The organism is Streptomyces sp. MST-110588, assembly GCF_022695595.1.
Taxonomy (GTDB): Bacteria; Actinomycetota; Actinomycetes; order Streptomycetales; family Streptomycetaceae; genus Streptomyces.
Window position 1 is genome coordinate 6143474 of record NZ_CP074380.1, and the last position, 57671, is coordinate 6201144.

Consider the following 57671-nt stretch of genomic DNA (forward strand, 5'->3'; position numbering starts at 1 on the left):
TCGATCAGCTGGCGGACCGTCTTGAGCAGAGGTTCGGCCGGGTGCGGGGTGCCGCGGTTGCGGTAGGAGGGCCGCAGCAGGCTCACACCGTGGGCGGCGAGGAAGTGGTCGAGTTCGGCGGCGATGTAGCCCTTGTCGGCCAGGATCAGCAGGCCGGGCCGGGTGCTGGCGAGGTGCGGCTCGTTGTCGATGAGCGCGGCCAGAACCTGGCGTTCGTCGATCTTGGGGTCGGCCAGGGCCCAGGTGACGGGCAGCCCGGCCGGGGTGCATACCAGGTGGAGTTTCAGGCCCCAGTGGAAGCGGGAGTGGGAGCGGCAGTAGCCGTAGTTCGCCCAGCCGGCGAGGTCGGAGCGGCGCACGGTCTCGCGGGAGCGGGCGCACTCCACGGGGGTGGAGTCCACGATCCACAGGGGGGCGAGCCACAGGTCGGTGTCGATGGCCAGGGATCGGATGGCCCGTTTGACCAGGGGCAGAGCGGCCCGCAGGCGCTTGTTGTAGGCAGGGCGCTGGGGCAGGTAGGGGAACAGGCCGTGCAGGTGGGCGTGGGCGAAGCGCAGCCAGCGGGCTTCGCAGTGGAAGCCCAGGATGGCCTGGGCCACGGCCAGGGTGACCAGTTCGGCGTCGGTCAGCCGAGGCGGCCGCCCACGCCAGCGCGGGGTCTTCAAACGGTCATCGATATGCACGTACAGTGCCGTCAAGAGGGTGTCTAAATCGGTCGTCACAACCCGATGTTGGACACCCTCCCTGCGTCTGAGAACCCCGCAATCGGAACTATTCGTCTAGTCGCGCACCCGATGCCTCCACGCCAGGGAGGGCGCCATTGAGCTGACGATCCTGGAAGCTGCTTGCCAGCGCATGGGCCATGTGGACTTCCAGGCGGCGCTGGTGTGCCTTGTCACTCGCATGCGATGGCGTTTGATCCGGGTGGTCCAGCCGTAGCTTCTCATCGGGTTCCGAAACGGCGGGATGGGAGCCCGGGCTTCAGGCAACGGGCAGGCCGTTCGGCGGTCGTCCTGTCAGTGCCTTCTGCTACACATGTATTGAGTCGAGCATGTGTGCGAATCGGGGGGTGTGACTCATGGCAACTACCTTGCCCATGGTCGGTACCCAAAGACAGGGCCGGCAGGCCCTATTCCCCGTCGGCCTGTGTCGCCTTATCCTCACGATCACGCGAGGGGGAGGGGCACCTGTGGCGACAGAGGCAACGAGTTGGCAGAAGGAACAAGTCAGCCGGGCCTATGTGCATGCCCTCGCTACACAGGGTGGTTACACCCTCTGCGACTGGAACGTGGACAAGGACGGCGTCGACGTCACCCTCCGCTCAGGTGCGTGGATGGTGGACATCCAGCTCAAGTGCACACAGAGCCCCCGCATCGTCCGCGGTGGATTCAGCTTTGACCTCGACATCGAGACGTACGACAAGCTGCGCGACCCCGATCGTTCGGCCCCGGGCCATCTCGCGTTGCTGATCGTGCCTCCGGACATCGGACGATGGGTCATCCACCAGCAGGAATCGATCATTCTCGCATGCCATGGCTACTGGGCCTCTCTCCATGGACTGGGGGCTGCGAACGGCAGCGCCACCACGGCGATCCACTTACCCGAGCATCAGCAGCTCACGGTGAAAGCCATGGGCACCATGTTCGACGCCGCGCGTCGTATGACCAGCCCTGCCGGCCGAGGGGTGAACTGACGTGGTGCGTATCGATCCCGACTTCGGCCCCGAAGAAATCCGGAGCTACCTCAAAGTAACCGGCTGGTCGCCGGTCTCGGGCAGCGACTTGGCCGAACTGTGGCGCCTTCCCGGCTCGGCCGAGGAAGTCGTCCTGGTCCCGATGAAACCGGGAGCCCCGGATTTCGCGAAGCGGACCAGCATCCTGCTGAATGATCTGTCCCGCATCGAGTCCCGCGACACCGTCGCCGTGCATGATGCCATCGCCACCGTGTACCACGACGTCACTGATCTCAGAGCCTCCCATCCCTCGCTCAGCGACGGCTCCATCCCGCTGGAGGCAGGGTACGAACTGTTCATCTCCGCCAAGCGCCTGCGCGTGGCCTCCGCAGCCGCGGCGATCCGCCGGCAGGGGCACTTCCGCAACTTTCCTGCCCGCGCTCGTGACCAGGCCCGAGAAGTCCGGCTGGGGCAGACACGCCGCGGTTCGTACATCGTGCCCATCATCAGCCAGGCCCGTTCTCCGGAGGATGTGTACACCCCGCAGCAGGAGCACATCGACATCGAGGTCGAGGAGACGCTCTTCGACCGGCGCGTCACCGCCACCATGTCCCGTGCCTTGGGCGTGCTGGAGGAGATGGCGAGCGCCGATCGTCATCCCACCCTCAGTGAGATCGCCGACTCGGTCGGCGAGGGTGTCTCGTACGAGCTGTGCCAGGCATTGACCAAGGTGGTCAATGCGGAATCGGTCGCCGCACTGGACATCACGTTCAACTGGTCCCGAGTCGCTGCTCCGCCCCCCGGCTCTTCCGGCCGGGTGGAGTTCAACCGTGAAGCGATCGACATCGTGGACCGCGTCTCCCAGCACCTGAAGACGCAGCTCTACACCCGCGAGCATGTGATCTACGGTGTCATCACCGACCTGAGCCGCCGCCCCGATGAGGAAACCGGCCGCGTCGGCATCGAGACGCTGATCAAGCGGCGGCGCAGGACGGTCTGGATCGACCTTGCCGACGAGCCGTACCACCTGGCGGTCCGCTGCCACGACACCGGCATGCCCGTCAGGGTCCGTGGCGTACTGAGCAGCCCACCGGGCGGGACGGCTTCGATGGAAGTACGCCAGTTCGGCGCCGACACCTCACTCGGCTCTGACGAGTGACGTCCGGCGCCCGTCTGCGCGTACCGACGTAAGGTTCCGGACTTATGGAAAACCGGGGTTCCTGGCTCGTATCCAGGGCCGTCTGGGGACCAATGCACTGAGCCCCTGCCGACCACCCGCTCAGGCGAGGGGGACAGGGGCTCAGGTCACTGTCGAACCGGCGCAACGACGGCGAATTCGTCACCCGTTGCACATCCGGCGCCACAACAGCTCGGAAGGGAGCGAGGGCCTGCGAGAACAATCGCGAAGCGATTTCGCGGTCATGGGCGCTTTCCGGGTTCCGACCCAGGTCAGCGAGTTCCGCCCTTTAGATGTCGTAGTACAGCTCGAACTCGTGGGGGTGGGGGCGGAGCTGGATGGGGGCGATTTCGTTGGTGCGCTTGTAGTCGATCCAGGTTTCGATCAGGTCGGAGGTGAAGACGCCGCCCTGCTGGAGGTACTCGTTGTCAGCTTCGAGGGCGTCGAGGACGGCGGGGAGGGAGGTGGGGACCTGGGGGACGCCGGCGTGCTCTTCGGGGGCGAGTTCGTAGAGGTCCTTGTCGATCGGCTCGGCGGGCTCGATCTTGTTCTTGACGCCGTCCAGGCCGGCCAGGAGGAGGGCGGAGAAGGCCAGGTAGGGGTTGGAGGACGGGTCGGGGGCGCGGAACTCGACGCGCTTGGCCTTCGGGTTGGAGCCGGTGATCGGGATGCGCATGGCGGCGGAGCGGTTGCGCTGGGAGTAGACCAGGTTGACCGGGGCCTCGAAGCCGGGGACCAGGCGGTGGTAGGAGTTCACCGTCGGGTTGGTGAAGGCCAGGAGGGAGGGGGCGTGCTTGAGGATGCCGCCGATGTAGTAGCGGGCGGTGTCCGAGAGGCCCGCGTAGCCCTGCTCGTCGTAGAAGAGGGGCTCGCCGCCGGACCACAGGGACTGGTGGACGTGCATGCCGGAGCCGTTGTCGCCGAAGATCGGCTTGGGCATGAAGGTCGCGGTCTTGCCGTTGCGCCAGGCGACGTTCTTCACGATGTACTTGAAGAGCATCAGGTCGTCGGCGGCGGCGAGGAGGGTGTTGAACTTGTAGTTGATCTCCGCCTGGCCGGCCGTGCCCACCTCGTGGTGCTGGCGCTCGACCTGGAGGCCGGCCTTGTCCAGTTCGAGGGAGATCTCGGCGCGCAGGTCGGCGAAGTGGTCGACCGGCGGGGCCGGGAAGTAGCCGCCCTTGTAGCGGACCTTGTAGCCGCGGTTGTTGTCCTCGGAGCCGGTGTTCCAGGCGCCGGCCTCGGAGTCGATCTCGTACACCGAGCGGTTCGCGGCCGTCTCGAAGCGGACGTTGTCGAAGACGTAGAACTCCGCCTCCGGGCCGAAGAACGCGGTGTCGGCGATGCCGGTGGAGGCGAGGTAGGCCTCGGCCTTCTTGGCCACGTTGCGCGGGTCACGGCTGTACTGCTCGCCGGTGATCGGGTCGTGGATGAAGAAGTTGATGTTGAGGGTCTTGTCGCGGCGGAACGGGTCCACGCGGGCGGTGGACAGATCGGCGCGCAGGGCCATGTCGGACTCGTGGATGGCCTGGAAGCCGCGGATCGAGGAGCCGTCGAACGCCAGCTCCTCCGCCGGGTCGAACGCCTGAGCCGGCACCGTGAAGTGCTGCATCACCCCGGGCAGGTCGCAGAAGCGGACGTCGACGAACTTGACGTCCTCGTCCGCGATGAACTTCTTGGCCTCGTCGGCGTTGTGGAACATCCAACTCCTCCTAGCCCGGTCACCGGTCGGCGGACGCGGGGTTGCTACTGGGGGCGCGTCCATGTACGGCGGCGCGCTCGCCCGACCATAAGCAGGCGGGATTTCCCAAGCATGACCCATTTGTTTCGCCGAGGTTAACCGCCGCGCGGTGCGTTCTCCGCCTCGCGCTCGGCCCGAGCGGGGCACCCGGCGCCCGGCGCGGTGCCCCGCCGCCCCGGGAACGTATGCGGTCGCAGTACCGTGGACGGGTGGACAACAGGCAAGCAATCGGATCGTGGATCTCCGGGCCCCGTGCGGCAGCCGAGGACATGGGCGTCGAGTTCGGGTACCGCGGGCAGCGGCTGGGGCTGCCGGAGGAGGGACCGGGCTCGATCGCGCGTCCGGGCCGTCGCTTCGCGGCCCTCTTCATCGACTGGGCACTGTGCATGCTCATCGCGTACGGGCTGCTCAGCGGCGGCAAGGCGCAGGCGGCGAGCAACTGGGCACTGGTCGTCTTCGCCGTCCTGAGCCTGCTGACCGTCGGAACGGTCGGTTTCACGCCGGGTAAGCGGCTGGTGGGCCTGCGGGTGGTCGCGGAGGACGGTGGCCGGCTGTCGCTGCCGCGCGTCATGGTGCGTACGGTCCTGCTCGTACTGATCATTCCGGCCGTCATCTGGGACCAGGACGGCCGCGGGCTGCACGACCGCCTCGCCCGCGCCGTGCAGGTCCGGATCTGAGCCGTACCGGTACGGGCCCGAGCACCGTACCGGTACGGGCCTGAGCAGCGGGCGAGCGGGGACACCGCAGCGCATACGGGAACGCCCCGGAACCGTTTCTTCAGCGGTTCCGGGGCGTTCTGTTTCGCGTGTCCGGCGTGCGGCCGGGGCCGGCCGCGCGTGCCATCGGGGACAGTGCCTCAGTGCATCTGGGGACAGCGCCTCAGCGCATCTTGCCGCCGCCCTTGGGCATGCGCATGCCCTTGGGCATCGGTCCCTTTGGCACCGGCATGTTGCTCATCAGGTCGCCGAGCGCCCGCAGCCGGTCGTTGACGGCCGTGACCTGGGCGCCGGGCAGTACGCGCGGCAGCTTCAGCAGCGTCGTACGGAGCTTCTTCAGCGGCACCTGGCCCTCGCCGTCGCCCACGACGATGTCGTGGACCGGCGCGTCGGCGACCGTACGGGCCATCCGCTTCTTCTCGGCGCCCAGCAGGCCACGCAGCCGATTGGGGTTGCCCTCGCCGACCAGCACGATGCCGGCCTTGCCGACGGCCCGGTGCACCACGTCCTGGTTGCGGTTCATCGCGACCGCCGGAGTGATCGTCCAGCCGCGGCCGACGTTCTCCAGCACCGCTGCCGCCGCACCCGGCTGGCCCTCCATCTGCCCGAAGGCGGCCCGCTCGGCGCGTCGCCCGAAGACGATCGCCATCGCGAGGAAGGCCAGCACGAAGCCCAGGATGCCCGCGAAAACGGGGTGGTCGATCAGGAAGCCGAGGGCGAGGAGAACGCCGAACACGACGATGCCCACACCGGCGACGACAAGACCGACCTTGGAGTCGACCCGACGGGTCATCTTGTAGGTCAGGGCGATCTGCTTCAGCCGCCCGGGGTTCGCAGTACTGTCTGCGTTTTCCTTCCTCGCCATGAAGCGAAGTTTACGTGGCGCTGGGACCCTCGCTCGCCACGGCCTCCAGTACGTGCAGGGCCTCCCGCCGGTCCCTGGCCCGGCGTCGGTCCTCCAGCACCGACGTCCAGGCGTTCCGGCGGGCGGTGCGCTGGCCACCGCGCATCAGGACCGACTCCACGGCGCGCAGCGCGTCGGTGACGGAAGGGAGACCGGCGGGGATGACCGAGGGAACGGGGAGGACGGCGGTGGCGCGAGCGGGCGCGGCCTGCATGTCGGGTTCTCCTTCAGAAAGCAGAACGGATGCGGTGTGTGAAGCCATCGTCACAGATCGGTGTTACCAATGGATGTCCCGCCGGTCAAACCCCAATGAAACGTTGACGCGGCCCGCACCGCCCCCAACCTGGGGGAGTGCGGGCCGCGTCGTCCCGGTGTGTGCCAGGACTCACATTCCGGTACGGCCGGTGCGGGCCGAACCGTACGGATCACGGGAGCCGTAAGGAACACGGGAGCCGTAAAGAACACGAGAACCGTACGGATCATGCGAACCGTAGGGAGCACGGGAACCGTTGCGTCACACGGCCTGCGCGGAAGCCTCCACCTGGCGCTTCTCGATCGCCTGCTGGTAGAGCCGGCCGGCCCGGTAGGAGGAGCGGACCAGCGGACCGGACATGACGCCCGCGTAGCCGATCTCCTCGGCCTCCTCCTTCAGCTCCACGAACTCGGCGGGCTTGACCCAGCGCTCGATGGGGTGGTGCCGTACGGAAGGCCGCAGGTACTGCGTGATCGTTATCAGCTCGCAGCCCGCGTCGTACAGGTCCTGGAGCGCCTGGCTGATCTCCGCGCGCTCCTCGCCCATGCCCAGGATGAGGTTGGACTTGGTGACCAGCCCGGCCTCGCGCGCCTTGGTGATGACCTCCAGCGACCGTTCGTACCGGAAGCCGGGGCGGATGCGCTTGAAGATCCGCGGCACGGTCTCGACGTTGTGCGCGAGCACCTCGGGGCGCGAGGAGAAGACCTCGGCGAGCTGCTCGGGCACCGCGTTGAAGTCGGGGATCAGCAGCTCGACGCCGGTGTCCGGCATCGCGGCGTGGATCTGCCGGACGGTCTCGGCGTACAGCCAGGCGCCGCCGTCCTCCAGGTCGTCGCGCGCCACGCCGGTGATCGTGGCGTACTTCAGGCCCATGGTGCGTACGGACTCCGCGACGCGCCGCGGCTCGTCGCGGTCCAGCGCCTGGGGCTTGCCCGTGTCGATCTGGCAGAAGTCGCAGCGCCGGGTGCACTGGTCGCCACCGATGAGGAAGGTCGCCTCGCGGTCCTCCCAACATTCGTAGATGTTGGGGCAGCCCGCCTCCTGGCAGACCGTGTGCAGGCCCTCGCTCTTGACCAGGCCCTGCAGGTGGTTGTACTCGGGGCCCATCTTCGCCCGGGTTTTGATCCACTCGGGCTTGCGCTCGATGGGGGTCTGGCTGTTCCGGACCTCCAGGCGCAGCATCTTGCGTCCGTCGGGTGCGACAGCGGACACGTCCGGCTCCCTACGACTTCGTTTCTTCGGCGTACACCAGGGTACGCCCGTAATTCGCACGTCTTTACGTGCAGGCCAACCCCGCATTGCCGGGGTGCATTCCCCTGACCGGTGAGGACAGGTAACGGTTCGGCGTCAGCGGTCCGAGGACGGCGGTCCAGGGGCAGCCGACCGGGGACAGCGGCCCGGGGACAGCGGTCCGGGGACAGTCGTCCGTGGGCAGCCGTCCGGGCGGATGACGCTCAGACGGCGCGGGGAAGGAGCTCGGCGCCTTCCAGGACCGCCCGCAGATGTTTCTCCACCACGGGTACCACCTCGGCGACGGTGATCTCGCGGCCCAGCTCGTTGGCGAGCGAGGTCACCCCGGCATCGCGGATGCCGCAGGGAACGATCTTGTCGAACCAGGTGTTGTCCGGGTTCACGTTCAGGGAGAAACCGTGCATGGTGACGCCCTTGGCGACCCGGATGCCGATCGCGGCCAGCTTGCGGTCCTCCCGGCGCTGGCCGGCGTTGGACGGAGCGTACTCCGGGCCGTTCAGGCGCGGGTCGAACTCCTCGTCCGCCAGGCGCGGGTCGAAGTCGAGCGAGAGGCCGCCCGGGCAGGGGCGGTCCTCCACGGGGTCGCCCAGCACCCATACGCCGCTGCGGCCCTCGACCCGGGTGGTCTCCAGCCCCAGCTCGGCACAGGCGCGGATCAGGGCTTCTTCGAGGCGGCGTACGTGTGCGACGACGTCGACCGGGCGCGGCAGCTTCTGGATGGGGTAGCCGACGAGCTGGCCGGGACCGTGCCAGGTGATCTTGCCGCCGCGGTCCACGTCGATGACGGGGGTGCCGTCCAGGGGGCGCTCGTTGTCGGCCGTACGCCGTCCCGCCGTGTAGACCGGCGGGTGCTCCACCAGCAGACAGGTGTCCGGGATCTCGTCCGCGAACCGGGCGGCGTGCACCCTGCGCTGCTCCTGCCAGGCCGTTTCGTACTCCACGGCGCCGGCGCCGAAGCCCAGGTGCACGAAGCGCAGCCCCTCGGGTGCGGGGGTCTCCCCCCGAGAGATCGCAGTCACGACAGCTCCTCTTCGAACTTTTGTTGCGTCCTTTGCGCCCACGCCAACTGTACGGCCGGTGTGGGTGGTGCCTACAGGGGGATGGTGGGGCGACCGCGCAGAGGGCCAGGTGAGGGGCGGGTGGATGACCGAGTGGGTGACCGGCGCACGCGTACGTGCTCTGCTCACACGATCGGATGAACGCGGGGCCGATGCGGTGATAAGGGCGTCGCAGACCGTTACATTCACGCCGTTCCACGAGGGCGAGGAGCGCGCCGGACAGGGTCAGCCGAACCCGGGCAGCTCAGCCCGGAAGGCAGGAGACCGGTAAAGCTGATGACGGAACGACCCCCACAGCGCACACCCAACCGCCAGCTCGCCGCGCTCATCGCGGAGGCGGGATTTTCCAACGCCGGGCTGGCCCGACGGGTTGATCAACTGGGTCTGGAGCATGGTCTCGACCTTCGGTACGACAAGACGTCGGTGACCAGATGGTTGCGCGGGCAACAACCAAGAGGGACGACGCCCGCCCTGATCGCCGAGGTGTTCACCCGCCGGCTGGGCCGCCGCCTCTCCGCCCAGGACCTCGGCCTGGACGCCTGCGCGCCGGTGTACGCGGGCCTGGAGTTCGCGTCCACGCCGAGTGAGGCGGTGGACATCGTCAGCGGGCTGTGGCGCAAGGACTCCGGCAGCCACGCGGAGCTGCGGAAGATCGCCTTTACCCCGGCCGGGCTGGTGGTGCCCAGCCGGGACTGGCTGATCGGCCGGGCCGACGAGCGGGTGGCCCGCACGGACCCGGCGCCGGAGACGCCGGGGCGGGTGCCCGTGCAGAGCCGGGTCTCGGTGCCGCGCCAGCGGCAGCAGGAGCGCCCGGAGCGTACGGAACGGGCCGACCTGCGCAGGGACCGGACGGAGCGCGCCCAGGGGTACCGGGTCACCACCGGGGACATCAAGGCGCTGCGGTCGGTGGGCGAGCTGTTCCGGGCGCTGGACCACGCCTACGGCGGCGGCCACGCGCGCCAGGCACTGGTGCGCTACCTGGAGCACGAGGCGGAGCCGATGCTGCGCGGCACGTACGGGGAGGCCATGGGCCGGCGGCTGTTCGCCGCCGCCGCCGACCTGACCAGACTGGCCGGCTGGACCTCGTACGACATCGCCGCGCACGGCCTGGCGCAGCGGTACTTCGTCCAGGCGCTGCGGCTGGCCCAGGCGGCCGGTGACCGCGCGTACGGCTCGTACATCCTGGTGACGATGAGCCGGCAGGCGGTCTATCTGGGGCACGGCCGGGAGGCGGTGCAGCTCGCGCGGGTGGCGCAGCAGGGGGTGGGCAGCGGCGCGCCTCCGGTGGTGCAGGCGCTGCTGCACTCCGCCGAGGCGCGCGGGCACGGCGTACTGACGGAGGTGCGGGCGTGCACGGCGTCGCTGGCGCGGGCGGAACGGGCGCTGGAGACGGCCCGGCCGGGGGACGAAGTCCCGTACTGGGCGCGCTTCTTCGACGAGGCCCAGTTGGCGGACGAGCTGGCGCACTGCCACCGGGACCTCCAGCAGTTCAGGGCGGCGGCGCAGCACGCCGAGCGCTCCTTGCAGTTGCGCGGCGCGGGCTTCGCGCGCAGCAGGCTGTTCTGCCGGGTGGTCCTGGCGACGGCGCGGCTGGGGCTGGGGGAGCTGGAGCAGGCGTGCGCCCTGGGGGCGGAGGCGGCGTTGCAGGCGTCCGAGATGCGTTCGGCGCGTGCCCACGAGTACGTACGGGAATTCGAGCGGCGTCTGGAGCCGTACCGGGACGCGGCGCCGGTGCGGGGGTACCGGGACCGGGTGGCGGCCATGGGGGTGTGAGGAGGGGCAAGGGCGGCTGCGAGGACTGGGGGGCGGGCCCGGAGGAGGGCGGGCGGGGGTGGGGGCCGTGAGGGGCTGTCGGGTGCCGGGCGGGGCCGTGAGGGGCTGTACAGGCTCAGGCGGCGGCGGAGAGTTCGCAGGGTTCGTGGAGCGGGGGGAGGCGGAGGTCGGCCAGCATGGCCCGGGCGGCACGGCGGCCCGAGTGCAGGGCGCCCTGAACCGTACTGGTGTCCCGGTGGTCGCCGCACACATACAGGCCGGACAGCAGGCGCACCGGCCGCCGCGGGTCGTGCGGGGCCGGCATGGCGGGCACGGCGTACGGGTCGTGGTGGGCCGTCAGGAGTTCCCAGTCGTCGGTCGGCGTGCCGTGGATACGGCCGAGCGCGGGCCGTACGGCCGCGTCCAGGGCGTCGGCGGGGAGGGAGGCCCTGGAGCCGAGGACGGTGGTGGTGATCAGCGTGCGGCCGGGCGGGGTGCGGGAGGGGTCGGTCGCCTCCGCGACGTAGGTGTACGCGACCGGGCTCCGTGCGGAGAGGAACAGCGTGGGCTCGCGCGCCGGGGGATTGTCAGTGGTGTGGTGGAGGATGGTCACCGGGTGGAAATCGGGGACCCGCAGACCCGGAAGAAGCTCTGCCGCGTCGCGCGCACCGGTGGCCACCAGCGTCGCGCGGCAGGACAGCCGTCCGTGGTCCGCGGTGTGGACGCTGGTGGTGGAGACGGTCAGCGCGCGGACGGAGGTACGGACCGTGCCGGGGGGAAGGGAGGCGGCGAGGAGGTCGGGGAGGGTGCCGGAGCCCCCGGCGGGCAGACACAGCCGGCCGGTGGCGAAGGAGTGCAGGGCCTGGGCGGCGCTCAGGCTGGAGCCGTGGAGCCCGGGGTCGCACAGCAGCGCCTTCAGGAGGGGGCGGAGGAAGCCGTCGGTGAGGTACGGGCGGTAGGCGGGGCGGGCTGCCAGGGCCTCGTCCACGGGGCGGTCCACGGGACGGTCCGTGCCGCGGTCGGTGCGACGGTCCGGCCGGCGGTCGGTGTGGCGGTCCGGCCTGCGGTCCGCCCAGCGGTCGGCGCGCGAAAGGGCGCGCGCCGCGGAGAGTGCGCCCCTTGTGCTCCGGGGCGCACTGATGCGCAGTGTCCGCCGGCCGTTGTGGACGCACAGACCGGCGGAGAACGGGCGCAGTACGAGCCCGTTCAGGCCGGGCGTACGCCGGAGTTCGGGGAAGGAGGTGATCAGGAGCTGGCCGGTACGGTCCAGCCGGAAGCCGTCGAGCTGATCGGTGGTGGCCCGGCCGCCGACGCGCGGCGTGGCCTCCAGCACGGTGACGGTGGCTCCCGCGCTGGTCAGGTGGTGGGCGGCGGAGAGCCCGGCGAGGCCGGCTCCCACGATGACGACGTCCACGGTCGATGCGGTGCGCGACACGTGCCCTCCCGGGGTCGGTCCCGGTGCCGGTGGCACCGGGCGAGTGCCCATGACCGGCGCGCGGGATGCCGAGTTCGTGTCAGGGGACCGTAGAGACGGCGCACGGCCCGACGCAGTCGCGCGTGGACCGCGCACGGAGGCACGCTGAGGCACGGCCTTCCGTCGGGTCGCCGGGCGCGGGGTCCCGCACAGGTACGGGCTCGGCGAAGCGCGCGGCGGCGGATTCCGTTACGCGGTGGGAGGGTTGCGCGGCGGGATGGCTCGGCGGGGCGGTGCGGTGGGGTGGGGCAGACCCGGCGGGATGGCCCGGTCTGCCCCCGTCCGGCCGGAAGACCGGCCCCGGCTAGAGCGCCGGCCCCAACTAGAGCGTCGGCCCCGGCTGGAGCTCCGGTTCCGGCTCCGGTTCGTCCTGGGCCGTCAGGCCGGCCACCCACATCGGCATCAGCCAGTGCGCGACGAACACCGCGAACAGGACGGGGATGAGGAGGGTCCCGGTCAGTGCGTGACCGGTCAGGCCGTACCCGGTGACGCCGACGAGAACGGCCGCCAGCAGATACGTGGTCAGGCGCTGCGCCCGTGCGCCTACCCGGTCCCGCTCCGCCAGTTGGCGTTCGTCCAGGACACGTGTCCGCAGTTCCAGGAGGCCACGGGTGGCGCTGTTGATCAGGCCGGTGGCCACACACCAGAACGGGGTCAGGACGAGCGGGACCAGGACGAGCCAGTGATGGTCGGTCAGGAACATGCCGATGTACCCGGCCGCCGACGCTGCCGTGAGCACCATATGCGCCGCGACGATCACGCGTCGGCGGGTCGCCGTCGCATGGAGCGCGGCTGCTTGCAGCGCAGCTCCTTCACGGTTGTTCATGAGGGCGAACATGCGCTCGTCGTAGCGCGTGGGCCGGTTCCGCCGGGTCGTGTCTGTAGTGCTCACTGCTTCCTCCCGTAAACCTCGTCCGTGAGCGGGCGGAACGGCCGGAGGGAGAAGAGTGCCTCCACCGGCAGTCCGAAGAACTCGGCGATGCGCAGGGCGAGATCGAGGCTCGGGTTGTACTGCCCGCGCTCGATGTACCCGATGGTCTGGTAGTGGGCGCCGACCGCTTCGGCCAGTGCCTGCCGCGACACCTTGCGTTCCGCGCGCACCATCGCCAGCCTGTTGTGCACCTGCTCACTCATGTATAAGAAGTACTACATCTGGAGACAGGACTACAACGGGAGCGGTGAGTTCCGGATGTTCCTTGACGGAACAAGGGCCCCACCGAAAGCCGGAAGTGATGGGCAGACATCGACGATCACCCCTGGGACACTGGTCGCCCATGGATGAGGTCGAAGTCGTCGTCGCCCACTCCGAGCGCGCGACCCTGCGCGTCGGCGACGTGTTCCTGAAGGTGGACGCCGATCAGGGGCGCATCGACGTCGAGGTCGAGGCGATGGCCCTGGCGCCGGTCCCGACCCCGGAGGTCCTGTGGCGCCAGCCGCCCGTGCTGGCGATCGCCGCGGTCCCGGGGACGGCGCTCGGCCGCCTCGGTGAGCCCTCGACCGCGTCCCCGGCGGCGTGGGCCGCGGTGGGGGCCGCCATCGGCAAGCTGCACCGCGCGCCATTGCCGTCCTGGCCCGGCCGGGGCGGCCGGGGCCTTGAGGAGTGGGCGGCGGAACTCGACGGCGAGTGCGAGTGGCTCGTGACGAACGGCGTCCTGCCCGCCGGCCTGGTCGCCCGCAACCGCGAGGTCGCCGAGGCCGCGCTGCGGCCGTGGACTCCGGTGTTCACCCACGGCGATCTGCAGATCGCTCACGTGTTCATCGACGGCGACGAGGTCACCGGCATCATCGACTGGTCCGAGGCGGGCCAGGGCGATGCCCTGTTCGACCTCGCCATCCTGACGCTCGGACACGAGGAGCGCCTCGGCGACGTCGTCGCCGGCTACGGCACGGACGCCGACCTCGACGTGATCCGCGCGTGGTGGTCGCTGCGAAGCCTGCTGGGGGTTCGCTGGCTGGTCGAGCACGGCTTCGACCCGTTCGCGCCGGGCTGTGAGGTCGACGTACTGAGATCCCGGATGTGAGGCTGCGCGGGCCCGACCGCTATGAGTGCGCTTATGAGTGCGTCTATGAGTGCGGTCTGGCGCACCGGGCCGGCCCGACAGCGTACGGCCGAAGCAGCACAGCTCCAGGACGGAAAAGGCAGGCGGAAAAGGTGACCTGTCCGTCCTGGCCGCCGATGCCGACGACGGTGGTACGGCCGCCGCGCCGGGTGGCGGACCAGGCCGGCCGTACGGATCGTCGCGGCACGGCCCACGCACGCGATCGTGGCATCCGCGCCGTAAGTCCCGGAGCCCGGAGCCCCGGAGCCCCGGAGTCCCGGAGTCCCGGAAGCCTCTGAGGTCAGGAGTCGTCAGCCGCGCAGTGCGGCTCGGATGCAGTCGTCGATGCGGGGGAAGGCGAAGGTGAAGCCGGTGTCCATCAGGCGTTGGGGGATGACGCGCTGGCTGGCCAGGACGTTGTCGGCGAACTCGCCGAGGGCGATGCGCAGGGCCGGGGCGGGCACCGGGAAGGGAGTGGGGCGGTGCAGGACGCGTCCCATGGCCGCCGTCGCCGCGCGGTTGGTGACGGGCTCGGGCGCGGTGAGGTTGACGGGGCCGGTGAGGTCCTCGGTGTCGATGAGGTGCCGGAGGGCAGCGACCTCGTCGTGCAGGGAGATGAAGCTCCAGTACTGCCGTCCGCTGCCGAGCCGGCCGCCAAGGCCCAGCTTGAAGAACGGGAAGAGCCGGCCCCACGCGCCGCCCGTGCGCCCGACGACCAGTCCGGTGCGGGCGAAGACCGTCCGTACGCCGGCTTCGACGGCCAGCTGGGCGGCCTCCTCCCAGTCGGCGCAGACCCGGGCCAGGAAGTCGTCTCCGGGCGGCGCCGACTCGTCCACCCGCTGGTCGCCCGTATCGCCGTAGAAGCCGATCGCGCTGCCGCAGACGAAGACCTCGGGCGGGGTGTCCATGGCGGCGACGGCCTCGGCGATCGCGGCGGTGCCCAGCACGCGGCTGTCCCGGATCTCCCGTTTGTACGCGTCGCTCCAGCGGTGGTCGCCGACGCCCGCGCCCGCGAGGTGGACCACCGCGTCACACCCGGCGAGCCCGGCCGCGTCCACTTTCTGACGCAGCGGGTCCCACTCCACCTCGTCGGTGTGCCGGGGCAGATGCCGTACGAGACGGACGACTCCGTGGCCGTCAGCGCGCAGGGACCGTACGAGGGCTGTGCCGATGAGACCGGTCGAACCGGTGATCGCGATCCGCATAGGAGTCATACTGCCCCCGGTTCCCCTCCCATGACACAGTGGCACGCATGTCCGAAGCGTTCGTACGTACTGCCGTCCCGGCCGACGAGATCCTGCTGGGCGACCTCGACCGCCGTACGTGGTCGCCGCTGCACGCGGTCCAGCCCCGGCCGGAGCCGCCGTACGAACCGTTCTTCGACGACCGGCATCTGCCGCAGGACTTCCTGGTGGCGGAGCTCGCGGGCCGGGTCGCCGGCTATCTGCGGCTGGTGCCGCCGACATCGCTGCTCTGCCACGCCCACGTACGGCAGATCCAGGGGCTGGCGGTGGACACCTGGGCGAGGGGGCGCGGGGTGGCGCGCGCCCTCTTGGAAGCAGCGTGTGAAAGGGCGCGCGCGGAAGGCGCGCGCCGTGTCACGCTGCGCGTGCTCGGACACAATGCGCCGGCGCGCACGCTCTACGCGTCGGCGGGTTTCGTGGTGGAGGGCGTACTGCCGGGAGAATTCTTGCTGGACGGTACGTATGTTGACGATGTGCTGATGGGGAAGACCGTCGGGGGCGGTCCGCAGGGCGCGGAGCGCTCGGGCAGCGCGGAGCGCGCGGGCAGCGTGGAGCGCGCGGGTGGGCCGGGCGGCGTGGGCGGTTTGTTGCACCGAGGGGACTGACGCGGGCGCCGCTGTGCGGCGAGCGGCGGGCCGGACGCGCGCCGACGCGCCGGCGCGCCGGCCGGGCGGCTCTTACGGGCGGAAGCGGTCCCAGAGGCGAGGGAACCGTTCCGCCAGCGCCCCGTCGTCGTCGAAGTCGATGTACGTGCCGAGCGGCTCGCGCGGCTGCGGCGGCAGTCCCAGGTCCGGCATCTCGCTCCCGGTCAACTGCTCGTACGCCTCGTCCGCCGCGTACCCCAGTTCCTCGGCGTCGCCGTCCACTTCCTCGTCGAAGTCCTCCAGCAACTCGGCGAGGTCGTCCGGGTCGTGCAGCGCGCCCTCGAAGACCTCCCGGCCCTGGCCGATCAGCCAGCAGCGGAAGTAGTCGAAGGCGTCGTCGCTCGCGCCGCCCAGCAGGATTCCGGCCGCGGCCCACAGATCCCAGTGGTACGCCCGGTTGTAGCGCGACTCGAAGTGGCGGGCGAAGTCCACGACGGAGTCCGGGTCGCGCGCCAGCAGCCGCTCGACCAGCACTTCGGCCTGCTCCTCGGGGTCGCCCTCGGCGGTCTCGCGGGAACCGTCGATCAACTCCCAGAACTCCGTCTCGTCCATCACGGGACCAGCATCGGGCCTGGCGCCCGGCCCCGCACGCGGAGTGCCCCAGATGCGACGGTGTCGTTACCCGTCACAGGCCCCGGTCATGGGCACAGGGAATGCCACGCCTCACCCCGGCCCCCGGACTTGTCGTAAAAGCCGACAAAGGTTGTCGGGTTTGGCTGTCAGGGTCGGAACAGCCGGAGCGGCCGACAGGGCCGCCTGAGCAGACGGAACCGGCAGAGCAGACAGAACAGATAACTCCGACAGGGCTGACGGGAGCAGGACGCAATGGTGACGGGCGAGGACAAGGGCCAGGGCACAGGTACGGGTCAGGGCACGGATACGGATACGGATACGGGTACGGCGGGCCGGAGCGGAGCGGGCGGTGGCGGCGCGCTCAGCGGAAAGGTGGCGCTGGTCGCGGGCGCGACCCGGGGCGCCGGCCGGGCGATGGCGGTGGAGCTGGGCCGGGCCGGTGCCGTGGTCTACGTGACGGGGCGTACGACCCGGGAGCGGATCAGCGAGGTCGGCCGCGCGACCGAGACGATCGAGGAGAGCGCGGACCTGGTGACCGCGGCGGGCGGCACCGGGATCGCCGTACCGACCGATCACCTGCAACCGGACCAGGTCCGGGACCTTGTCGAGCGGATCGACCGCGACCACGGGCGGCTGGACATCCTCGTCAACGACATATGGGGCGGCGACCTCCACGTCCAGTGGGGGAGGAAGATGTGGGAGCACGACTTGGAGAAGGGCCTGCGGATATTGCGCCTGGGGGTCGAGACCCACATCGTGACCAGCCGGTACGCGCTGCCGCTGCTGATCCGCCGGCCCGGCGGCCTGGTCGTGGAGGTCACCGACGGGACCGCCGGGTACAACCGCCGCTACCGCGAGCCCTTCTACTACGACCTGGCCAAGAGCGCCCCGATCCGGATGGCGCGCGGGCTGGCGGAGGAGCTGAAGGAGTACGGCTGTACGGCCCTGTGCCTGACACCGGGCTGGCTGCGCTCCGAGGCCATGCTCGACACCTACTTCAAGGTCACCGAGGAGAACTGGCGCGCGGGCTGCGAGCACGACCCGCACTTCGCGATCTCGGAGACCCCGACGTTCGTCGGGCGGGCGCTGGCGGCACTGGCCGCCGACCCGGACGTGGCGCGCTTCAACGGTGAGTCGCTCTCCAGCGGCGGACTGGCGAAGGAGTACGGCTTCACCGACGTGGACGGCTCGGCGCCGGACGCCTGGCGCTACCTCACCGAGGTCGGTCAGGAGAGCGGGACGGCCGACGTCACGGGCTACCGCTGACCCGGCGGCGATACCGGCGCTACCAGCGCGACACCGGCGGTACCAGCGCGACACCGGCGGTACCAGCGCGATACCGGCAAGATCAGCGGTAGCAGCGGTAGCAGCGGGACCGAAGGCCTGGGGCCGGGAGGGATCAGCGATGCCCCAGCACGTTGATCACCCGGCCGCCGGGGTCACGGACGAAGAAACGGCGCACCCCCCACTCCTCGTCCTGCAAGGGATGCACGATCTCCGCACCGCTCTCGCGTACCGCCGCGTACGCCGCGTCCACGTCGTCGACCTCCACGCTCATGTCGGGCGCGACCGGTGCCGTCTTGTCGTCGGCCATGACGCTGATCTGGGCCGCCGGGTGGGACGGCGAGGCGAGCGTCATGATCCAGCCGTGGTTCATCACCTCTTCCAGCCCCAGCAGGCCGTAGAACTCCCGGCTCTCCTCGGCCGCCTGTGTGTGGAGGTTGGGCACGATGCGGCGTACGGCCATCGACGGCTCCTCGGCTCGGTGCGGGTGACCCCCGTAGAGGGACACTGTACGAGCCGCGGCGGTGGCCATCCGGGCACGCAGGGAGGCGGGGCGGAGCACCTCCCCTTCCGGGCCGAGGGCCAGGAGCTGGCTGTAGGCGACGTCGAGGGTTTCGACGGGGAGGGTGACGGTGGTCCGGCCCTGCTCGTCGGGGCCGTCGGCGCGGGCCAGCGCTTCTTGTGCCGCGGCGCGGTCCGTGACGTACGGCAGGATGCGGGCGCCGTACGCCGTCAGCCGCAGGACGACCTCGTCGCGCAGGATGGAGCGGGCGAACTGGGCGGCCCGCTGCTCCCAGAAGGCGGGCAGGTCGAAGTCCTCGTCACGGGTGAAGCGCGTCCCGGCAACGGTCACGGCACAAAAGCGGTCGACCCGGTAGACGCGGTAGTCGCGGTGCTTTTGAGGGTCTTCGCGGTGCTCCTGGGGGCCTTGGTGCCCAGGGCGCTCCCGGGGATCGTCGCCGGCCGTACGGGCCGCCAGGTACCAGACACCCGCCTTCAGAACCAGTCCGTACGGCTCCAGTTCGCGTTCGACCTCGGTGTCCTTGCGGCGGTAGCGGGCGGTGATCCGCCGGTCGTCCCACACCGCGTCGGCGACGGCGGGCAGCGCGCCGGGCGTCCGGGGCTCCTGGTACCAGCCGGGCGCGTCGAGGTGGAAGCGCTGGGCCGCGCCGGTGGCCGCGTCCCGCAGCTCCGGCAGGAGGGCGGCGGACACCTTCAGACGGGCCGCGGACGCCGCGTCGGCCAACCCCATCTGGCGCAGTGCGACGGGCACCCCGGACAGGAAGAGCGCCTCCGCCTCGGTACGGCCCAGGCCGGTCAGGCGAGTGCGGTAGCCGCCGACGAGGCGGTAGCCGCCGGTGCGTCCGCGGTCGGCGTAGACGGGGACCCCGGCCTCGGAGAGGGACAGTACGTCCCGGCCGACCGTCCGCTCGGAGACCTCCAGCTCCCGCGCCAGTTCGGCGGCGGTCATCGACTGCCGGTTCTGGAGCAGGAGCAGGAGCTTGATCAGCCGGGCGGCACGCATGAGCGCATCATGCCGCCTCCCCGCCACGGCTCGCACGTACGGGCGAAGGCGGTACGGGCGAAGGCGGCGCGGGCAAAGACACCGGGCAGGTAGAAGCGCCAGGCAGGTAGGGAAACGCCGGCCCCCAGGAGACCGGACCCCCAGGTGAGGAGGACCCGGCGTGAGAGCCCGTGCGGGACCACGGGGCGCGTGACGTGGCCCCGCACGGGAGTTGAGGGAAGGGCGGGTGCCCTCCGCAGGCCGTGGCCCGGCCCTACAGCCCGTACCGTTCCTTGGCCTCCTTGACCGTCTCCTGCTTGACCTCGCCCCGCCGGGCGAGGGCGGCCAGCGCCTGGACGACGATCGACTGCGGGTCCACGCCGAAGTGGCGGCGGGCCGCCTCGCGGGTGTCGGAGAGCCCGAAGCCGTCGGTGCCGATGGAGACCCAGTCCTGCTCGACCCAGGGGGCGATCTGGTCGGGCACCGCGCGCATCCAGTCGCTCACCGCGACGACCGGTCCGGGGGCGCCGGCCAGTGCGCGGGTGACGTAAGGAACGCGGTCCTCGCCGTCCAGACGCGCGGCGTCGCACTCCAGGGCGTCGCGCCGCAGCTCCGTCCAGGACGGCGCCGACCAGACGTCCGCCGCCACGCCCCAGTCGCGGGCCAGGAGCTCCTGGGCCTCCAGGATCCAGTGGATGGCGGTGCCGGAGGCCAGCAGTTGCAGGCGCGGTGCGTCGGCCGCCGCGGACGCGGCCTCCTTGAAGCGGTACAGACCGCGCAGGATGCCCTCCTCGACGCCCTCGGGCATCGGCGGCTGCACTTTGGTCTCGTTGTAGACCGTCAGGTAGTAGAAGACGTCCTCGCCGGCGGGGGAGGTGGCCGTCGGGCCGTACATCCGGCGCAGACCTTCCTTGACGATCACTGCGACCTCGTACGCGAAGGCCGGGTCGTAGGAGATCGCCGCCGGGTTGGTGGAGGCGATCAGGTGCGAGTGGCCGTCCGCGTGCTGGAGGCCCTCGCCGGTCATCGTCGTACGGCCCGCGGTGGCGCCGATGACGAAGCCGCGGCCCAACTGGTCGGCCAGCGCCCAGAACTGGTCGGCGGTGCGCTGCCAGCCGAACATCGAGTAGAAGATGTAGAAGGGGATCATCGGCTCGCCGTGGGTGGCGTACGACGTCGCCGCGGCGGTGAAGTCGGCCAGCGAACCGGCTTCCGTGATGCCCTCGTTGAGGATCTGACCGTCCTTGGCCTCCTTGTAGTACAGGAGCTGGTCGCGGTCGACGGGGTCGTAGGTCTGGCCGACGGGGGAGTAGAGGCCGGCGGAGGGGAAGAGCGACTCCATGCCGAAGGTACGGGCCTCGTCGGGGACGACCGGGACCCAGCGCCGGCCGGTCTCCTTGTCCCGCATCAGGTCCTTGACCAGCCGTACGAAGGCCATGGTGGTGGCGATCTCCTGGGTGCCCGAGCCCTTCTTCAGGGCGTCGAACGCCTTGTCGGCGGGCATCGGCAGCGGCTTGGGGAAGACCTTGCGGGCCGGGGCCGGGCCGCCGAGGGCGGCACGCCGCTCGCGCAGGTAGCGGACCTCGGGGGAGTTCTCGCCGGGGTGCCAGTAGGGGACCGGGCCGTCGGCCAGCGCGCTGTCGGGAATGGGCAGGTCCAGCAGGTCGCGCATGGCGCGGAACTCCTGCCCGGTCAGCTTCTTCATCTGGTGGTTGGCGTTGCGCGACTCGAAGCCGGCGCCCAGGGTGTAGCCCTTGACGGTCTGTACGAGGACGACGGTCGGCGCGCCCTTGTGCTCGACGGCCGCCTGGTACGCGGCGTACACCTTGCGCGGCTCGTGCCCGGCCCGGGAGGCCCGGAAGAGCTCCAGCAGCTTGGCGTCGCTCAGCCCCTGCGACATCCGGGTCAGGGCGGGGTCGGCGCCGAAGAAGTGGTCGCGCAGGTAGGCGGCGTCACGGGTGGCGTACGTCTGGAACTGGGCGTCGGGCGTCGCGCGCAGCCGGCGTACCAGCGCGCCGTCGGTGTCCTGGGCGAACAGCTCGTCCCACGCCTGTCCCCACAGCGACTTGACGACGTTCCAGCCCGCCGCGCGGAACTGGGCCTCCAGCTCCTGCACGATCTTGAAGTTGGGGCGTACGGGGCCGTCGAGGCGCTGGAGGTTGCAGTTGATGACGAAGGTGAGGTTGTCCAGCCCCTCGCGGCCGGCCAGCGCCAGTGCGGCGGTCGACTCGGGCTCGTCCATCTCGCCGTCGCCCAGGAACGCCCAGACGCGGGAGCCGGAGGTGTCCTTGATGCCGCGGTGTTCCAGGTAGCGGTTGAAACGCGCCTGGTAGATCGCGGAGAGCGGGCCCAGTCCCATGGAGACGGTGGGGAACTCCCACATCCAGGGGAGCCGCCGCGGGTGCGGGTAGGAGGGCAGTCCGGCGCCGGGGCCGCCGCCCGCCTCCTGGCGGAAGCGGTCGAGCTGGTCCTGGGTCAGCCGGCCTTCGAGGAAGGCGCGGGCGTAGATGCCGGGGGAGGCGTGGCCCTGGATGTAGAGCTGGTCGCCGCTGTCCGCGCCGGTCGCGAGCCCGTCCTTGCCGCGGAAGAAGTGCTGGAAGCCGGTCTCGTAGAGCCAGGCCGCCGAGGCGAAGGTGGCGATGTGGCCGCCCAGGCCCAGCTTGGAGCCACGGGTCACCATCGCGGCGGCGTTCCAGCGGTTCCAGGCGGTGATCCGGGCCTCCAGCGCCGCATCGCCCGGGTACTCGGGCTCGGCGGAGGTCGGGATGGTGTTGACGTAGTCGGTCTCCAGCGGCGCGAGCCCGGGCTCCTGGATGTGCTCCTGTACGTGTTCCAGGGCGCGGCGCATCAGGTAGGCGGTGCGCCGGGGTCCGGCCGCCTCGGTGACGGCGTCCAGGGACGCCCGCCACTCGGCCGTCTCCTCGGGGTCCCGGTCCGGGAGCTGGTCGAGCTGGCTGTGCGCCATGCGTACGGGATCGGGCATGGGTGGCCCCTTTCCGGACGTAGGAGGGGAGGGTGCGAGGGGTGCTTGGCAGGCAGGGTCGCGCCCCGCGGCCGACGATACGCCTCTGATCGATGATCGATCAATGCGCATTCAAAGAAAATCCCAAGGTCGGCACGGGGTGTCAGCCTTGCAGGCACGGGGTGCCAGGGTGGTTGCGGCGCGGAATCGCAGGTACCGCCCGTACGGACCGTCCCGGCCCGGCTTTTACACCGCCCGGCTTCTACACCCGCGGCGCGCAGCTCAGCACATGGGACTTGAGCACCTCGCCGATCCGGGGATCACGGCGCCGGAAGGCGTCGACGAGTTCCTGGTGGTCCTTGGCGTGGGAGCGCGGCTCGGGGCTGAACCAGCGGATGGACAGGGTCGTCCAGACCTCGATGCCCAGCGACTCCCAGGTGTGCAGCAGCACCGCGTTGCCGGCGGCCCGCACGATCTCCCGGTGGAAGGCCACGGTGTGCCGCACCTGCGCCTCGCCGTCACCCCTGCGGTCCGCCTCGCACAGGGCGGCCACCTCGCGCTCCAGCGCTTCGGTGTCCCGCGCCAGCCGGGCGGCGGCCAGCTCGGCGGCCACCTGCTCCAGCCCGGCGCGTACGGGATAGCTCTGCTTGAGGTCCTCGGCGGTCAGGTTCCGTACCCGGACGCCTTTGTTCGGGGCCGACTCGATCAGCCGCAGCGACTCCAGCTCGCGCAGCGCCTCCCGTACGGGCGTCTGGCTGACCTCCAGCTCGACCGCGATCCGCCGCTCCACGATGCGCTCGCCCGGCTGCCACCGGCCGCTGACGATCCCCTCCAGGATGTGCTCGCGGATCTGCTCGCGCAGCGAATGGACGACGGGCGGGGTCATGACGTGCTCCTTCAGAGCGAGCGGGGGAGGGCGCAAGGGGCGTCGGGCGGGGCCATCAGGGACGGTCATTATGCGGGGTATGCAAAGGGGTCGGCCCCGGCTCGTACGAACCGGGGCCGACCCTTTCACGCCGTGCTGCCGACGGCCCGCAGACCCGGCCTCACGGACCGGAGCCCACAGACCTCACAGACCGGAGCTTCACAGACCGGAGCTCACAGACCGAAGCTCACAGACCCAGCTCGGTCTCGAACTCGCCGGCCTCCAGGATCTGCTTGACCGTGGTCAGGTAACGGGCCGCGTCGGCGCCGTCCACCAGACGGTGGTCGTAGGACAGGGCCACGTAGGTCATGTCCCGGACGGCGATGGTCTCGCCCAGCTCCGGGTGGTTGATGACCACCGGGCGCTTGACGGTCGCGCCGATGCCCAGGATGCCGACCTGGTTCGGGGGCACGATGACCGTGTCGAACAGCGCACCGCGCGAGCCGGTGTTGCTGATCGTGAAGGTCGCGCCGGACATGTCGTCCGGGCTGATCTTGTTGGTGCGGACCTTGCCGGCCAGCTCCGCGGTCTTCCGGGCGATGCCGGCGATGTTCAGGTCGCCCGCACCCTTGATGACCGGGGTCATCAGGCCCTTCTCCGCGTCCACCGCGATACCGATGTTCTCGGTGTCGAAGTAGGTGATCGTGCCCTCGTCCTCGTTGATCCGGGCGTTGACGACCGGGTGGGCCTTCAGCGCCTGGACGGCGGCCTTGACGAAGAACGGCATCGGCGAGAGCTTGACGCCCTCACGCTGCGCGAAGGCGTCCTTGGCCTTGGCACGCATCCGCATGATCTTGGTGACGTCCACCTCGACCACGGTGGTGAGCTGCGCCTGGCCGTGCAGCGCCTTCATCATGTTGTCGCCGATGACCTTGCGCATCCGCGGCATCTTGACGGTCTGACCGCGCAGCGGGGACGCCTCGATGGCCGGGGTCTTCGGGCCCGAGGCGGCCGGGGCAGCGGCGGCGGCCGGAGCGGCCTGCTGCTTGGCGGCCTCGGCGGCGGCGACGACGTCCTGCTTGCGGATGCGGCCACCGACGCCGGTGCCCTTGACCGTGGCCAGGTTGACGCCGTTCTCCTGGGCGAGCTTGCGCACCAGCGGGGTGACGTACGCGGCGTCCGCCTCACCCGCGGCCGGAGCCGGGGTGACGGGGGCGGCGGCCGGAGCCGGCGCCGGGGCCGGAGCGGCGGGGGCCGGCTCCGGAGCGGGGGTGGTGACGGTCTGGGGGGCGGGAGCCGTGGGGGCCTGCGGAGCCGGGGTCGGCGCCGGGGCCGCGGGGGCCTCCTGCTTCGGAGCCTCCTGCTTCGGGGCCTCCTGGACCGGGGCGGCCGGCGCGGGGGCGGCGGTCGCGGCGGCCTGCTGGTCGGCGGAGCCGATCACGGCCAGCTTGGCGCCGACCTCGGCGGTCTCGTCCTCGCCGACCACGATCTCCAGCAGCACGCCGGAGGCGGGCGCCGGGATCTCGGTGTCGACCTTGTCGGTGGAGACCTCCAGCAGCGGCTCGTCGGTCTCGACCGACTCGCCGACCTGCTTGAGCCAGCGGGTGACGGTGCCCTCGGTGACGCTCTCGCCGAGCGCCGGGAGGACCACGTCAGTTCCCTGGGCGGCGCCTGCCGGGGCGGCGGGGGCCTCCTGCGCCGGTGCGGGGGCCGGGGCCTCCTGCGCCGGGGCCGGGGCCGGCTCGGGCTGGGCGGCGGGGGCCTCGGCGGCGGCCGGGGCCGCCTCCTGGGCCGGGGCGCCGGAGCCGTCGTCGATGAGGGCCAGCTCGGCGCCGACCTCAACGGTCTCGTCCTCGGCCACCTTGATGGAGGCCAGGATGCCGGAGGCCGGGGCCGGGATCTCGGTGTCGACCTTGTCGGTCGACACTTCGAGCAGCGGCTCGTCGGCCTCTACACGCTCACCCTCGGCCTTCAGCCAGCGGGTGACGGTGCCCTCGGTGACGCTCTCGCCGAGCGCCGGAAGGGTTACGGAAACCGCCATGGTTTCTCTTGCTCCTTACGAATGGTGCGGGGTTGTGGTCGCGCCCGGACTGGGGTCAGTCGTGGGAGTGGAGGGGCTTGCCGGCCAGGGCCAGGTGGGCCTCGCCGAGCGCCTCGTTCTGCGTCGGGTGCGCGTGGATGAGCTGCGCGACCTCGGCCGGCAGGGCCTCCCAGTTGTAGACGAGCTGGGCCTCACCGACCTGCTCGCCCATGCGGTCACCGACCATGTGGACGCCGACCACGGCACCGTCCTTGACCTGGACGAGCTTGATCTCGCCCGTGGTCTTCAGGATCTTGCTCTTGCCGTTGCCCGCGAGGTTGTACTTCAGGGTGACGACCTTGTCGGCGCCGTACAGCTCCTTGGCCTTGGCCTCGGTGATGCCGACGGAGGCGACCTCCGGGTGGCAGTACGTCACGCGCGGCACGCCGTCGTAGTCGATCGGCACGGTCTTCAGACCGGCCAGCCGCTCCGCCACCAGGATGCCCTCGGCGAAGCCGACGTGCGCGAGCTGGAGGGTCGGGACGAGGTCACCGACGGCCGAGATCGTCGGCACGTTGGTGCGCATGTACTCGTCGACCAGGACGTAGCCGCGGTCCATGGCGACCCCGGCCTCCTCGTACCCCAGGCCCTGGGAGACCGGGCCGCGGCCGATGGCGACCAGCAGCACCTCGGCCTCGAAGGTCTTGCCGTCGGCCAGGGTGACCTTGACACCGGTCTCGGTGTACTCGGCGCTCTGGAAGAAGGTGCCCAGGTTGAACTTGATGCCGCGCTTGCGGAAGGCCCGCTCCAGCAGCTTGGAGCTGTTCTCGTCCTCGACCGGGACGAGGTGCTTGAGGCCCTCGACGATGGTCACGTCGGTGCCGAAGGACTTCCACGCCGAGGCGAACTCGACGCCGATCACGCCGCCGCCCAGGACGATCGCGGACTTCGGTACCCGGTTCAGCTTCAGCGCGTGGTCGGAGGAGATGATCCGGTCGCCGTCGATGTTCAGGCCCGGCAGCGACTTCGGTACGGAACCGGTCGCCAGCAGGACGTGCCGGCCCTCGACACGGCGCCCGCCCACGTCCACGGAGGTCGGGGAGGACAGCCGGCCCTCGCCCTCGATGTAGGTCACCTTGCGGGAGGCGACCAGGCCCTGGAGACCCTTGTACAGGCCCGAGATGACCTCGTCCTTGTACTTGTGGACGGCCTCGATGTCGATGCCCTCGAAGGTGGCCTTGACACCGAACTGGGCCGCCTCGCGGGCCTGGTCGGCGATCTCACCGGCGTGCAGCAGAGCCTTGGTGGGGATGCAGCCGTTGTGCAGGCAGGTGCCGCCGACCTTGCCCTTCTCGATCAGGGCGACGTCCAGGCCCAACTGGGCCCCGCGCAGGGCAGCGGCGTAACCGCCGCTACCGCCTCCGAGAATCACTAGGTCGAAAACGGTGCTGGCGTCGTTCGCCACGTCACGTCCTCCATGCATGGGTACGCCGGAGCCGGTCCACGATGACCGGGCGGCGGCTGTTGATCGGCCGCTTGGTTACTTCGGCCCTGGGTAAAGGGGGGCCCTGTCTGCCAAGAACCCATCTTCGCACTTGTTGAACACGGGCGGGACGGCGGGCCGGGGTGCGGGACCGCCGAACGGCAGCTCCGCGGGGTTACTCGTGCGTACAGGCGTACGGATTTCGTTGAGGGCGAACGCGGGCGTACGGCCCCGGGACGGGTACCCGGAGCCGTACGGACAAAAAGGCCGTAAGGGGCCCGGGCCGGTCGGGGTCCGGCGGGGACGTCGTCCGTCCCGCCCCACCGCCGGCCCCGCCCCCGCGTCAGCCCAGGTCGCCGGCGGCGGTGCGCTCGGCCAGCCGCACCAGCGTGCGCACCGAGGAGCCGGTGCCGCCCTTGGGGGTGTAGCCCCAGGGCGCGCCCTCGTGGAAGGCCGGGCCCGCGATGTCCAGGTGGGCCCAGGTGATGCCCTCGCCGACGAACTCCTTCAGGAAGAGACCGGCGACCAGGCCGCCGCCCATCCGCTCGCCCATGTTGGCGATGTCGGCGACCGGGGAGTCCATGCCCTTGCGCAGCTCGGCGGGCATCGGCATCGGCCAGGACTGCTCGCCGACCTCCTCGGCGATCTCGTGGATCGAGGTGCGGAAGGCGTCGTCGTTGGCCATGATCCCGAAGGTGCGGTTGCCCAGCGCCAGCACCATCGCGCCGGTGAGCGTGGCGACGTCCACGATCGCGTCCGGGTCCTCCTCCGAGGCGCGGGTCAGCGCGTCGGCCAGCACCAGCCGGCCCTCGGCGTCGGTGTTGAGCACCTCGACGGTCTTGCCGCTGTACATGGTCAGCACATCGCCCGGACGGGTGGCCGAGCCGGACGGCATGTTCTCCGCCAGCGCCAGCCAGCCGGTGACGTTGACCTCCAGGCCCAGCCTGGCCGCGGCGACGACGGCGGCGAACACGGCGGCGGCGCCGCTCATGTCGCACTTCATCGTCTCGTTGTGACCGGCCGGCTTCAGGGAGATGCCGCCCGAGTCGTAGGTGATGCCCTTGCCGACCAGCGCCAGGGTCTTGGTCGCCTTGGCGTGGGTGTGGGCGATCTTCACCAGGCGCGGCGGGTTCTCCGAGCCCTGGCCGACACCCATCAGACCGCCGTAGCCACCCTTCTTGAGCGCCTTCTCGTCCAGCACCTCGACCGTGAGGCCGAACTCCTTGGCCGCGGCCTGCGCCTGGGCGGCGAAGGTCTTGGGGTTCAGGTCGTTGGAGGGGGTGTTGATCAGGTCGCGGGCGCGGTTGATCTCGGCGGCCAGTACGGTGGCGCGCTCGGCGGCGGCCTTGTACGCCTTGTCGCGCGGCTTGCCGCCCAGGACGGCGATCTCGGCGAGCGGCGCGGACCTGTCGTTCTTCTTGGTCTCACCCTTGGCGGCCTTGGGCTCGCTGCGGTAGGCGGTGAAGGCGTACGCGCCCAGCAGCGCGCCCTCGCAGACCGCGGCGGCGGCCTCGGCGTCGGGCACCGGAAGCGCGAAGGCGGCCTTCTTCGTGCCGGCCAGCGCACGGGCGGCGGTGCCCGCGGCGCGGCGCAGCGCCTCGGCGTCGTAGTCGTCGTCCTTGGGGGCGTCGCCCAGGCCCACCGCCAGCACGACCGGCGCCTTGAGGCCGGCGGCGGCCGGGAGCTTGGTCACCTCGCCCTCGGCACCACTCGCGCCGAGGGTCTCCAGCACGGCGGCGAGCCTGCCGTCGAATGCCTTGTCCACGGCCTCGGCGCCCGGGGCCACGACCGGGCCCTTGGTGCCCTTGGCCACGCCGACGACGATGGCGTCCGCACGCGACGTCGCGGCGGAGGATGTGCTGAGGGTCAGTGCAGTCACGGTGATGAAAGTCCTGTTCCGTCAAGAGGTCCATTTGCGCCCGGGGCGCTGCTGCGGCCGAGCCTACGCTCGGGTCCGCCGCGTGGCGTGGCCGGACGCGTCGGCGGACAAGCACGCACAAGCCGTCGCTGTGGTCACTGTGGCCTCAGCCGCGATGCATTGCGAGGGAGATATCAGACGGTTAACCCCGTTTGCGGCATTACCGACCGGACAGTCAAAGCCGTTTTGTCATCAACTGCTGTGCTGCGAATGAGACGTGTGCCACAGTCGTGCCGTCTGTGCGAGGGAACGTTCAGTTCCTTCGCATGATGTGCACGGACCTGCCTGGCGTCACTCTGGAGGCAGGGCGTCTTCCGGGGGGAAGGGACTGCGCCGATGGGCCGTAATGTCAGAGTGTCCGCACTGCTGGCCGGGTGGGCCGCGGGTGTGCTGCTGGCGGTGGGACTGCCCGCCACGGGGGCCGTGGCGGCGCCGGAGCCCCGGACCGACCTGAGGGTGCTGGTCGTGGCCGACGGCGGCGAGAGCACCGATGCCCTGCGTGGCGAACTGCGCGCCCAAGGGGTGCCGTACACCGTCGTGGACCTGACGAGTCCGAGCCGTCCGGTGATTGACGAGGCGTACCTGAGCGACACCGTGGACGGCCGCCCACGGGCCAAGTTCCAGGGTGTGGTGCTGCCGGACGACAACCCGTTCGGCTCGCCCGCCTCCTCCGAGCTAGCGGCGCTGGCGGCGTACGAGAAGAAATTCGGGATCCCGCAGGTGGACGCGTACACCTACGCCCGCCCCGCGGTCGGACTGCGCACCCCGGACGACGGCGGATTCTCCGGCGTCCTGGACGGCTTCGCCACCCACACCACCACCGCGGGCAAGGCCGCCCCCTTCGGCTACCTCGACGGCCCGGTGCCCTTCGCGGACGAGGACGAACAGGTCTCCGAGAGCTACGGCCACATCGCCCAGCCGCTGGCCGTCCAGCCCGAGGGCGCGAAGTTCACCACCTACCTGGACGCGGCGGTCCCCGGCTCCACCGCGCGGGGCTCACTGATCGGCGAGTACGCCCACGACGGGCGCCGCGAGCTGGTCGTCACCTTCTCGATGAACCGCTACCAGCAGCAGTTCCGGCTGCTGGCCCGCGGCGTCGTCGACTGGCTGACCCAGGGCGTCCACCTCGGGCAGAGCCGCAACTACTTCTCCGTCCACGTCGATGACGTCTTCGCGCCCGACGGCCGCTGGGACACCGCGCGCAACTGCACCCCCGGTGACGACTGCCCGTCCGGCACCCCGGAGAACGAACAGATCCGGATGACCGCCGCCGACGCCGAGTACGCCGCCCGGTGGCAGCGCACCAGCGGCTTGACGCTCGACATGGTCTACAACGCCGGCTCCGGCGAGGAGTGGCGGTCCGAACACGGCGGCAGCGACCCGTTCGCCGACCGGCTGCTCGCCGACAAGGCCGCCTACCGCTGGGTCAACCACACCTACACCCACGCCTTCCTGGGCTGTGTGCAGGACACCTCCGTCACCCCCTGGCGCTGCGCCACCGACCTGCTGGGACGTACCCGCTGGGTCGGTCGGGCGGAGATCGACGCGGAGATCAGGCGAAACCACGAGTGGGGCGTGGCCAAGGGCCTGGACGTGGACGCCGCCGAGCTGGTCACCGGCGAGCACTCCGGGCTCAGGACCCTGCCGCAGCAGCCCGAGGACAACCCAAACCTCGCGCCCGCGCTGGCCGCGAACGGGGTGAGGTGGACCGCCAGCGACAACTCCCGGGAGTCCGCGCAGCGTCCGGTCGGCTCCGCGCTGACCGTGCCGCGCTACCCGATGAACGTCTACTACAACGTGGGGAAGGCCGCCGAGGAGGTCGACGAGTACAACTGGATCTACACCAGCAAGGCGGACGGCGGCAGCGGGATCTGTGAGACCGACCCCAACTCCACCTGCCTGCCCGGTCCGCTGGACCCGGCCACCGGCTACGCCTCCTACATCGCCCCCAAGGAGGCGCATGCCGCCCTCGCGCATGTGATGAGCAACGATCCGCGCCCGCATTACATGCATCAGTCCAACCTCGCAGAAGACCGCATCGCCTACCCGGTTCTGGACAAAGTTCTGGCCGACTATCGGGGGCTGTTCGCCGAGGACACCCCGGTGGTCAACGCGCGGCAGCGGGCGATCGGCCGTGAGTTGCAGCAGCGTGCGGCGTGGCAGCGGGCGCTGGACGCCGGTTCCGTGACGGCATACAGAATTGGCGACACCGTCACCATCACGTCGCCGGAAGGCGTCGACGCGGCGGCTACGATGCCGGTGGGAACCAAACGACAACTCTCCGAGGGGACCGCGGATTTCGGCAGCAGGTATGCCGGCCGGGTCTCGGAGTGGGCAGCAGCGCAGGCACCCGGAGCAGCGATCACCCTCAAGCTCCCGGCGACCGCCTGACGGGCCCCGTCGAGCGCCCGGCACCGCCCGGCCGCCCGTCGGCACACGGAACGCACCACCGCGTCCGGACACCGCACCGCCCCGCGCGGAGGCTCCCGTGCGTCCGCGCGCACCCCACGTCCCCGAGACCAGCCACCTCCACGTCCCGCATCGCACCGCTCAAGCACTCGTGTTCCGGGGGGAACCGCCATGAACGCCACGCTGTACGAGGTAGGCCGCCGAAGTCCCGACCAGGACGGCCCGCAGCCCGGCGGGCACGTCACCATGCTCACCGAGGGCACCTACCCGCACGTCACCGGCGGCGTCTCCACCTGGTGCGATCAGCTCGTCCGGGGCATGCCCGAAGTCACCTTCCACGTCATCGCGCTGACCGGCAGCGGCCGGGAGCCGGTGACCTGGGAACTCCCGGAGAACGTCCGCCGGCACTCCTCCGTGCCGATGTGGGGGCCGCCGCCGGGCCGGCGCGGAGCCAGGCCCCTGTGGGGCCGGGAGCGCCGGCGCTTCATCGACATCTACGAGCGCTTCCTGCTCTCCCTCCTGGACCCGCAGTCCTGCACCGATTTCGGCGCCGAGCTCTACCATCTGGCCGAACTGGCGCGCGAGGGACGCCTGAGCGCCGCGCTGCGTACGGAAGCCGCACTGCGCTCCCTGATGTGGATCTGGACCCTGCCGCACACCGCCACCCGCGCGGCGGAGCCCACCGTCCACGACGCGCTGACCGCCACCGACCTGCTCGAACACGCCCTGCGCCCGCTGGCCGTACGGATTCCCGCCGACAGCGTGGCGCACTCCGTCAGCAACGGCCTGGCCACCCTCCCGGCGCTGGTGGCCAAAAAGTTCGACCAGGTGCCCTTCCTGCTGACCGAGCACGGCATCTACCTGCGCGAGCGCTACCTCGGCTACCGCTCCGGGGCCCAGCGCTGGCCCGTCAAGGCCCTGATGCTCGGCTTCTACCGCCAGTTGACCATCGAGAGCTACCGCGCCGCCGATCTGATCACCCCCTGCAACCAGTACAACCGGCGCTGGGAGGAGCGCGGCGGCACCCCTTCCGAGAAGATCCGTACGGTCTACAACGGCGTCGACCCGCACGCCTTCCCGCACGCCGGGGCCGAGCCCGACACCCCCACGCTGAGCTGGGCCGGCCGTATCGACCCCATCAAGGACCTGGAAACCCTCATCCGCGCCTACGCCCTGATGCGCAAGGAGGTCCCCGAGCTGCGGCTGCGGCTGTACGGGGGAGTGCCCAACGGCTGCGAGGAGTACCACGGGCGCTGCGAGAAACTCGCCGCCTCACTCGGCGTGAGCGACGGGGTGAGCTGGGAGGGCCGGGTCTGCGACGTCGCCGCCGCCTACGCGTCGGGCAGCATCGTGATGCTCTCCAGCATCAGCGAGGGCTTTCCCTTCAGCCTCATAGAGGCCATGTCCTGCGGGCGCTCCACCGTCTCCACGGACGTCGGCGGGGTGCGCGAGGCGGTCGGGGACGCCGGGCGGGTGGTGCCGCCGCGCGAGCCGGAGGCGATGGCCAAGGCCACCTTGGAACTGCTGCACGGAGGCTGGGAGATGCGCGCGGAGCTGGGCAGCCGGGCCCGGCAGCGGGTGATCGACCAGTTCACCCTGCGCCGCTCCGTGGACGGGTTCCGTACGATCTACCGCGAACTGGCCGCCGGCGCTCCGGCCCGCCTCGCCGAGGAGCGCAAGCAGCGCGAGGAGAGGGACTGGACGCTCCAACTGCGCAGCCCCTGGTCCGCCCTCGCGGCGGACGGACCGGCCCTCGCGGCGGACGGATCCGCTGGATGAGCGGCCCGCTGTGGCTGGTGCCGCCGGACCGGGAGGGCTCCGGCCGCCCCGACACCCTCCCGCACGTCCCGCGGCCCAGGCGGCCCGGGTGGGCCGCCCCCGACCCCGTCGACGAGCTGGCCGAGCGGATGGCCGCCCTGATCGCCGCCGCCGTCCACCCCGACGAGATCGCCGCCATCATCGAGTCCGACGGCATGAGCGACGATCAGATCCGGCTGACGTACGGGCGGGAGAACTCCTTCGCGCTGGCCGAGGAGCTCTTCGAGCGGATTCCGCGCAGCTACCCCGAGCCCGGCGGTGAGGGCCCGGACCCCTGGCGGGTCAGCCTGCTGGGGTGTCTGCTGCGCGCCCTGGTCTTCGCCATGCCGGGCCTGGCCTACGTCGTGGGCGCCCACCTGCTGACCGGGCCGCCGGACTCCCTCGGCCTGCCCGCAGGAACGCTTCCTGTGCTGGCGGGCGCGCTCACCGGCTGGATGTGGAACCAGGCGCTCGCCCACCGCGCGTACTCCTGGCTGGGGCTGGGCGACCGGTACGCCGCCGCCCGCGCCCTGGCGCTCGGCGCGCCCGCCGGGGCGCTGGCCGGCACGGCGGTCGCCTGGGCGGCCTCCGGCGTCGACGAGGACGCCGCCGGCGCGGTCCTCTTCGCCGTCGGCCAGGCGCTCTACCTCGCCGCCGCCACCACCCTCCTGGTCTTCGGCCACGAGAGGGCCCTGCTGTGCGCGCTGCTGCCGCTGGCCCTGGGCGCCGTGGCGGTGGCGGCCCTCCACCCGCCGGACGCCGTACGGACCGCGCTGCTCCTGCTGTCCCTGGCCGCCGCCACCGGGCTGGCCGCCCGCGCCGTACGGGGCCATCTGCGCGAGGCACGCCACAAGGGCGCCGGACCGCGGGCGGCGGCCTCCTTGCCGTACGGGCTCTTCGGCCTGGCCACCGGCGTCCTGGTGCTGCACACCGCGCTCGGCGACGTACTGCGCTACGGCACCGGGGCCACGGTCGCGGCGCCCTCGGCGGTCGCGCTGACGCTCAGCATGGGGCCGGCGGAGTGGCTGCTGTACCGGTACCGCAGCAACGCCGTGGCCGGGCTGCGCGCCAGTACCACCCCCGCCGCCTTCTGGCGCGCCACCTCCGGCGCCCTGGCCCGCTGCCTGCTCGGCTACCTGGCGGTCCTGGCCGCGCTCGACGCCGCGGGAACGTTTCTGTGGCCGGACGGCCCGCCGCTGGACGCGGCCCGGCTGGGCGGTCTGCTGCTTTTGGGCACGGTCCTGTGGACCGCGCTGCTCCTCCAGGCGTTCGGCGCGGTCGCGGTTTCCGCCGTGGTGTGCGGCGCCGCCGCCGTGACCCAGACCGTGGTCCTGCTGACCGGCCCGCTCTCACCCGTCCTCACCCAGCTCATCGTCTGCGGCGGCGCCGCCCTGGTGCTGTCCGCCCTCGGCTCCGCCCTCCTGGGCCGGGCCACCGCCCACCGCTGACGCCCGCCCGCGGGCCGCGCCGCAGCAGCACGGTCCGCGGGCGGCCCGGCCCGACGGAATCGGCTCGCCATGCTCCCCACCTCCCCGCCCCAGCGGCTTCTGGTCCCCCTGTACGAACACCCCGCCGACCGCCCGGAAGCCTGGCGCAGACTGATCGAGGCGGCGCCCGGCCTCTACGGCGTCGTACTGAACCCGTGCAACGGCCCGGGGCAGGCCCCCGACCCCGCCTTCGCCGAGGTCGCGGGCGCACTGCGGGCGGCCGGCGTGCGTCGGCTGGGCTACGCCGACACCGCCTACGGCCGCCGTCCGCACGCGGAGGTGGTCCAGGACCTGCTGCGCCACCGCGACTGGTACGCCACCGACGGCGCCTTCTTCGACCAGGCCGCGCCCGGTCCCGAATTCCTGCCGCACTACGGCCGGCTGGCGGTCGCCGCCCGGGCCGTGGGCGCCACCACCGTCGTCCTCAACCACGGCCTCCACCCGCACCCCCGCTATCTGGACGTCGCCGACCTCCTCGTAACCTTCGAGGATGACTGGGCCGCGTACGAGAGCGCCGACGTCCCGCCCTGGACGGCCGGCCATCCGCCCGAGCGCTTCTGTCACCTGATCCACGGAGTCCCCGACGGCTGCGCCCGGGCCGCCGCCGAACTGTCCCGGCGGCGTGGCGCCGCCGTCCACTGCGCCGTCCCCGGCACCCACCCGCATCCCTGGGACGCCCTGCCGTCCTGCTTGGAGACCTACCGATGAACTCCTCGCCGCCTCCCTCCGGTCCGCCCGCCTGCCCGGTTCCGTCCCCGGCCCGTGCCCCGCGCCCGGCCCGGCGCCGACGGTCGCTGCCGGTCCTGGCCGCCGCCCTGCTCGCCCTCATCGCCGCCTGCGCCCAGGCGCCGAGCGAGGCCGCGCCCAAGCCGAAGCCGGACCCCCGGCCGGCCACCGGGGCCTCCGCCGGCATGTGGCGCCCCAAGCCCGGCGTCGCCTGGCAGTGGCAGCTCACCGGCCAGCTCGACTTCTCGGTCAAGGCCCCCGTGTACGACATCGACGGCTTCAACCGCAAGGCGTCCACCGTCGCCGACCTCCACCGCCGTGGCCGCAAGGTCATCTGCTACATCAGCGTGGGTGCCTGGGAGGACTTCCGACCCGACGCGCGCAGGTTCCCCAAGTCCGTCATCGGGCGCGACAACGGCTGGGAGGGCGAACGCTGGCTGGACATCCGCAGGCTGGACGTCCTGCGGCCCCTGATCGCCAAGCGGTTCGACATGTGCCGCGCCAAGGGCTTCGACGCGGTCGAGCCGGACAACGTCGACGGCTACCTGAACAAGACCGGCTTCAAGCTCACCGCTGCCCACCAGCTCGCCTTCAACCGCATGGTCGCCAAACTCGCCCACGAGCGCGGCATGTCGGTCGGCCTGAAGAACGACATGGACCAGATCCCGCAGCTTCTCAAGGACTTCGACTTCGCCGTGAACGAGCAGTGCGCGCAGTACGAGGAGTGCGAGACGCTCAAGCCGTTCATCAAGGCCGGCAAGCCGGTCTTCCACGTGGAGTACGAGCTGCCGGCCGCGCGGTTCTGCGCCCAGACCCGCAAGCTGGGCTTCAGCTCGATGCAGAAGCGGCTGCACCTGGACGCCTGGCGCCGCGCCTGCTGAGCGGGGTCTGCTACAGGCACGCCACGTACGGAACGCGTACGCCGTACGGGCCCGGGCCGGCCGGGGCCCTCACCCCTGACCGAGCGCCAGCACCACCAGCGCCGTCAGCCCGGCCGTCTCCGCCAGCGCGCCGAACACATCCCCGGTCACCCCGCCGAAGCGCCGCCGGCAGTGCCGCAGCAGCAGTTCGGCGGCGCCCAGCGCGGCCCCCGCCGCCAGCGCCGTGTGCAGGGCCCCGCCCGTACCCAGGGCCCCGTGGCGGCCGGACAGCGCGCCCGCGCCCGCGCACAGCGCCGCCACCACGAGCGCGACGGCCCAGGCCGCGCGCGGCGGGACGGCGCCCGCCACCGCCGCGCCCAGCCCCTCCGGGCGGGCCGGCGGCACGCCCCCGCGGCAGGCGAGGGTGAGCGCGCAGCGGGCCGTCACCGCCGCGAGGACCGCCGCGACCGCGCCCTGCGCCCAGCCCCGCGCGTACAGCTCGTACAGCGCGGCCACCTGGGCCAGCAGCGTGAAGACCAGGGTGAGCACGCCGAACGGGCCGATGTCGGACTGCTTCATGATCCGCAGCGCGTCCGCCGCCGGCTTGCCGCTGCCCAGCCCGTCGGCGGTGTCGGCGAGCCCGTCCAGGTGCAGCCCACGGGTCAGGGCGGCGGGCAGGGCGGCCGTGCCGACCGCGGCGAGCAGCGGGCCGGCCCCAGCAGGAGCAGCAGCGTGCCGAGCCCGGCCGCGCCCAGGCCGACGGCCAGCCCGGCCGCCGGCGCGCAGAGCATGCCGCCGCGCGCCGCCGCCCGGTCCCAGCGCGTCACCCGTACGGGGAGCACGGTCAGCGTGCCGAAGGCGAAGCGCAGGGCGTCCTTGCCGCTGAGGGAGGCGGGGGAGCCGTTCACCGCGTCGTTCACCGCGCCGTTGCCGTTCACCGCGTCGTTCATCGCCGCAGGCTACCCCGCAGGTTCCCGCCGGTTCCGGGCAGTCCTGGAAGGGACGGCCGCTAAATTGCGCATAGGAGACAAACGGGAGTGCGTCCATGGGTCACTGGTGGTACCGCAACGTCATCGAACCGGGGAAACTGCCGCTGCTCCTCGCGCTGGCCTCCTTCGTCCTGACCTTCGCGGTGACCCGTGTCATCACCCGCCTCATCCGCGCGGGCAAGGGCCCCTTCCGCAACATCACCCCCGGCGGCCTCCACGTCCACCACGTGGTGCCCGGCGTCGTCCTGATGGTGGTCGGCGGCTTCAGCGCGCTGGCGGGCGGCCGGCACGGCTACGGCTCGGGTCTGGCCGCGGTCCTCTTCGGGACCGGGGTCGGTCTGGTCCTGGACGAGTTCGCGCTGATCCTGCACCTGGACGACGTGTACTGGACCGAGGAGGGCACCAAGAGCGTCGAGATCGTGATCGTCACGGTCGCGCTGGTCGGTCTGATCCTGGCCGGTTTCTCACCCTTCGGCGTCAACGAACTGAGCGCCGAGGAGCTCCACAACCGTTTCCGTGTCGTACGGACCGTGGGCGTCAACTTCCTCTTCGCCCTGGTCGCCCTCTTCAAGGGCAAGGGCCGGCTCGCCGTGATCGGCGTCTTCGTCCCCTTCGTCGCCCTGTTCGGCGCGGTCCGCCTGGCCCGGCCCAACTCGCCGTGGGCCAGGCGCTTCTACCGCCGCCGGCCCAAGGCCAGGGCCCGGGCCAAGGTGCGGGCCTACCGCCACGACCGGCGCTGGTCCCGGCTGCGCCGCCGCGTCCAGTACGTCATCGGAGGCGCCCCGAACCGCTGACAGGGCAGGTCACCGCAGGCGCCCCGAACCGTTGTCCCGGTGGGCGTCCTTGGGCTTGCGGGAGCGGTGCCGCACCTCCCATACGCCGCACAGCACCAGGACGGCAGCCACCGCCGCGATGTGCTCCTTGCCCGCCAGGTTGTTCTTGATGAAGAACACCTCGTAGAACATCGCCGCCACCACCAGCGAGCACGTCAGCCACGCCCGGTACCGCCAGCACACGAAGATCGCCAGGCCCACCACGGCCGCCGAGGGACCGGTGTCGCTGACATGGGCGTCGCTCGCGGGCAGCCCGACGACGCTTTCCGGGCCGATCGCGATGCCGATCCGCGCGTACATCGTCCCGGCCAGCGTGGCCACGTACGCCACCGCCAGCGTCCGCAGCCGCCCCAGCGCGATCTCGCAGATCCCGAAGACGACCAGGAGCTGCGCCAGCGCGCCCCACACCGGCAGGTCCAGGGCGGGCACGAACAGCGACAGCGGGGTACGCAGCAGCGCCAGCCACACGGGCTCCTCGGCCCGTACCGAACCGACGTTCTGAATCGGCTGGTAGCCCCAGTCCTGGTTCTGCACGATCTGGAAGACCGAGGTCAGACAGATGGCCGCGAGGGTCAGCGGGATCGCGCGGAGCTTCCTGGTGGCCAGGCCCAGCCACACGGTACGGAACAGCGGGCCCCACTCGGCACGCACGGCGCGACGCAGGGCCGGCTCGTTCATCTCTTGCTCTCCAAGTGCTTGCGGTTCAGCCACTTCGGCAGCCCGGGGGCCTGAAGGAAGCCCTCGGCGCCGGCGGCGGCGACGCCGATACGGAGCAGGTCGGTGCTCTTTTCGAAGAGCATGTACCGCGGCTCCCAGATCGGCCGGTATTTGGCGTTGGCGCGATAGAGCGATTCGATCTGCCACCACCGGGAGAAGAAGCTGAGCAGTGAGCGCCACAGGCGCAGCACCGGGCCCGCGCCGAGCCGCGCACCACGTTCGAAGACGGATCGGAACATCGCGAAGTTGAGCGAGAGCTGAGTGATCTTCACCTCTTCCGCCCGCTGGATGAGCTCCAGGACCATGAACTCCATCAGGCCGTTGTCCGAGTCCCGGTCCCGGCGCATCAGGTCCAGGGACAGGCCCTTGGCCCCCCACGGGACGAAGCTGAGCAGCGCCCGCGGCACGCCGTCCGCGTCGAAGCACTCCAGCATCACGCAGCGCCCGTCGGCCGGATCGCCGAGCCGGCCCAGCGCCATGGAGAAGCCGCGCTCGGTCTCGCCGTCCCGCCAGTCGTCGGCCAGCCGCAGCAGGCCGTCCATCTCCTGCGGGGCGATGTCCTGGTGGCGGCGGATACGGACGGTGTAGCCGGCGCGCTTGACGCGGTTGTACGCCTGGCGGACGGTGCGCATCGCCCGCCCGTCCAGGGTGAACTCCCCGGTGTCCACGATCGCCTCGTCACCGAGCTCCAGGGCGTCCAGGCCGTGCCGGGCGTAGATCGTGCCGGCCTCCTCGCTCGCGCCCATCACGGCCGGCGTCCAGCCGTGCTCACGGGCCTGGGCCAGCCACAGCCCGATGGCGCCGGGCCACGCCTCCGGGTCGCCGATCGGGTCGGCGGAGGCCAGCGAGACCCCGCCGATGACGCGGTAGGTGACGGCGGCCTTGCCGGTGGGGGACCAGATGACGCTCTTGTCGCGGCGCAGCGCGAAGTACCCCAGCGAGTCGCGGTCGCCCTGCCGCGCCAGCAGGTCGCGCAGCTTCGTCTCGTCCTCGGGGGTGATCGGGTCGATGGCCCGTACGGAGCGGAAGGCCGCCCACAGGACGGCCAGCAGCAGGAGCGTGCTGAGGATGTTGATGGTGACGTTGACCCAGGTCGGCGCGGAGATGCCGGGGAAGCGGTCCTCGTCGGCGGCGACCGAGACCAGCCGCATCACGCCGTACCGCCAGCGGTCCAGGAATGTCGACCTGTAACCGTCGTGGGCGTTGTTGGTGAGCGTCACCAGCAGCGCCGCCAGCAGCGAGCCGGCCAGCAGCCCCACGACGGCGGTGAACGCGGCCAGCCTGGGGTTGGAGCGGTCGCCCTTGGCGTAGAACTCCCGGCGGCCCACCACCAGCGCGAGGACGAACAGCAGCGTCAGCGCGAAGGACACCCAGTTCTGGGCATGGCCGCGGAACTCGGGGGACAGGACCATCACGCACACCAGCAGCAGGAGGAAGAGCCCCGACAGGACGAGGTTGAGAATCCAGGCGGCCCGCTTGCGCCGGCGCAGCGTGACCGCGCAGAACAGGGAGAAGGCGCCCGAGGCGAAGCCCGCGGTGAGCAGATAGGGCGTGAAGAACTCGTCGACGTTGTGCCGGCGGATGTCGTTGCCGATGGACACCCACACGGCACTGAGGACATTGATGAAGGTGACGGCACGCAGGTACCAGACGCCGAAGACGGCGCCGCGCTGTGACCAGGGACCGCGCACGCGGTCGTCGTCCGGGCTCAAACGGGCTTCTCCCATGAAACTTGATCGTATGGGGGCGTCTCGCCGCCCGGACCTCTCGCGCGTCCGGTTCCCCGCGCGGTCGCCGGCCGACGGGCCGGCGCGCCGCTCAGTCGCGTACGGGCAATTCTGCCGCCAGGGCCGCCGCCGCCTGCACCAATGGCAGGGCGAGCAGGGCCCCGGTCCCCTCGCCAGCAGTGACGCCGTGATCGAGCAGAGGGTTGAGCGCGATCCGGTCCAGCGCCTTGGACTGGGCCGGCTCACCGCTGGACTGCCCCGCCACCCACCAGTCCGGCGCCCGGAACGCCACCCGCTGCGCCACCAGGGCACAGGCCGCCGTCACCACCCCGTCCAGGACGACGGGGGTCCGGCGCACCGCGCTCTGGAGCAGGAAGCCGGTCATCGCGGCCAGGTCGGCGCCGCCGGTGGCCGCCAGCAGCTCCATCTGGTCGCCCAGTACGGGACGGGCCCGGCGCAGCGCGTCCCGGATCGCCGCGCACTTGCGCATCCAGGCCAGGTCGTCGATGCCCGCGCCGCCGCGGCCGGTGACGACCGAGGCGTCCGTGCCGCACAGCGCGGCGATCAGCGTGCTCGCCACGGTGGTGCCGCCCACGCTCAGATCGCCGAGCGCGACCAGGTCCGTACCGGCGTCCGCCTCCTCGTCGGCGATCGCCATCCCCGCACGGAAAGCTTTCTCCGCCTCCTCGGCCGTCAGCGCGTCCTCGATGTCGATCCGCCCCGAACCGCGCCGCACCCGGTGCCGGGTGACCTCCTCGGGAAGCTCCTCCGCCGGGCAGTCCACCGCCATGTCCACCACGCGCACCGAGGCCCCGGTCTGCCGCGCCAGGACGGCCGCCGGGCTCGCGCCGTCCAGCACCGCCCGCAGGAGTTCCTTCGTACCGCCGGCCGGACGCGCGGAGACGCCCAGCTCCGCCACGCCGTGATCACCCGCGAAGAGCACCAGCCGCGCCGCCGCACCGGCCGCACCGGCACCTGTTGCTGGGCCGCGGCCAGCCACTCGCCCAACTCCTCCAGGCGGCCCAGCGCACCCGGCGGCACGGCCAGCCGTTGCCGCCGCTCCTGGGCGTCACGGCGCACCCCGCCGTCGGGGCGCTCGATCAGGTGGGCGAAGTCATCGAGGTTCAGGGCGCTCATTCGGCGCAGATTACCGGCTGCCGCGGGGGATGGCCCTCTCCGGGGGCCGTGGGGGCGTGCTGCGGTGCGGTGGAGGTGCGCTGCGGGGCCGTGGGGACCGGACGGCGTCACGGCGGGCGCGGGCCGAACCGGATCTCGGTGACGGCCCGGGGCGGCGTCCGCAGGGCCCGTACCTCGACGACGCCGGGACAGGCGCCGGCCATCCCGGCACGGCTCCACCCCTTTGGGGTTTCCGGCGCCTCCCACACCTCCGGCGTCTCCCGTGGCCTTGCGCCCGGGCGCCGCGCCAGGGCGGCGAGCCGGCGCGGCACCGTACCGAGAACCAGCGCGCCGCCGGGAAGACGCTGGGCGCACGCGGCGAGCAGGGCACGCACCTGGCCCGGAGCCAACAGCAGCCCCCGGGCCGTGACGATCACCCCGCGCTCCGGTGCGGGTACCGCGTCCAGCCAGGCCGGATCGGTCGCCGGGCAGGCGACCGTGTACCGCCGGGGACCGTCGGGCAGCAGCATCCGGCGCACCGCCGCGGCCTTGGGGGACTCGACCGTCAGCCATGTCAGCCGCCCGTTGTCGACCCGCCAGAACGCGGTGTCCAGGCCCTCGCCGAGCGCGACGACCGTCGCCCGCGGGTGCCGGCGGACATAGGCCCGTACGGCGTCGTCGAAACAGCGCGAGTCGCTCACAGGGCCAAGACCACCCCTTGGTACGGAGCCGGGCAAGCGGACACGGACGGCACCCGGCCCGCGTCAGCCGCGCAGCGCAAGCGACCGGCCCGTATCAGCCGCGCAGGGCCAGCGACCGGCCCGTATCAGCCGCGCAGGGCCAGTGCCTGGCCCGCGACGACCAGGAGGACGTGTTCGCACTCCGCGCCGAACGCCGCGTTCAGCCGTCCCAGTTCGTCGCGGAAGCGACGGCCCGACGCGGTCGCCGGCACCACCCCGGAACCGACCTCGTTGCTCACCGCGACCAGCGGGCGCCTGGTCTCGCGTACCGCCGCGACCAGCTCGTCCACCCGTGCGCGCAGCGCCCGCTCCCCGCCGGCCGTCCACTTCTCGTCGTCCCACGCCCCCACCTCGTCCATGGCGTGGGTCAGCCACAGTGCCAGGCAGTCGATCAGCAGCGGCGACTCGTCGGTGTCCCGGCCGGTGTCGGCGTCCGGCAGGTCCGCCAGCAGCGGCACCAGGTCGCAGGTCTCGGCGGTACGCCAGGTGGCGGGGCGCCGCTCGCGGTGGGCCCCGACCCGCGCCGCCCACTCCGCGTCACCGTCCCGCGTGCCGCCCGTGGCGACGTACAGGACGTCGGGGAAGGCCGCCAGCCGCCGCTCGGCCTCGGCCGACTTCCCGCTGCGCGCGCCGCCCAGCACCAGCGTGCGGCGTGGCAGGTCGGGCACCGCGTGGTACTCGCCCACCAGCAGCGCGGAGCCGTCCGGTACGGTCCGCGCGCCCGCCGCCGCGAGCCTGCGGTGCAGTTCGGGGCCGGGCGGCACGTCGTGGTCGAGGTGGACGGCCAGCACATCGGTCGCGGCGTCCACCGCGCCGCTCGCCCGCAGCTTCGCCAGCCCGTCCGGCCGCCCCAGGACGTCCATCAGGACCATGTCGTACGGCCGCGTCCCGTGGCCCTGCCCGTACGCCTGCCCCTGCCCCTGGCCCTGCCCCTGGATCCGGCCGTGACCGGAGCGGGGGCCGGAGCCGGGGCCGGTGCCCGCGCCCGCGCCCGCGCCGTGGCCGGGGTGCGCCTCCCCGAGCCCGGCCGGGGCCGCGCCCGGCGGCAGGTACAGCAGCCGCTCGCCCTCCGCCCCGCCGACCTCGTACCCGGTGCCCGGCACGTCCACGGCGATCGCCCGTACCCGGTGCCCGTCCAGCAGCGCCAGCTCCCGCCCGTCCGCGACCCGGCCCGGCTGCGGCAGCCCGGCCGGCACCTCCATCGCGGGCCCTTCGTGCGGATGCGAGAGCAGCACCTGCCGTACGCCGGTGAGCGACTGCCCGGCGCGGGCGGCGGCGAAGGCCGGTCCAGGGGTGAGGTCGAGCAGCAGCGCGCCGTCGATCAGCACCGCGGTCGCGGCCCGCGCCTCCTCGCCGAGGGCGCAGGCGCAGGCGGCACACGGGCAGCCGGGGCGCGGCAGTCCGAGCGGGGCCCCGGTACCGAGGAGAGTCAGTTCCACCCGGCGATTTTCTCGCGCCTGGGCCGCGCGGGCGCGCGGGGGCCCGTCTCGACACGGCCGTTAGGCTGCGGATCAGCACGAAAGCAGCAGCGGCACGCGTACGTGACGCGCGTGCACGACGCGAGCACGTGACCCTGACCCGGTGGAATCCAGGAGGCGGACATGGCGTGGACGTGGCGGTTCGAGAAGGCCGACGGTACGGAGACGACGCCCGCGGTGGAGCCGGAGGAGTTCACGACCCAGGGCGACGCGGAGTCGTGGATCGGTGAGGAGTGGAAGGCGCTGCTGGACGGCGGCGTCGACCAGGTCCGGCTCTTCGAGGACGGCACGGAGATCTACGCCGCGCCGATGAGCCTGCACGGCGCGGAGGGCTGAGTACGGCGCGGCCCGGACGCCCGCCGGCCGCGGTGGCCGACGGGCGCCCGGGGCACCGCTACCGGTGGGCCGGCGTACGCCGGGGCGGGCTCATTTGGCCTGTGCCCAGGCAGACCTTGAAGGGGTGTCTTCGGCCGGCCTCGTTCCGTACCGGCATCGTCTCGGCGAAGCCGGAGTCCTGTGGGGCCCAGCCCACGGCGTTTCCCTCGGGGATGCGGCACACCTCCCACCAGTGAACGTCACGTTCTTCGGTGTCCTGATAGCGCAGACCGATCGTCAGCGCGTCGCCGCGGGACAGCTTGAACGAGCCGGCTCTGCCGTGTTCCCAGTTGATGTCCCACATCTTGCCGTATTGGGCCCCGAACTCCGGATAGCCGCGGAAGACACACGTGCCCGGCCCCTTGTTCACCAGTTTGAGGCGCGCCCTGCGGTACAGACCGTCGCCCGGCCGCTTTTTGAGGACCGTGACCGACCAGTCCAGGTTCTTCGACCGGCAGGGGTCGCGCGGAGAGGTGCCCTTACGCGGCTTCGGCCGCTCCTCCGGCTTCTTCCGTTTCTCCTGATGGTCCTGCTTCTTCGGCTTGCTCTGCTCGCTCTGCTTGCCCGGCGGAGTGGTGGTGCTCTCAGGTGGCGCGCTGTGTGCGGCGCTCGCGCTCGCGGGCTGCTTCGCGCGTACGGATTCCGTGCCGGTTCCCCCGCACGCCGCCAGGCCGGCGCTCGCCAGGAGCGCGGCCAGGCCGGCGGTGAGACGTGATCGCTTCCCCATTGGCCCCCCAGGTTGGTAGTCCGTCGGGGATAGGGATGTCCCGTACGTCCCAGGGGTTGCCTGCCCGCGCTCGTCACGACAGGCGGCCCGGCTGTCGCTCGTCGGTCCGGCCGTCCGTCACAGCTTGCCGAGGGGCACCCGTACGGTCCGCTCCGCGCCGTCCCGGGCGACGGTCACCTCCACCGTGTCGCCGGGCTCATGGGCGGCCAGTGCCGCGGTCAGATCCTCTATGGTGGCGACCTGCGCCCCGCCGAACTTGACGATGACGTCGCCCGGCCGGATGCCGGCCTTGTCGGCGGGTCCGCCCCTGGTCACCGAGGCGACCGCGACCCCGGCGGGCTCCAGGTCGGGGCCCAGGACCGTACGTCCGGTGATGCCCAGCGCGGCCCGGTGGGAGTCGGTGACCCTGCCCTTGCCGATGATCTGGTCGGCGATGTTCCTGACCGTCGAGGCGGGGATCGCGAAGCCGATGCCGGGCGCCGCGCCGGAGCCCATCTGCGGGTCGGTGGCAGCCAGTGTGGGGATGCCGATCACCTGGTCGGAGAGGTTGACCAGCGCGCCGCCGCTGTTGCCCGGGTTGATGGCGGCGGAGGTCTGCACCATGTTCGCGATGGTCGGGCCCCTGCCGCCGTCCCCGCCCTCGCTGACGGTGCGTCCGGTCGCCGAGACGATGCCCTGGGTGACGCTGCTGGACAGGCCCAGCGGGTTGCCCATGGCCAGCACGATCTGGCCGACCGCCACCTTGGAGCTGTCCCCGAAGACCGCCGGCTTGAGGTCCTGGGGCGGTTTGTCGACCTTGATGACGGCCAGGTCCTGCCGGGGGTAGGAGGAGACCAGCCGGGCTTCCAGCGTCCGGCCGCCGGTGGCCAGGGTCACCTTGAACCGTTCGGAGTCGCCGACGACATGGGCGTTGGTGACGATGTGGCCCCGGCCGTCGTAGACGACGCCGGAGCCCAGTTCCTGGCCGGTGGTGATCTGGACGACGGACGGAAGGACGTCCTTGACCACCTTCTGGTAGGCGTTCTGAAGGTCGGTGCTGACGCTGGGGGCCACCGCGCCGGAAGACGTGGTGGCCGGGGCGGTGCCGGAGGAGCCGGCGGCAGCCCCGGACCCGGATCCGGAGTCGGAGCATCCGGCGACCAAAGCGGTCACGCACACGGTGGTGACCGCCGCGGCCACCACGCCATGACGAAGCGTCAATGAAGGCGTCATACCTGGATTGTCGCTTTGGTGGGCTTCTACGTCCGTACATCCGGCGTGGTGGCGAGAAATTGCGTGGCCGCGAGCTCCCCGTACAGGGGATCGCCGGCCACCAGCTCGGCGTGGGTGCCCACGGCCCGCACCCGGCCCGCGTCCATCACCACGATCCGGTCCGCGAGCGTCACCGTGGAGAGCCGGTGCGCGACCACCAGCACCGTGGTGGTCTCGGCGGCCTGCGCGACGGTCTCCCGCAGCGCCAGCTCGTTGACCGCGTCCAGTTGCGAGGTCGCCTCGTCCAGGAGCAGCAGCCGGGGCCCGCGCAGCAGCGCCCGGGCTATCGCCACCCGCTGCCGCTCGCCGCCCGACAGCCGGCTGCCGCGGTGCCCCACCGGTGTCCCGAGTCCCTCCGGCAGCCGCTCCACCAGGCCCTCCAGCCGGGTCCGGGCCAGGACGTCGGCGATCTGCGCGTCGGTGGCACCGGGGGCGGCGAACACCAGGTTCTCGCGGAGCGTGCCGGCCAGCACCGGCGCGTCCTGCTCGACGTACCCGATGGCCGCGCGCAGTCGCTCCAGCGGCCACTCCCGTACGTCCTGGCCGTCGACCAGCACCCGGCCGCCGTCCGCCTCGTAGAACCGCTCGATCAGCCCGAAGACGGTGGTCTTGCCGGCGCCGGAAGGGCCGACGAAGGCGGTCAGCCCGCCGCCGGGCACCGTGAAGCTCACGCCGTGGTGGACCGGCGGCAGATCGGCGCGGTAGCGGAAGGTCACGTCCTCGAAGACCACGCTCGCGGGCGCCGCCCCCGCGGGCCGGGTCCGTGCCGCCCCTCGTCCCCTCGCGCCGGCCGGCTTCGTCTCCAGTGGGTTCCGGCTCCACCTCCAGCTCCTCGGCCTCCGCCATACGGGCCACCGCCGCCGCCCCCACCTGGTAGGACGACGCCGCGTCCACCAGCCGCGCGATCGGGTCGATCAGGTAGAAGAGGTAGAGCAGGAAGGCCACCAGCGTGGAGATCTCCACCGCCCCGGACGCCACCCGGGCGCCGCCGACGCCCAGTACGGCCAGGAACGCCATCTGTACGGCGAGCCCGTTGGCGGACATCGCGATGGACTGCCACTTGGCCGCCTTCAGGCCGTGCCGCCACGCCTGGACCGCCGCCTCCGTGATGGCCTCGCCCTCCCGCCGTTCGGCCCCGGACGCCTTGACCGTACGGAAGGCGCCGAAGGTGCGCTCCAGCGCGGCGGAGACCGCGCCGACCGACTCCTGCGCGTGCTTGGTCGCCCGCGCGATCTGCGGCATGACCAGCCCCAGCGAACCGGCGATGAGCACGATCACGGCGAGCGTGACACCGAGCAGCACGGGGTCCAGCAGCGCCATCATCACGACCGTGACGATCAGTGAGAGGCCGCTGGTCACCGTGGAGACCAGCGCCTGGGTGGTCACCGAGCGCAGCAGTGTGGTGTCGGAGGTGACCCGGGACATCAGGTCGCCGGGCTGGGTCCGTTCGACCGCCGGCATCCGCAGCCGCAGCAGCCGTGCGACGAGCTGGCGGCGGGCGGCCAGGACCACGGACTCGGCGGTGCGCTCCAGGACGTACGCGCCCAGCGACTCGATCGCCGTACCCGCCAGGACCAGCGCGGTGAGCAGGAGCAGCAGGGAGGCGATCGATTCCTCGCCGCCGAGCCGTTCGACCAGTGCCTTGGCCGCGAGCGGCTGGGCGAGGCCGGTGACCACGCCGATCAGGGTGAGGAAGCCGCCCAGGGCGACGGCGGCGCGGTGCGGACGGATGTGGCCGTACAGAATGCGCCAGGTACGGGCGGCCGGCAGCCGGGGCGCGGGCGGCTCGCCGGACGCACCGGAGCCCTTCCGCCCGTCGGGCCCGTCCGCTCCGTCCGCCTTTCCGAGCTGTACGGATTCCTCGGACCCGTCCGTCCTTCCGGGCCGCACGGGCTTCTCCGGCCCGTCGGTCCCGCTCCGCCCGACGCGGTCCGCCGGCCCCTGCCCCGCGTTTCCTCGACATTGCTGGTCACACCGGAAAGGACGCGGCAGGGGTCCGGTTCACCTGCCTGCCGGCGGAAACCGGCCGATCATTTGACCGATAACGGTCGGTCGACGGCCCTGTGTGTCATCGGCACCCGGTACGCGTCAGCCGCGTACGCCGCACAGGTGCAGCAGTTCGGCCACCGCGCGGTACGGGTCGGTGCGCGCAGCCCGGTCCTCGGCGGCCAGCAGCCGCTCCAGCCCTTCGCCGGACACCGGCCCTTCGGCGGACACCGGCCCTTCGCCGGACGCCGACGCCGGGTCCCCGGCTTCCGAGTGGCCCGTGAAGACCTGTACGCCGTACCAGGTGTGCAGCGGCGCCCCGATGCCGGCGAGCGTCGTGGTCAGCGCGTCGAGCCGGTAGCGCGCGTCGGCGCTCTCGAAGGCGGTCAGGGCACGTTCCCAGTCGCCGTCCAGCCCCGGCCGCATGGCCGGCGCGTCCGCGTTCCGTACGACCAGGGACAGCAGCCCGCCGGGGGCCAGCATCCGCGCCAGTCCGGCCAGCAGCGGGTCCGGGTCGGGCGCCGGGGCGTCCATCAGCACGCCGTGGCACAGCACGATGTCGAAGGTGCCGGGCAGGAAGTGGACACCGGTCTCGCCGCCGTCCCCCTGGATCAGCCGTACCCGCTCCTGGATGCCTTCCGGCTCCCGCGACAGCACCGTACGCGCCACGTCCAGCATCGCCGGGTCGGGCTCCAGGCCGGTGACCTTGTGGCCCGCGCGGGCCAGCCGCAGCGCCTGGAAGCCCTCGCCCAGCCCGACGCCCAGGACCTCCAGCCGCTGCCCCACGGGGAAGCGCGCGGCTATCTGCTCGTCGAGCTGACGGGAGAGCAGTTCCTGCCGGACGGTGTGCCGTGCCGTGGGCGGTACGGCCGGTGCGCTCAGGGCCGTTCCCCGCGCTTGACCTGCGGCTTGGGCAGCCGCAGCCGGCGCATCTGGAGCGTGCGCATCACGGCGTACGCCTTGGCGCCCTTGATGTTCTCGCCGGGGAAGCGCTCGTTGAGGCGCTTGCCCAGACGGATCCAGATGCCGATCGAGTCCAGCACGATCAGCACGATCAGGGCCAGCCACATCAGCAGCGCGATGCTCTGGATCTGCGGTACGCGGATCATCGTGAGCACCAGGATGAGCACGGCCACCGGCAGGAAGAACTCCGCCACGCTCCAGCGGGAGTCGACGAAGTCCCGCGCGAAGCGGCGCACCGGGCCCTTGTCGCGTACGGGCAGGTAACGCTCGTCGCCGTTGGCCAGCGCCTCCCGCTGCTTGGTCAGGTCGGCCCGGCGGGCCTCGCGGGCCGCCCGCGCCGCGTCCTTGCGGTTGGCGGGGGTGTGCGCGCGGGTCCGGCGCTGCGACTGGGCGTCGCTGCGCTTGGGCGTCGGGCGGCCCTTGGGGGCCTGCGGGTCGCGGGGCTGCTTGGACTGGTCCGCGGTCACCTTGGCGGGCGCGGCCTGCTCATCCTTCGTACGGCTTCGGAACACAGAACCCAAGGGTACGGGGTGGCGGCGCATGGATGACGGGCGCATGGGGAACGATCCGGCAACGGCGTCCGTCCCCGCCCGGTGCCGTACCGGGACGAAGCGGACGCGGTGGCCTTTGTACGGCCGTCCCCTAATCCCTGGGCGGGAGAGCGGGGAGTCCCTGATCGTCCTGTAGGAGGAGCGCATCACGGCCCGATCGGTGCGGTAATGGAACCAGGGCCCGTACTGTGGGGTCTGTAGGTGTGCTGGAGTCGAAGCCCGAAGTACTCGGTCAGAAGGGGGCGCGCGAGGCCCATGAGCGGTGTCATGAAGCGGATGGGGATGGTCTTCCGCGCGAAGGCCAACAAGGCCCTGGACCGTGCCGAGGATCCGCGTGAGACCCTCGACTACTCGTACCAGAAGCAGCTCGAACTGCTCCAGAAGGTACGCCGCGGCGTCGCCGACGTGGCGACCTCCCGCAAGCGCCTGGAGCTTCAGCTCAACCAGCTCCAGGGCCAGTCCTCCAAGCTGGAGGACCAGGGGCGCAAGGCGCTGGCGCTGGGCCGGGAGGACCTCGCCCGCGAGGCGCTCTCCCGCCGTGCCGCGCTGCAGCAGCAGGTCACGGACCTGGAGACGCAGCACCAGACGCTCCAGGGCGAGGAGGAGAAGCTCACCTTGGCAGCGCAGCGGCTGCAGGCCAAGGTCGACGCCTTCCGTACGAAGAAGGAGACCATCAAGGCCACGTACACGGCTGCCCAGGCGCAGACCCGCATCGGCGAGGCGTTCTCCGGCATCTCCGAGGAGATGGGCGACGTCGGCATGGCCATCCAGCGCGCGGAGGACAAGACCGCGCAGATGCAGGCGCGGGCCGGCGCGATCGACGAACTGCTCGCCTCGGGCGCGCTGGACGACCCGACCGGCATGGCCAAGGACGACATCGCGGCCGAGCTGGACCGGCTCTCCGGCGGCACCGACGTGGAACTGGAGCTCCAGCGGATGAAGGCGGAGCTGGCGGGAGGCACCTCGGCCGGCCAGCAGGCCATCGAGGGCGGCCGGCCCGGTCAGGCGCAGCCCGTCCAGCCGCAGGACCGGCCGCGTTTCGACAAGCAGTGACCGTCGGCCGCGGTTAGCCTCGTCAGGATCGTCTCAAGATCGTCCCACCGGAGCAGAGGGAGACCGTCGTGATCGTACGGATCATGGGGGAGGGGCAGGTGAAGCTGGCCGACGCCCACTTCATCGAGCTGAACAAGCTGGACGACGAACTGCTCGACGAAATGGAGAGCGGTGACGAGGCCGGCTTCCGGCGCACCCTCGGCGCCCTGCTGGACGCGGTGCGCCGGCTGGGCGAACCGCTGCCGGACGACGCCCTGGAGCCGTCGGAGCTGATCCTCCCGGGTCCGGACGCCACCCTCGACGAGGTCCGGCAGATGCTCAGCGACGACGGCCTGATCCCCGGCTGAGACGCTGCACCCGCGACCGAGACGCTTCGCCCGCGGCTGAGACGCTGCCCCCGCGGCTGAGACGTCTCGGCCCGGCCGAACCGCTCACCTCCGGCCGGGCGACGACCGCAGATCCTCCAGCGCAGACGGCGCCCCGGACCCAGACGGGTCCGGGGCGCCGCCGTTCCCTCGCGCGCTACCGTTTCCTCCCGTGACTCCCCTCGCCCCCGGCCGGGCCACCCCGCGCCCGGGCCCGGTCCGCTTCCCGCGCCTGCGGGCGCACCCCCTGGCCGCCGACTCCGTCCTGGCGGTCGTCCTGTTCGCCGTGACCCTGGTCATCGCCGTCACCGACCCGCACGGCCCCAACGGCCCCCGGTACGGCGCCCGCGAGCTGACCGCGCCGACCGTGGTGCTGGCCGCCTTCGCCTGCTCGTCGCTGCTGCTGCGCCGCCGCTTCCCGCGCAGCGTCCTGGCCTTCACCACCGCCCTGGCGGTCCTGGAGCTGTTCGCCGAGGGGCCCGTGCCGCGCGCTCCGGTCGCCTGTGCCGCCGTCATCGCCCTGTACACCCTGGCCTCCCGCACCGACCGGTCCACGACCTGGCGCATCGGAGCGCTGACGGCCCTGGTGCTCACCGCCGCCGTGATGCTGTTCGGGACCGGGCCCTGGTACTCCCAGGAGAACGTGGGGGTCTTCGCCTGGACCGGCCTGGCCGCGGCGGCCGGTGACGCGGTCCGCAGCCGCCGCGCCTACATCGCCGCCATACGGGAACGGGCCGAGCGCGCGGAGCGCACCCGCGAGGAGGAGGCCGGCCGTCGCGTCGCCGAGGAGCGGATGCGCATCGCCCGCGAGCTGCACGATGTCGTCGCCCACCACATCGCGCTGGTCAACGTGCAGGCCGGGGTCGCCTCGCACGTCATGGACAGCCGCCCCGACCAGGCCAAGCAGGCGCTCGCCCACGTCCGCGAGGCCAGCCGCTCCGCACTGGAGGAACTGCGCGCCACCGTCGGCCTGCTGCGCCAGCACGGCGACCCCACGGCCCCCACCGAGCCCGCGCCGGGCCTGGGCGTCCTGGACCAGCTCATCGACGGCTTCACCCGCGCCGGACTTCCCGTGGACCTGGAGACCCCGCCGCGCCCCGACGGCCTGCCGGCCTCCGTCGACCTGGCCGCGTACCGGATCGTCCAGGAGGCCCTGACCAACGTGCACAAGCACGCGGGCCCGGGAGCGCGCGCCACGGTACGTATCGTCCGGACGCAGGACGCGCTGACCGTGACGGTGCTGGATGATGGCGCGGGCGTACCCGGGCACACGGGCGCACCCAAGGACGCGGGCGTATCCAAGGACGCGGGGGTGCCACCGCGCCGCCGTCCGGACCCGTACACGAACGGAGCCGGCACGCCCACGAACAAAACTGATCCAGAAGCGAAATGGACCGGTACGGAAGCGAACCGGACCCACCCGGAAGCGAACCGGACCGGCACGGCGTCCGACGGCGGCGGCCACGGCCTGATCGGCATGCGCGAGCGGGTCGCCGCCCTGCGCGGCACCGTGGAGACCGGCCCCCGCCCGAGCGGCGGCTTCCGGGTACGCGTACGCCTTCCGCTTCACCAGTCCCGTACGGGGGAGACGACATGACCATCAAGGTGCTGCTCGCCGACGACCAGGCGCTGTTGCGCAGCGCGTTTCGCGTGCTGGTGGAGTCCGAGCCGGACATGGAGGTGGCGGGGGAGGCGTCCGACGGCGCCGAGGCGTACGAACTCGCCCGGGCCCGGGGTGCCGACGTGGTCCTGATGGACATCCGGATGCCCGGTGTGGACGGGCTGGCCGCCACCCGCATGATCAGCCAGGACCCGGAGCTGGCGGACGTACGCGTGGTGATCCTGACGACCTTCGAGGTGGACGACTATGTCGTCCAGGCGCTGCGGGCCGGCGCCAGCGGCTTCCTGGGCAAGGGGGCCGAGCCGGACGAGCTGCTGAGCGCCATCCGTATCGCGGCGGCCGGTGAGGCGCTGCTGTCCCCGACGGCCACCAAGGGGCTGATCGCCCAGTTCCTGGCGCAGGGCGAGGGCGGGCCCGGCGAGGGGAGCGGCGGGCCCGGCGCGGACCGGCTGGGCGCGCTGACCGGCCGGGAGCGCGAGGTGCTGGTGCTGGTCGGCGGCGGGCTCTCCAACGATGAGATCGCCGAACGGCTGGCGGTCAGTCCGCTCACCGTCAAGACCCATGTCAACCGCGCGATGGCGAAACTGGGTGCCCGGGACCGCGCCCAGTTGGTGGTCATAGCGTACGAAACCGGACTTGTGCGCCCGAGGGTCGGCGGCGCTTCCCCGCAGTAGTTGGGGGAGGGTGGAGACGGACGTACTCCGAACGCGGTAGAGAGGGCGCCCCCGAAACCGACCTGGGAGCGACAAAAAACGGGTGGGACAGCACCGATGGTGTAGGTGGGCGCGAATGCCCCCTTCTGCCGAGTACCTCTGTCACAAGAAGAGAGACCCCACCCATGTCCTGGCTGTCCCGACTCAGCCTCGTACAACGGGGCCTGATAGCGCTGATGTCGATCGTGGCGATCGCCTTCGGCGCCATCGCGATACCCCAGCTCAAACAGCAGCTCCTGCCCTCCATCGAACTCCCCATGGTCTCGGTGCTGGCGCCGTACCAGGGAGCGTCGCCCGACGTCGTGGAGAAGCAGGTCGTCCAGCCGCTGGAGGACGGCATCCGGGCGGTCGACGGCATCAAGGGCGTCACGTCCAAGGCCGGCGAGGGCTCGGGCGTGATCATGGCCCAGTTCGATTACGGCAACGACTCCAAGCGGCTGGTCGCCGACGTCCAGCAGGCCGTCAACCGCGCCCGCGCCCGGCTGCCCAAGGACGTCGACCCGCAGGTCGTCGCCGGGTCGACGGACGACATGCCCACCGTCGTGCTGGCGGTGTCCTCCTCGGACAAGGACCAGCAGACCCTCGCCGACCAGCTCAAGCGCAGCGTCGTGCCGGCCCTGAAGAACATCGACGGCGTCGGCCAGGTCACGGTGGACGGCGTCCAGGACCGCGTCGTCGCGGTCACCCCCGACGAGAAGAAGCTCGCCCGGGCCGGGCTGACGGCCGCGGCGCTCGGCCAGGCGCTGGAGGCCAACGGGGCATCGGTGCCCGCCGGTTCCTTCGCCGAGGGCGGGCGCAGCAAGACCGTCCAGGTCGGCTCCGGTTACACCTCCGTCAAGCAGATCCAGGACCTGACGGTCGTGCCGGGCGCCGGCCCCGGAGGACCGGGGGGAGCCGGCGGCGGTCAGCAGGCCAGGCCCGTACGTGTCGGTGACATCGCCACCGTCAAGGAGGAGCAGGCCACCCCCACCTCCATCACCCGCACCGACGGCGCGCCCAGCCTCGCCGTCATGGTGACCATGGCCCAGGACGGCAGCGCGGTGGCCATCTCCGACGCGGTCAAGGACAAGCTGCCCCAGATCCGTGCCGACCTCGGCAAGGGCGCCAAGGTCACGGTCGCCTCCGACCAGGGCCCGGCGGTCTCCCGGTCCATCGAGTCGCTGACCACCGAGGGTCTGCTCGGCCTGGTCATGGCCGTGATCGTGATCCTGGTCTTCCTGCTGAGCCTGCGCTCCACGCTGGTGACCGCCGTCTCCATCCCGCTCTCGGTCGTCATCACCCTGATCGTGCTGTGGACCCGTGACCTGTCGCTGAACATGCTCACGCTGGGCGCCCTGACGATCGCCATCGGCCGGGTCGTCGACGACTCGATCGTCGTCCTGGAGAACATCAAGCGGCACCTGGGCTACGGCGAGGAACGGCAGCAGGCCATCCTGACCGCCGTCCGCGAGGTCGCCGGCGCCATCACCTCCTCCACGCTCACCACGGTCGCGGTCTTCCTGCCGATCGGTGTCGTGGGCGGCATGGTCGGCGCCCTGTTCGGCTCGTTCTCCCTGACGGTGGCCGTCGCCCTGCTCTCCTCCCTGATCGTCTCCCTGACGGTCGTGCCGGTCCTGTCGTACTGGTTCCTGCGCGCCCCCAAGATCCCCGAGGGCGCCGACCCGGACCACCTGCGCCGCGAGGCCGAGGAGAAGGAGGCCCGCAGCGCGCTCCAGCGTCTGTACGTCCCCGTACTGCGCTTCGCCACCCGCCGCCGCCTGGTCAGCCTGCTGATCGCGGTCGCGGTGCTGGTCGCCACCTTTGCCATGGGCCCGCTGCTGAAGACCAACTTCTTCGACCAGGGCAAGCAGGACACCCTGAGCATCAAGCAGGAGCTGAAGGCCGGTACGAGCCTGGGCGCCGCCGACGCGCAGGCCAAGAAGGTCGAGAAGCTGCTGTCCGGCCTGGACGCGGTCCAGGACTACCAGGTCACCGTCGGCTCCTCCGGCTTCATGGCGGCCTTCGGCGGCGGTACGGGCGCCAACCAGGCGTCGTACCAGGTCAAGCTGAAGGACGCGGCGGACTCCCAGAAGGTCACCGACCAGATCCGCAAGGGCCTGGACCAGCTCGGCAAGGGCATCGGCGAGACCACCGTCACCAGCGGCGGCGGCTTCGGCAGCCAGGACCTGAGCGTGGTGGTCAAGGCCGGCGACGCGAAGGTGCTGAAGAAGGCGGCGGAGCAGGTACGCAAGACGGTGGCCGGGCTCGACCACGTCACCGACGTACAGAGCGACCTGTCCCAGAGCGTGCCCCGGATCTCGGTGACGGCCAACGACAAGGCGGCGGCGGCCGGTTACAGCCAGGCTGCCCTCGGCCAGGCCGTCGCCCAGGCGGTGCGCGGCACCACCAGCGGCAAGGCGGTCCTGGACGACACCGAGCGCGACATCGTGGTGAAGTCCGCCCACCCGGCCACCACCGAGGCCGAGCTGAAGAACCTGGCCCTGCCCACTCCCGCCGGCACCGTCAGTCTCGGTGACATCGCCACCGTCCGCACGGTCGACGGGCCGGTCCGGATGACCCGGATCGACGGCGCGCGGTCCGCGACGATCACTGCCAAGCCGACCGGCGACAACACCGGCGCGGTCAGCGCGGACCTCCAGAAGCGGCTCAAGGCGCTCAAGCTCCCCTCGGGAGCCACCGCCGAGGTCGGCGGCGTCTCGCAGGACCAGACCGACGCGTTCTCCTCGCTGGGCCTGGCCATGCTCGCCGCCATCGCGATCGTCTTCATGCTGCTGGTGGCGACCTTCCGGTCGCTGATCCAGCCGCTGATCCTGCTGGTCTCGATCCCCTTCGCGGCCACCGGCGCGATCGGTCTGCTGGTCGCCACCGGCACCCCCATGGGTGTCCCGGCGCTGATCGGCATGCTGATGCTCATCGGCATCGTCGTCACCAACGCCATCGTCCTGATCGACCTGATCAACCAGTACCGGTCGCAGGGTTACGGTGTGGTCGAAGCCGTCATCGAGGGCGGCCGGCACCGGCTGCGCCCGATCCTGATGACGGCGCTGGCCACGATCATGGCCCTGCTTCCGATGGCCCTGTCCGTCACGGGCGACGGCGGCTTCATCTCGCAGCCGCTGGCGGTGGTCGTCATCGGCGGTCTGATCACCTCGACCCTGCTGACGCTGCTGCTGGTGCCGACGCTCTACGCGATGATCGAACTCCGCAAGGAGCGGCGGGCAAAGAAGAAGGCCGCCAAGCGGTCGGCGGGCGGCACGGCGCCGAAGTCCGGGGACCAGGCCCGTACCCCGGAGCCGGCGGGCGTGTGACGCCGGCCGTGGCCCGCATCCGGTAGCGCCGGGGTCCTTCGGTCCACGGGTGCTGCCCGGAGTGGGAACGACATGAGCGAGACCGCCGCCTCTTGGGAGGCGGCGGTCTCGTCGTATCCGGGGGCGAGGGCACGGGAACTGTTGAGCCGGCTGACGCGGCGTCCGATTGAAGTGGCTGCCGATTTAAGCGCGTACGGCCGAAGTGGCGCTCGTCGGCGTTGTGGGGGCGGATTCCTGCGCGCCGGAGTGCGCATCCGTCCGTCGGGAGCGCGCGCCCTTCATACGACGAACGCCGCGCACGCCCCTTGTGCGCCGGTGGCGGCGGGCGGAAGCATAGTTAATTGTGAAAGTACCCCGGGTCCAGGGAAACGGCCGCGGTCGACGGAGGTAATGGACGGTATCCGGGTGGTAGGCCCTGGGCGAATACCGATGCCGGGGTGCGGGGACGGCCGGTCAGGCCGTCGGTCCCCTATCGGACGGGTAGTCAGGAGCCTTGAACCCTATTGGTACTGGCCGATCGGCCGGCGGAGCAAGGGCGCGGTACGGCGATACCCGGCAAAAGGTAGGGGAGGAATTCCATGTCGTCTTTGCGGTCGGTTCCACGGATATCTGCGAGCACGACGTTCTCGGACTACGCGCTCACCACCGCCGCACGTCTCCTCGGCAGTGCGGGACTGGATGTCGAACAGGGCACGCGGGTACTGCGCACGATGCTGTCACCTTGGGGAGCGAGGCGGATCGGGACACGTCCCGACTGGCACTCCGACGTATGCGCCGACGGTTCGCCGATCGAGTTCTCCGCCGCCTTCGCGCGGGAGGGACTCCAGCTACGGGTGCTCGTGGAGGCCCTGCCGGACCGGCTGAGCACATCGGACGCACAGGAAGCGGCACTCGGCCTCACCCGTGGGCTGATCCAGGATTTCGGCGCCGCCGACAACCGGCTGGCGAGCGTCTCGGACCTGTTCCTGCCGAAGGAGGACCCGGCCGGCTTCGCCATGATGCACGCCGCCACCCTCGCACGGACCGGCGGCCCCGAGTTCAAGGTCTACCTCAATCCGAACGCCGACGAGAGCATGACCGGTACCGAGCGGACGCGTGAGGCGCTGGACCGCCTGGGGTTCGAAAAGGCATGGACCGCGGTCGAGGAATACGCCCGCCGGGGATTCGACCTCGACAGGATCGTCTACTTCGGTCTCGATCTGATCGACGGCCCCGAGTCGCGCGTAAAGGTGTACTTCCGCCATTACGACATCTCCCCGGCGGAACTCGACGCCCGAATGGAGATCTCGCTCCAGCACGAGGCCGGATTCCTGGGGGAATTCTGCCGTCGGCTGACCGGCAGCGACAG

Annotated in this window: 45 protein-coding genes and 6 pseudogenes (2 of these 51 running past the window's edge); 20 read left to right on the forward strand and 31 right to left on the reverse strand. The window is 71.7% G+C overall.

What is annotated here, in order from left to right; all coding sequences use genetic code 11:
• Positions 1-722: the 5' portion of an IS982 family transposase gene (locus KGS77_RS26965; RefSeq protein ID WP_242585771.1), read on the reverse strand. 175 nt of this gene lie to the left of the window's left edge; 722 of the gene's 897 nt are visible here — the first part of the coding sequence; its start codon is at positions 720-722; its stop codon lies beyond the left edge, outside the window.
• Positions 723-1189: 467 nt separating this feature from the next.
• Here KGS77_RS26965 and KGS77_RS26970 point away from each other — a divergent pair, with 467 nt between their 5' ends.
• Positions 1190-1693, forward strand: coding sequence for a DUF4365 domain-containing protein (locus tag KGS77_RS26970; protein ID WP_242585772.1), 504 nt, complete (start codon positions 1190-1192; stop codon positions 1691-1693).
• A 1-nt stretch (position 1694) separates the two neighbouring features.
• A complete protein-coding gene (locus KGS77_RS26975; RefSeq protein WP_242585773.1) occupies positions 1695-2831 on the forward strand; it encodes a hypothetical protein in 1137 nt (378 codons plus the stop codon).
• 307 nt (positions 2832-3138) lie between these two features.
• Here the strand turns inward: KGS77_RS26975 and glnA are convergent, their stop codons facing one another.
• Positions 3139-4548: a type I glutamate--ammonia ligase gene (gene glnA / locus KGS77_RS26980; protein ID WP_242585774.1), complete on the reverse strand. Its 1410-nt coding sequence runs from the start codon at positions 4546-4548 to the stop codon at positions 3139-3141.
• Positions 4549-4796: 248 nt separating this feature from the next.
• Here glnA and KGS77_RS26985 point away from each other — a divergent pair, with 248 nt between their 5' ends.
• Positions 4797-5264, forward strand: coding sequence for an RDD family protein (locus KGS77_RS26985; protein ID WP_242585775.1), 468 nt, complete (start codon positions 4797-4799; stop codon positions 5262-5264).
• 202 nt (positions 5265-5466) lie between these two features.
• On the opposite strand, the gene KGS77_RS26990 is transcribed toward KGS77_RS26985, so the two are convergent.
• The 4 genes from KGS77_RS26990 to lipB all read right to left on the reverse strand — a co-directional run bounded on the left by KGS77_RS26990 (position 5467) and on the right by lipB (position 8730).
• Entirely contained in the window at positions 5467-6168 is a 702-nt protein-coding gene (locus tag KGS77_RS26990) for a DUF4191 domain-containing protein (protein ID WP_242585776.1), read from the reverse strand.
• 10 nt (positions 6169-6178) lie between these two features.
• On the reverse strand, positions 6179-6421 hold the full coding sequence (locus KGS77_RS26995) for a hypothetical protein (protein ID WP_242585777.1): 243 nt from the start codon (positions 6419-6421) through the stop codon (positions 6179-6181).
• Between the two features lie 300 nt (positions 6422-6721).
• Positions 6722-7672 (reverse strand): lipoyl synthase, encoded by a 951-nt coding sequence (lipA, locus tag KGS77_RS27000; RefSeq protein WP_242585778.1) that lies wholly within the window; start codon positions 7670-7672, stop codon positions 6722-6724.
• A 242-nt stretch (positions 7673-7914) separates the two neighbouring features.
• Positions 7915-8730, reverse strand: coding sequence for a lipoyl(octanoyl) transferase LipB (gene lipB / locus KGS77_RS27005; protein ID WP_242585779.1), 816 nt, complete (start codon positions 8728-8730; stop codon positions 7915-7917).
• 315 nt (positions 8731-9045) lie between these two features.
• Here lipB and KGS77_RS27010 point away from each other — a divergent pair, with 315 nt between their 5' ends.
• Positions 9046-10542 (forward strand): regulator, encoded by a 1497-nt coding sequence (locus KGS77_RS27010; RefSeq protein ID WP_242585780.1) that lies wholly within the window; start codon positions 9046-9048, stop codon positions 10540-10542.
• A gap of 115 nt (positions 10543-10657) precedes the next feature.
• Here the strand turns inward: KGS77_RS27010 and KGS77_RS27015 are convergent, their stop codons facing one another.
• The 3 genes from KGS77_RS27015 to KGS77_RS27025 all read right to left on the reverse strand — a co-directional run bounded on the left by KGS77_RS27015 (position 10658) and on the right by KGS77_RS27025 (position 13129).
• Positions 10658-11956: an NAD(P)/FAD-dependent oxidoreductase gene (locus KGS77_RS27015; protein WP_242585781.1), complete on the reverse strand. Its 1299-nt coding sequence runs from the start codon at positions 11954-11956 to the stop codon at positions 10658-10660.
• A gap of 361 nt (positions 11957-12317) precedes the next feature.
• Positions 12318-12887, reverse strand: coding sequence for a hypothetical protein (locus KGS77_RS27020; RefSeq protein ID WP_242585782.1), 570 nt, complete (start codon positions 12885-12887; stop codon positions 12318-12320).
• Entirely contained in the window at positions 12884-13129 is a 246-nt protein-coding gene (locus KGS77_RS27025) for a helix-turn-helix transcriptional regulator (RefSeq protein ID WP_242585783.1), read from the reverse strand. Before KGS77_RS27025 ends, KGS77_RS27020 begins: the two co-directional genes overlap by 4 nt.
• Positions 13130-13269: 140 nt before the next feature.
• Between KGS77_RS27025 and KGS77_RS27030 the strand changes: the two genes are divergently transcribed.
• The gene (locus KGS77_RS27030; RefSeq protein WP_242585784.1) at positions 13270-14016 is read left to right on the forward strand and encodes an aminoglycoside phosphotransferase family protein; all 747 of its coding nucleotides are present in this window, start codon (positions 13270-13272) and stop codon (positions 14014-14016) included.
• A 72-nt stretch (positions 14017-14088) separates the two neighbouring features.
• On the opposite strand, the pseudogene KGS77_RS27035 reads toward KGS77_RS27030, so the two are convergent.
• Together KGS77_RS27035 and KGS77_RS27040 are read right to left on the reverse strand one after the other, a co-directional pair.
• Positions 14089-14273 (reverse strand): annotated as a pseudogene (locus tag KGS77_RS27035) (alcohol dehydrogenase); the annotation flags it as partial.
• A gap of 72 nt (positions 14274-14345) precedes the next feature.
• Positions 14346-15248, reverse strand: coding sequence for a TIGR01777 family oxidoreductase (locus KGS77_RS27040; RefSeq protein ID WP_242585785.1), 903 nt, complete (start codon positions 15246-15248; stop codon positions 14346-14348).
• Between the two features lie 38 nt (positions 15249-15286).
• Here KGS77_RS27040 and KGS77_RS27045 point away from each other — a divergent pair.
• Positions 15287-15772 (forward strand): annotated as a pseudogene (locus KGS77_RS27045) (GNAT family N-acetyltransferase); the annotation flags it as partial.
• Positions 15773-15955: 183 nt separating this feature from the next.
• Here the strand turns inward: KGS77_RS27045 and KGS77_RS27050 are convergent.
• Positions 15956-16474, reverse strand: a complete 519-nt coding sequence (locus KGS77_RS27050; protein ID WP_242587706.1) for a DUF4240 domain-containing protein — start codon at positions 16472-16474, stop codon at positions 15956-15958.
• Positions 16475-16747: 273 nt separating this feature from the next.
• Between KGS77_RS27050 and KGS77_RS27055 the strand changes: the two genes are divergently transcribed.
• Positions 16748-17761, forward strand: coding sequence for an SDR family oxidoreductase (locus tag KGS77_RS27055; protein WP_242585786.1), 1014 nt, complete (start codon positions 16748-16750; stop codon positions 17759-17761).
• 133 nt (positions 17762-17894) lie between these two features.
• Here KGS77_RS27055 and KGS77_RS35085 read toward each other — a convergent pair whose 3' ends face one another.
• The 7 genes and pseudogenes from KGS77_RS35085 to KGS77_RS27090 all read right to left on the reverse strand — a co-directional run bounded on the left by KGS77_RS35085 (position 17895) and on the right by KGS77_RS27090 (position 28492).
• Positions 17895-18311 (reverse strand): VOC family protein, encoded by a 417-nt coding sequence (locus KGS77_RS35085; RefSeq protein WP_347404593.1) that lies wholly within the window; start codon positions 18309-18311, stop codon positions 17895-17897.
• Positions 18291-19304, reverse strand: a pseudogene (locus KGS77_RS27065) (WYL domain-containing protein); the annotation flags it as partial. The gene KGS77_RS35085 and the pseudogene KGS77_RS27065, both read right to left, overlap by 21 nt.
• A gap of 253 nt (positions 19305-19557) precedes the next feature.
• Entirely contained in the window at positions 19558-22266 is a 2709-nt protein-coding gene (gene aceE, locus KGS77_RS27070; protein WP_242585787.1) for a pyruvate dehydrogenase (acetyl-transferring), homodimeric type, read from the reverse strand.
• Positions 22267-22507: 241 nt separating this feature from the next.
• A complete protein-coding gene (locus KGS77_RS27075) occupies positions 22508-23131 on the reverse strand; it encodes a GntR family transcriptional regulator (RefSeq protein ID WP_242585788.1) in 624 nt (207 codons plus the stop codon).
• A 226-nt stretch (positions 23132-23357) separates the two neighbouring features.
• Positions 23358-25151, reverse strand: a complete 1794-nt coding sequence (sucB, locus tag KGS77_RS27080; protein WP_242585789.1) for a 2-oxoglutarate dehydrogenase, E2 component, dihydrolipoamide succinyltransferase — start codon at positions 25149-25151, stop codon at positions 23358-23360.
• 55 nt (positions 25152-25206) lie between these two features.
• Positions 25207-26595, reverse strand: a complete 1389-nt coding sequence (lpdA, locus tag KGS77_RS27085; RefSeq protein ID WP_242585790.1) for a dihydrolipoyl dehydrogenase — start codon at positions 26593-26595, stop codon at positions 25207-25209.
• 361 nt (positions 26596-26956) lie between these two features.
• A complete protein-coding gene (locus tag KGS77_RS27090; RefSeq protein WP_242585791.1) occupies positions 26957-28492 on the reverse strand; it encodes a leucyl aminopeptidase in 1536 nt (511 codons plus the stop codon).
• A gap of 375 nt (positions 28493-28867) precedes the next feature.
• Between KGS77_RS27090 and KGS77_RS27095 the strand changes: the two genes are divergently transcribed.
• The 5 genes from KGS77_RS27095 (at position 28868) to KGS77_RS27115 (ending at position 35831) form a co-directional block, all read left to right on the forward strand.
• On the forward strand, positions 28868-30922 hold the full coding sequence (locus tag KGS77_RS27095; protein WP_242585792.1) for a hypothetical protein: 2055 nt from the start codon (positions 28868-28870) through the stop codon (positions 30920-30922).
• Positions 30923-31186: 264 nt separating this feature from the next.
• Positions 31187-32719, forward strand: coding sequence for a GT4 family glycosyltransferase PelF (gene pelF, locus KGS77_RS27100; RefSeq protein ID WP_242587708.1), 1533 nt, complete (start codon positions 31187-31189; stop codon positions 32717-32719).
• A complete protein-coding gene (locus KGS77_RS27105; protein ID WP_242585793.1) occupies positions 32716-34185 on the forward strand; it encodes a hypothetical protein in 1470 nt (489 codons plus the stop codon). The genes pelF and KGS77_RS27105 overlap by 4 nt, the downstream gene beginning before the upstream one ends.
• Positions 34186-34254: 69 nt before the next feature.
• Entirely contained in the window at positions 34255-34932 is a 678-nt protein-coding gene (locus KGS77_RS27110; protein ID WP_242585794.1) for a spherulation-specific family 4 protein, read from the forward strand.
• Entirely contained in the window at positions 34929-35831 is a 903-nt protein-coding gene (locus KGS77_RS27115; RefSeq protein WP_242585795.1) for an endo alpha-1,4 polygalactosaminidase, read from the forward strand. Before KGS77_RS27110 ends, KGS77_RS27115 begins: the two co-directional genes overlap by 4 nt.
• Before the next feature lie 69 nt (positions 35832-35900).
• On the opposite strand, the pseudogene KGS77_RS27120 reads toward KGS77_RS27115, so the two are convergent.
• Positions 35901-36760: pseudogene (locus KGS77_RS27120) on the reverse strand (adenosylcobinamide-GDP ribazoletransferase).
• A 95-nt stretch (positions 36761-36855) separates the two neighbouring features.
• On the opposite strand from KGS77_RS27120, the gene KGS77_RS27125 reads away from it, so the two are divergent.
• Complete coding sequence (locus KGS77_RS27125) at positions 36856-37593, forward strand: hypothetical protein (protein ID WP_242585796.1); 738 nt, start codon at positions 36856-36858, stop codon at positions 37591-37593.
• 9 nt (positions 37594-37602) lie between these two features.
• On the opposite strand, the gene KGS77_RS27130 is transcribed toward KGS77_RS27125, so the two are convergent.
• The 5 genes and pseudogenes from KGS77_RS27130 to KGS77_RS27150 form a co-directional block, all read right to left on the reverse strand.
• Entirely contained in the window at positions 37603-38310 is a 708-nt protein-coding gene (locus KGS77_RS27130; protein ID WP_242585797.1) for a hypothetical protein, read from the reverse strand.
• Positions 38307-40076 (reverse strand): phosphatidylglycerol lysyltransferase domain-containing protein, encoded by a 1770-nt coding sequence (locus KGS77_RS27135; RefSeq protein ID WP_242585798.1) that lies wholly within the window; start codon positions 40074-40076, stop codon positions 38307-38309. Before KGS77_RS27135 ends, KGS77_RS27130 begins: the two co-directional genes overlap by 4 nt.
• A 91-nt stretch (positions 40077-40167) precedes the next feature.
• Positions 40168-41213: pseudogene (cobT, locus tag KGS77_RS27140) on the reverse strand (nicotinate-nucleotide--dimethylbenzimidazole phosphoribosyltransferase).
• Between the two features lie 107 nt (positions 41214-41320).
• Entirely contained in the window at positions 41321-41893 is a 573-nt protein-coding gene (locus KGS77_RS27145; protein ID WP_242585799.1) for a hypothetical protein, read from the reverse strand.
• A 125-nt stretch (positions 41894-42018) separates the two neighbouring features.
• Positions 42019-43371 (reverse strand): bifunctional adenosylcobinamide kinase/adenosylcobinamide-phosphate guanylyltransferase, encoded by a 1353-nt coding sequence (locus KGS77_RS27150; protein WP_242585800.1) that lies wholly within the window; start codon positions 43369-43371, stop codon positions 42019-42021.
• A gap of 162 nt (positions 43372-43533) precedes the next feature.
• On the opposite strand from KGS77_RS27150, the gene KGS77_RS27155 reads away from it, so the two are divergent.
• On the forward strand, positions 43534-43746 hold the full coding sequence (locus tag KGS77_RS27155) for a hypothetical protein (protein ID WP_242585801.1): 213 nt from the start codon (positions 43534-43536) through the stop codon (positions 43744-43746).
• 58 nt (positions 43747-43804) lie between these two features.
• Here KGS77_RS27155 and KGS77_RS27160 read toward each other — a convergent pair whose 3' ends face one another.
• The 6 genes and pseudogenes from KGS77_RS27160 to KGS77_RS27185 all read right to left on the reverse strand — a co-directional run bounded on the left by KGS77_RS27160 (position 43805) and on the right by KGS77_RS27185 (position 49224).
• The gene (locus tag KGS77_RS27160; protein ID WP_242585802.1) at positions 43805-44512 is read right to left on the reverse strand and encodes a hypothetical protein; all 708 of its coding nucleotides are present in this window, start codon (positions 44510-44512) and stop codon (positions 43805-43807) included.
• A 117-nt stretch (positions 44513-44629) separates the two neighbouring features.
• Positions 44630-45724, reverse strand: a complete 1095-nt coding sequence (locus tag KGS77_RS27165) for a trypsin-like peptidase domain-containing protein (protein ID WP_242587709.1) — start codon at positions 45722-45724, stop codon at positions 44630-44632.
• 26 nt (positions 45725-45750) lie between these two features.
• Positions 45751-46494: an ATP-binding cassette domain-containing protein gene (locus KGS77_RS27170; RefSeq protein WP_242587710.1), complete on the reverse strand. Its 744-nt coding sequence runs from the start codon at positions 46492-46494 to the stop codon at positions 45751-45753.
• A 235-nt stretch (positions 46495-46729) separates the two neighbouring features.
• Positions 46730-47653 (reverse strand): annotated as a pseudogene (locus KGS77_RS27175) (ABC transporter ATP-binding protein); the annotation flags it as partial.
• Positions 47654-47851: 198 nt separating this feature from the next.
• Positions 47852-48631 (reverse strand): class I SAM-dependent methyltransferase, encoded by a 780-nt coding sequence (locus KGS77_RS27180; RefSeq protein ID WP_242587711.1) that lies wholly within the window; start codon positions 48629-48631, stop codon positions 47852-47854.
• Complete coding sequence (locus tag KGS77_RS27185; protein WP_242585803.1) at positions 48628-49224, reverse strand: DUF3043 domain-containing protein; 597 nt, start codon at positions 49222-49224, stop codon at positions 48628-48630. The genes KGS77_RS27180 and KGS77_RS27185 overlap by 4 nt, the downstream gene beginning before the upstream one ends.
• A 294-nt stretch (positions 49225-49518) precedes the next feature.
• On the opposite strand from KGS77_RS27185, the gene KGS77_RS27190 reads away from it, so the two are divergent.
• From KGS77_RS27190 to KGS77_RS27215, 6 genes are all read left to right on the forward strand, one after another.
• The gene (locus tag KGS77_RS27190) at positions 49519-50316 is read left to right on the forward strand and encodes a PspA/IM30 family protein (RefSeq protein WP_242585804.1); all 798 of its coding nucleotides are present in this window, start codon (positions 49519-49521) and stop codon (positions 50314-50316) included.
• 68 nt (positions 50317-50384) lie between these two features.
• Positions 50385-50663 carry a hypothetical protein gene (locus KGS77_RS27195; RefSeq protein ID WP_242585805.1) on the forward strand — a complete coding sequence of 93 codons (279 nt, stop codon included), beginning with the start codon at positions 50385-50387 and terminating at the stop codon, positions 50661-50663.
• Positions 50664-50913: 250 nt separating this feature from the next.
• Positions 50914-52278 carry a sensor histidine kinase gene (locus tag KGS77_RS27200; RefSeq protein WP_242587712.1) on the forward strand — a complete coding sequence of 455 codons (1365 nt, stop codon included), beginning with the start codon at positions 50914-50916 and terminating at the stop codon, positions 52276-52278.
• A complete protein-coding gene (locus KGS77_RS27205; protein ID WP_242585806.1) occupies positions 52275-52976 on the forward strand; it encodes a response regulator transcription factor in 702 nt (233 codons plus the stop codon). Before KGS77_RS27200 ends, KGS77_RS27205 begins: the two co-directional genes overlap by 4 nt.
• A gap of 164 nt (positions 52977-53140) precedes the next feature.
• Positions 53141-56323, forward strand: coding sequence for an efflux RND transporter permease subunit (locus tag KGS77_RS27210; protein ID WP_242585807.1), 3183 nt, complete (start codon positions 53141-53143; stop codon positions 56321-56323).
• 578 nt (positions 56324-56901) lie between these two features.
• A protein-coding gene (locus tag KGS77_RS27215) for a tryptophan dimethylallyltransferase family protein (protein WP_242585808.1) crosses the window boundary here: on the forward strand, positions 56902-57671 show its 5' portion. 337 nt of this gene lie beyond the right edge of the window; 770 of the gene's 1107 nt are visible here — the first part of the coding sequence; its start codon is at positions 56902-56904; the stop codon falls past the right edge of the window.

Bases quoted from the DNA above. Each gene is read 5' to 3' on its own strand.
- glnA (WP_242585774.1), bottom strand. From the start codon at position 4,548: ATGTTCCACAACGCCGACGAGGCCAAGAAGTTCATCGCGGACGAGGAC.
- KGS77_RS26990 (WP_242585776.1), bottom strand. From the start codon at position 6,168: ATGGCGAGGAAGGAAAACGCAGACAGTACTGCGAACCCCGGGCGGCTG.
- KGS77_RS26995 (WP_242585777.1), bottom strand. From the start codon at position 6,421: ATGCAGGCCGCGCCCGCTCGCGCCACCGCCGTCCTCCCCGTTCCCTCG.
- KGS77_RS27010 (WP_242585780.1), top strand. From the start codon at position 9,046: ATGACGGAACGACCCCCACAGCGCACACCCAACCGCCAGCTCGCCGCG.
- KGS77_RS27025 (WP_242585783.1), bottom strand. From the start codon at position 13,129: ATGAGTGAGCAGGTGCACAACAGGCTGGCGATGGTGCGCGCGGAACGC.
- KGS77_RS27030 (WP_242585784.1), top strand. From the start codon at position 13,270: ATGGATGAGGTCGAAGTCGTCGTCGCCCACTCCGAGCGCGCGACCCTG.
- KGS77_RS27040 (WP_242585785.1), bottom strand. From the start codon at position 15,248: ATGACTCCTATGCGGATCGCGATCACCGGTTCGACCGGTCTCATCGGC.
- KGS77_RS27050 (WP_242587706.1), bottom strand. From the start codon at position 16,474: ATGGACGAGACGGAGTTCTGGGAGTTGATCGACGGTTCCCGCGAGACC.
- KGS77_RS27055 (WP_242585786.1), top strand. From the start codon at position 16,748: ATGGTGACGGGCGAGGACAAGGGCCAGGGCACAGGTACGGGTCAGGGC.
- KGS77_RS35085 (WP_347404593.1), bottom strand. From the start codon at position 18,311: ATGGCCACCGCCGCGGCTCGTACAGTGTCCCTCTACGGGGGTCACCCG.
- aceE (WP_242585787.1), bottom strand. From the start codon at position 22,266: ATGCCCGATCCCGTACGCATGGCGCACAGCCAGCTCGACCAGCTCCCG.
- KGS77_RS27075 (WP_242585788.1), bottom strand. From the start codon at position 23,131: ATGACCCCGCCCGTCGTCCATTCGCTGCGCGAGCAGATCCGCGAGCAC.
- sucB (WP_242585789.1), bottom strand. From the start codon at position 25,151: ATGGCGGTTTCCGTAACCCTTCCGGCGCTCGGCGAGAGCGTCACCGAG.
- KGS77_RS27095 (WP_242585792.1), top strand. From the start codon at position 28,868: ATGGGCCGTAATGTCAGAGTGTCCGCACTGCTGGCCGGGTGGGCCGCG.
- pelF (WP_242587708.1), top strand. From the start codon at position 31,187: ATGCTCACCGAGGGCACCTACCCGCACGTCACCGGCGGCGTCTCCACC.
- KGS77_RS27105 (WP_242585793.1), top strand. From the start codon at position 32,716: ATGAGCGGCCCGCTGTGGCTGGTGCCGCCGGACCGGGAGGGCTCCGGC.
- KGS77_RS27110 (WP_242585794.1), top strand. From the start codon at position 34,255: ATGCTCCCCACCTCCCCGCCCCAGCGGCTTCTGGTCCCCCTGTACGAA.
- KGS77_RS27115 (WP_242585795.1), top strand. From the start codon at position 34,929: ATGAACTCCTCGCCGCCTCCCTCCGGTCCGCCCGCCTGCCCGGTTCCG.
- KGS77_RS27125 (WP_242585796.1), top strand. From the start codon at position 36,856: ATGGGTCACTGGTGGTACCGCAACGTCATCGAACCGGGGAAACTGCCG.
- KGS77_RS27130 (WP_242585797.1), bottom strand. From the start codon at position 38,310: ATGAACGAGCCGGCCCTGCGTCGCGCCGTGCGTGCCGAGTGGGGCCCG.
- KGS77_RS27135 (WP_242585798.1), bottom strand. From the start codon at position 40,076: ATGGGAGAAGCCCGTTTGAGCCCGGACGACGACCGCGTGCGCGGTCCC.
- KGS77_RS27155 (WP_242585801.1), top strand. From the start codon at position 43,534: ATGGCGTGGACGTGGCGGTTCGAGAAGGCCGACGGTACGGAGACGACG.
- KGS77_RS27160 (WP_242585802.1), bottom strand. From the start codon at position 44,512: ATGGGGAAGCGATCACGTCTCACCGCCGGCCTGGCCGCGCTCCTGGCG.
- KGS77_RS27165 (WP_242587709.1), bottom strand. From the start codon at position 45,724: ATGACGCCTTCATTGACGCTTCGTCATGGCGTGGTGGCCGCGGCGGTC.
- KGS77_RS27190 (WP_242585804.1), top strand. From the start codon at position 49,519: ATGAGCGGTGTCATGAAGCGGATGGGGATGGTCTTCCGCGCGAAGGCC.
- KGS77_RS27205 (WP_242585806.1), top strand. From the start codon at position 52,275: ATGACCATCAAGGTGCTGCTCGCCGACGACCAGGCGCTGTTGCGCAGC.
- KGS77_RS27210 (WP_242585807.1), top strand. From the start codon at position 53,141: ATGTCCTGGCTGTCCCGACTCAGCCTCGTACAACGGGGCCTGATAGCG.